The sequence below is a fragment of the Microlunatus parietis genome, assembly GCF_013407955.1.
Lineage (GTDB): Bacteria > Actinomycetota > Actinomycetes > Propionibacteriales > Propionibacteriaceae > Microlunatus > Microlunatus parietis.
Genome location: NZ_JACCBU010000001.1, coordinates 7175656 through 7230774, shown reverse-complemented (window position 1 = coordinate 7230774; position 55119 = coordinate 7175656). Strand labels below are relative to the sequence as shown.

Here is a 55119-nt window from a genome sequence, read left to right as displayed (position 1 = left end):
ACCGGGGCTCCCGCCAAGTTGGCCACGGTTTCGGCGGTGGTCGGCATTCTGGCCGGGATCTTCGGGTCGGGCGCGGAGGTGATCAAGCACCTCGGCGGGTTTACCGGTTGACCCTGGGGTTCCGAAAACCGGTTGCCCCGAGCCTCCGGTGGTGTTGTACTGCCCGGGAACGATCACCCGAGGAGGGCCGAGCCATGCGGACAGCTGTCATGACCAACAGCTCTGTCAGCACGCACTCGAAGGACTTGAGGCTTGGCTCGCACACTCAACCTGGGGATCGTGGCGCATGTCGACGCCGGTAAGACCAGTCTGACCGAACGGCTGCTCTACGCGGCCGGGGTGATGGACGAACTGGGCCGGGTCGACGACGGCAGCACCCAGACCGACACTCTCGCGCTGGAACGGCGGCGCGGCATCACGATCAAGACGGCGGTCGCGTCGTTTCCGGTACGGGACGTGACGGTGAACCTGATCGACACGCCCGGACACCCCGACTTCATCGCCGAGGTCGAACGCGCTCTCGCCGTGCTCGACGGCGCGGTGCTCGTCGTCTCCGCGGTGGAAGGCGTCCAGGCGCAGACCCGGGTGCTGTTCCGCGCCCTGCGCCGGCTGGGCATCCCGACCGTGATCTTCGTGAACAAGATCGACCGGCGCGGCGCCCGGTCCGACGACCTGCTCGTCGACCTGGCCGAACGGCTGGAGACCGTGGTCGTGCCGATCACGTCGGTACGGGCACCCGGCAGCCGGCAGGCCTCCGTGCGCCGACTGCGGGACGAGGCCCCGGGCGTGCTCGACCGGCGGCTGGAACTCCTGGCCGAGCATGACGACGCACTGCTGGCGGCCTACGTCGGTCAGTCCGCGACTCCGTCGGCGGGCGCCATGCACCGCGCGCTACGGCGACAGATCCGGGCCGGCCGGGTCAGCCCGGTCTACTTCGGGTCGGCCGTGACCGGCGCCGGCGTGACGGAGCTCACCGACGGCTTGCTCCGGTTCCTGCCCTCGGGACGGCTGCAGACGCCGACCACGTCGGCCCGCGTGTTCAAGATCGACCGTGGCGCCAACGGCGAGCGGGCCGCCTACGTCCGGGTCTTCGGCGGCACGCTGCGGGTCCGTGATCACGTCCCGCTCGCCTCGGGCGGTCGGGGCCGGATCACCGGCCTGGACCTGGTCGAACGTGGCGCTCCGGCCGAGACCGGCATGCTCGGCGCCGGCCAGATCGGCCGGGTCCGCGGCCTGCCCAAGATCAGGATCGGTGACGTGATCGGCGCCGCCGACCCGTTGGCCGAGACCACCCAGTTCGCGCCGCCGACGCTGGAGACGATCATCGCGCCGGTCGACCCGACCCGACGCGGAGCCCTGTTCAGCGCGCTTTCCCAGCTCGCCGAGCAGGACCCATTGATCAATCTCCGTTCCGACGACAGTCGTCAGGAACTGTCCTTGTCGCTGTACGGTGAGGTGCAGAAGGAGGTGATCGGGGCGACGCTCGCCGACGAGTACGGCATCGACGTCGAGTTCGCCGAGACCTCGATCATCTGTGTCGAACGCCCGATCGGCACCGGGGCTGCGGTCGAGTTCAACGGCGTGGCGCCGAATCCGTTCCTCGCCACGGTCGGGCTGCGCGTCGAACCGTTGCTCGGTGAGGACAACACGTTCCGGCTGGAGGCGGAGCTGGGCTCGATGCCGCCCGCGTTCTTCAAGGCGGTCGAGGACACCGTCCAGACCGCGCTGCGGCAAGGCCTGCACGGCTGGCAAGTGCAGGGTTGCGCGGTGATCATGACCCACACCGGCTACTCGCCGCGGCAGAGTCATGCGCACCAGAAGTTCAACAAGGCGATGTCCAGCACCGCCGGCGACTTCCGCTACCTCACACCGCTGGTCCTGATGGCCGCCCTGCGCCGGGCCGGCAGTCAGGTGCTCGAACCGTTGCACCGGATGCGGCTGGAGGTGCCGGCGGACCTGGTCGAGGTCGTCCTGCCGGCGGTGGTCCGCCTGGAGGCCGTACCGCTGGGCTCTCGGCCGCACCGGCGGTCGGTGATCATCGACGGCGAACTGCCGGCGGCCCGGGTGCACGAACTGCAGCAGCGGCTCCCCGGCTGGACCCGCGGCGAGGGCGTCCTGGAGACCGAGTTCCACGGCTATCGGCCGGTCCGCGGCGTCCCGCCGCAACGGCGCCGCACCGACGGAAACCCGGTCGATCGCCGGGAATACCTGCGGGGACTGGAGAACACCGGCCGCGACGTGTTCGCCGCGATCACTGACCAGGGCGCGATCGCTGACTAGGGTGGAGCGATGACCAAGGACGGCTGGCGGGTCGATTGCTGGTTCGATCCGTCCTGCCCGCTGACCTGGTTGACGGCCCGCTGGCTGCTCCGGCTGGCCGAGCGGGAGTTGATCACCGTCGATTGGCACCTGATGAGCCTCTCGGTGCTCAACGAAGGGCGAGCGGACGACCCGGAGGGTGATCCGGACGGCTATCTCTGGGTGCCGGTACGGATCTGTGCGGCGGTGCTGGACCGGCACGGGCCGGCGGCGCTACTGCGCTTCTACCGGGCCCTGTGGGAGCGGGAGCCCGGTGTCGAGAACGACTGGCTGAACGATTTCGTCGAGGCTCTCGGCACCGCCGGGCTGCCGGCCGACCTGGTGCGGGCTGGCGAATCGGCCGCCTTCGACGCAGCGATCCGAGCTTCGCATGCTCGCGGCGTCGCGCTGGTCGGGCCGGGCCTGGGCACACCGGTGGTCCGGCTGCGCGACCGCAGCGGCGTGGACCGGGCGTTCTTCGGGCCGGTGATCACCGCGGAGGTCGGCGACGAGGACGGGCTCCGGCTCTGGCGGGCCATGATCGAACTCGCCGCGGTCACCCCGTTCACCGAGCTGAAGACGCCGGGTTTAACCTGATCGACCATGATCAACGAACCCGTGCAGCGCGACAGCTGGCTCCAGCCGTCGTCCGACTTCCCGGCCGAACCGCGCTGGGGTTTCGCCGACGGGATCCAGGTCGGCATCGCGCCGCTCGGCGGCCCGCGCGGCCTGCTCCGGATCTATGCCCCCTATCTTGATCATCCCCGGGACCGGTTGATCAACTTCATCGCGATCGAACCCATTCCGGAGGGTGCCGACCGGCGCGGCTACTCCGAGCTCGAGCCGAGCAGCCTGGATCCGGAACGGGGCAAGCGATTCTGGAGTGCACCGTCGGTCGACGCGGCGGAGATCGGCCTCGGCGACCAGCCGGTGCCGGGCGAGGTGTCCACGGTCGACGGGGTGGAACAGCTCAGCGTGGTGATCATCTCGGAACGGTTCGACAACGGCGCCGACGTGGCGGTCCGGGTCACGTTCCGCGCTGACCGGCCGCACGAGTTCGGCATCGCGGCCCATCGCCGGCCCGGCTCGGTGCCGCTGCAGGCCTGCGTCCTGACCGCGACGATGGGCAACTTCCCGCGGCTCCGGCTGCTCGACCTCGCGAACCGTACGGTCACGCCGGCCGAGTTGTGGCCGGGCTTCGACGGGACCGGCTTCGCGCCGCACGCGAAGTTCGGGCTTCCGGAACTGACCCGGGCCGAGGACGGTGCCGCCGTCGTGTCGGCCCGGCCGGACGAGGTCGATCATGGTGCGGCGCGCTACGCGGACGGGACCGCGGAGCACTGGAAGTACTACGGCCGGCGGGCCGTCCAGGCCTGGCGCGCCGCCGACCCGGACCCGGAGCTGGTCGCCTGTGTGAACGGCCGCTTCACCTACTGGGCCAGCGAATCTCCGATCCCCGGCGGCGTCTCGTACGAGAACGTCGAGCTGATCGAGCCGTTCCGCGACGGCCGCGAGTTCATCTTCTCGGTCGAGCCGCTGGGCTGAGCCACGAGACCTGGAGTGAGAATCCGCCGCGACTGACCGGCGGATTCTCACTTAGGATCGGCCGACGTGGGATCCGGAATCGAGGAAGAGCCGCTAGCCGGTGGCAACGTCGCCGACCAGGTGGTGCGGGTCGGCACGACGGTACGGAAGCCGGCCACCCCGGCCACGCCCGCCGTGCACGCTCTGCTCCGCCACCTGTGCGGCCGCGGGCTGGACACGGTGCCGGAGCCGTACGGGCTGGACGAGCAGGGCCGCCAGGTCGTGGAGTACGTGCCCGGGCGGCTCGCGCATGATCATCCGCCGCTGGACCTCGACGGGCTGTGCCGGGTCGGCCGGATGATCAAGGATCTGCACGACGCTGTCGACTCCTTTACCGCACCGGCGGACGCGATTTGGGACGTGGCGATCCCGCCGGACCGGGAGGACCTGATCTGCCATCATGATCTTGCTCCGTGGAACCTGGTCCAGGACGGTGACCGTTGGGTCTTCATCGACTGGGACGGCGCCGGGCCTGGCTCGCGGCTGTGGGATCTCGGCTATGCCGCGCACGGCTTCGTGGTGATCGTGGCGGGGAACGACCCGGTCGTCGACGGCGAGCGGTTGGCCGCCCTGGTCGACGGCTACGGCCTCGACACCGCCGGGCGGGAACGGCTGCCGCGAGCCATGATCGATCACACCCGGGGCATGGAACGGCTCTTGATCGACGGCCACCGGACCGGCGCCCAGCCGTGGGCCAGGCTCTACGCCGAAGGCCACGCCGATCACTGGGGACCCGCCGCCGACTACCTGGAGGAAAATCATGATCATTGGTTGTCCGTCCTCCTCTAGGATCCGTTCCCATGGAGCCGCGGCCGTTCGTACCGGATGATTTCGAGCCACCGACCTCGCTGACCACGGAACGGTTCCGGCTCGAACCGCTCGGCGAGCAGCACAACGCGTCCGACCACGCGGCGTGGACATCGAGCATCGAGCACATTCGCGCCACGGCCGGCTATCCGGACGGCTCCTGGCCGCCTCCGCACGGGATGTCGCTGGAGGACAACGCCCGCGACCTGCGCCGGCACGCGGCCGATTTCGCGGCCCGCAAGGGTTTCACGTTCACCGTCCTGGACCCCGGCAGCGGCGACGTGATCGGTTGCGTCTACCTCTATCCGGCCGACCGCGAGGGCTACGACGTGTCGGTGCAGTCCTGGGTCCGGGCCGACCGGGCCGATCTCGACGGACCGCTGGCCGACGCTGTGGCTGCCTGGCTCGAGGCCGACTGGCCCTGGCGGCGACCGGACCGTTACGGCCGCTGAACCGTTGGTATCCTGAGGTTTCCGCCGCGGATCCCGCGGCCCGTCGATGGCCCCGATGCGCCGCGAAGCATCGATGATCATGAACGATTCCCTGGTCCGGAAGGGTCTTCCGGCTCACCCATGACGGCGCGGCGGATCCGCGTCCGCACCCGTACCGATCTTCGGACGCAGCGCCGGCGCCGCTCCCACCGCTGCTGGGACCACCTGATCGCCGCACCCCTGTGGCCCAAGCACGGCGTCAATCTCGGCACCCTGCTGCGCACCTGCGACGCGGTCGGCGCCTGCCTGGCCGTACCCAGGTTGCCCTGGGTCCCGGAGGCCCTGGAGAAGGGCAACACGCTGCGCCGGCCCAGCTGTGTGCACTGGACGCCCCGCGATCCGTCGGCCTGGCTGGATCGCCAGCGTGACGAGGGCAGCCGGATCGTCGGCGTCGAGCTGACCGAGGAGTCGATCCGCCTCGGCGACCTGCCCGCCGCCCGCCAACGCACCGTGATGCTGCTCGGCCACGAGACCGATGGCCTGCCGCCGGTCGCCCTGGAGCGCCTGGACGAGGCGGTCGAGATCCCGATGATCGGCACCGGCCTCAGCCTGAACGTCGCCGTGGCCGGCTCCCTGGTCCTCTACCGCCTCGCCGGCCTCCTCTGAGAAACCGCCGACCGGTCACCAAAGCAGGCGTTTGGCCGGCGTGTCGCTGCAGTTGTGACCGGTCGATCACCCGTAGCGCAGGACGTTGAGCGCCGATCGGACGAGGGCGTCTCTGCGCTCGGGCTGACGGTCCTGAGGCGCTCCGAAGTCCACTGGCGCGTTGAGCGCGGCCCGCAGATCCCAAAAGGAGATGACGTGCCGGTCGAGCCGGACTCCGGTCGCATGCTGCCAACCGGCGAGGACCTCATCGGCGATCCCGGAAGCGTCGAGACCGACGTCGCGCGGATTGACGTGGAGGATCGCGTCGAATCTGGCGAGGCCGAGATCGATGCCGTTCGAACCAACCCTGGCCGCGTCCCAGTCGACCATGCCGATGAGGTGGTCGCCGATCCACATCGTGTTGCCGAGATGCAGGTCGCCGTGGACGAGGACCGTCTCGTCGACGGGACTCGGGATCCCATTCAGGTACGCTTCGGCAGCTTCGAGCAGTTCGGACCGGCCGCTCTTGGGCCGCACCAGGTCGGCATGAGCCGCGTCCCGGGTCAGTCCCGTCCTGGCGCAGTGCCGATCGAGCTGGGCTGACCGCTCGGCTTCGGTTGCTGTTTCGTAGGCCATCGCGCGGCGCCGTTCGCGTGCGGCCTGGTCGACATCGATGGGCTCCGCCATCAGCTCGAGGTCGCCGGTGGGGACGGCGCGAGCTGCCCGGAGCGAGGCGACCGTCGCACCGTAGTTCCGCAGTTGCTCGACTGTCCGAACTCTCGGGCTGCTGGAGCCGGGCAGGGTCGTGACCAGAGTGGCCGGGTCGCCGGCTTCCGTACCGTCGAGGTCTGCCGCGATGACCCGCGGCGCGGCCAGTCCATGCTGCTCGGCGAGCACGAGCGCTTGGACTTCCCGAGCGAACCCGTCGTGGCGTTGCCGTCCGATCGGCTCGGTACGGAGCACGACGTAGGTCGACCGCCTCGATCCTTCGAGGCGAAGGAGAAAGGGCGGTGAGGGCGACCAGCCGGGCAGCCGGATCACCGACGTCAGCCTGGTCCCAGGACCGACGGACCGGACCGCCCAGTCGACGACGGCTGCCTTGATCATGGCTCCATCTAGCCAGACCGATCCCGAATCGAGTAAGGGATTTAACCGGCCCGGCAGCCGGGAGTCCGGCAGCTACGGGCGCCACGGCTCCCCTCCCCTGACGCCGACCGGTCACAAGTGCAGCGACACGCCGCCCAAACGCCTGCTTTTGTGACTGGTCGGCGGGTTCTTTTAGGGGAGGTACGGGAGTTCGGTGATGCGGAGGCGGGCGGAGCCGTACGGGACGAGGTGCAGGGGTACGGAGTCCTGGCCCTCGACATCGCAGACCAGGGGTGGGGCGGCGGCGCTGTTGTGCTTCAGGCCCCAGTTGCGGACCAGCCGGCCGCGGGTGCGCAGCCGGACCGGAGCCTGCGTCGCCTGGAAGGGTTGGCGGCGGACGCCGGCCAGTTCGATCTCGAAGCCGGCGTCGGCGTCGAGCCCGTACTGCCACTGCGACGCGGGCAGGACCTTCCAGTCGCTGAAACGTTTCCGAGTCCGCAGTGGGCGCCAGTCCTCGGCGATCGGCAGCGCGTAGACGAGAGGGCCGCGGCGGACGGACACGGACGGCTCCTGGTGCCGCACCACCTCGACCTCCATCGGCAGGGACAGCTCCAGCCGGTCGCCGTCGCGCCATTCCCGTTCCAGCACGGCGAAACCGCGCTCGCGCCGGTCCAGGGCGACCGGCTCGCCGTTGATCGCCAAGGCCGGGGTCGCGCACCAGCCGGGGATCCGCAGCCGGAGGGCGAACCGGGCCGGCCGGTCCAGTTCGACGGCGAGGCCGACGCTCTCCCGGAACGGGTACTCCCCCGTCACCTCGAGGCCGAGCCGGGCCCCGTCCGCGACCTCGGTCTCGACCCGGCACGGTGCGTAGCCGACCGCGACCAGACCGCCTTGTTGATCACCGAGCCACAGGTGCGAGACCAGCTTCGGCCAGCCCTGGTGCAGGTTCGCCGTGCAGCAGCCGAAGTGGGGTTCCAGTCCGAACAGGTTGGCGTCCGGGCCGTTGCTCCACGGGCGGTCGGCGACCGTGCAGGAGATCTGGTTCGCCTGCTGGTCGTACTGGTGCGAGGTCCAGTCCGCCGAGATCGTCGCCGGCAGCGCGTTGAACGCGGCGAGCTCCAGCAGGTCGCCGAACTCCGCCTCGCCGAAGATCGACACCAGTTGTTCCATGCTGAACAGGTACTCGACCACGGCGCACAGTTCGAGGCCCTGGCTCGGGTGGGTGCCGCTCAGCCACTCGTCGCCGGAGAACAGGCCGTGCGCCTGTCCGTGGTACGTGCTCAGGGCGGCCAGTCCGGCCCGGACCGCGGCCAGCTCGGACCCGTCGCCGGTGATCAGGCTCTGGATCGCCGGCGCGCGCAGGCCCATGGCGACGTTGACGCCGTGCGACCGCGGATCCCACACGGTCACCTTGCGCCGGAACGGGAAGTCGGAGAGCGTCGCCGTCCAGTCCAGCGTCTGCTCCATGATCAACTCGGCCAGCCGTGGCCACCGCTCGTCGGGGGCCTGTCGCTGCAGCCACAGGATGCTCAGCACCAGGTCGGCTCCGCGAGCCCGGGCCCACGACTGCAGCGGACGGCCGGGCAGGTCGCGCTCCAGATGCTCGGCGTAGCGTTCCAGGAACGGCACCACTCGCGGGTCTCCGGTCGCCTCTGCGTACTGGGTGAGCACCTTGAGCATGATCATGAACTGCCACCAGTCGTGGCTCTGGTCCCGGCCACTGCTGGTCTCCATGCCGTACGGGCCGAAACTGCCGTCCGGCCGCTGGCTCGCCAGGGTCGCCTCGACCCAACGGTTGGCCTTGCCGATCAGGCGTTGGTCGTCCAGCAGGTACGCCAGCGGCAGCAGCCCGTCCAGGTAGTACGGCCCGCGTTCCCAGCCGTCGCCGGACCCGCCGAGCCACGCATTGTCCGGGCCGACGTCGGCCCAGTGCTCGTCCAGGTGCCCGGTCAGCCCGTCGGCCTGCAGCCGGAGTTGATCAAGGAGCCAGCCGCGCGGCCTGATCGTGCCGAGCGGGAGCGGTGCGAAAGCGTACGGCCTCGGGCTCGGCCCTTCGACAGGCTCAGGGAACGGCGTGGTCATGCCGCACGCTCCGCGATGATGATCACGAAGTTCGGCAGCTCGACGTACGCCTCGATGCCCTCGATCCCGGACTCGGCGGCGACCTCGGGGTCGAGGCCCGGCTCGATCATCTTCCGCAGCGTGCAGCCGGCGTCCATGATCGCGTTCAGGTAGGCGGACAGCGGCCGATGGAAGTCGGAGGCGTGCGGCCCAGGCACCTCGTACTCACTCAGGTAGCGGTCAACCCGGTAGGCGCCGTCGTTCTCCCGCCAGGTGGTCCACAGCTTCTCGAACGCGGGATGAACCAGGTTGATCACCAGCCGTCCGCCCGGCCGCAGCGACCGGACGCAGGTCTCCAACGCCGGCCGCCAGTCAGGGATCGCCATCAGCACCATGCTGCAGACCACGACGTCGAACCCCTGCTCCGCTTGATATTCGAGCAGACCGGTCTGATGGATGGTCAGGCCGAGGTGCTCGGTCTGCTCCCGTTCCCGGATCCGGTCGACCAGGGCCTGGGCCGGCTCGACCGCGGTCACCCTTGCTCCGGCGCGGGCCAAGATCCGGCTCAGATACCCGTCGCCGGCCCCGGCGTCGAGCACCGAGACTCCGGTCAGGTCGCCGAGCTCGGCCAGCAGGTACGGGTTGATCAGGTGGCGCTTGGCGAAGTCGCCGTCGTTCTCGTGACTACGGATCAGTTCTTCCGGAAGCACCGCCCAGCGGGCGATCGCGGCAACGTTGTCGGGGGTCTCGATCACGAGACACCAGTCTGTCAGCCCAGTCGTTCGGCCTCCAGCCGCCCCGGCCGACCCGCCGATGGGTGATCTCCAGCCAGCCGACGATGATCACGACCAAGATCACGAACGCGACCGTGCTGATCATGACGGCTCCAGCCGAACCGCCAACCAGCGCAGGAAGAACTGCACCAGTGGACCGATCGCGAGGGCGTACGCGACCGTACCTACCCCGACCGTTCCGCCGAGCACGAAGCCGATGATCAACACCACGACCTCGATCCCGGTCCGGATCAGCCGCAGGCTGCGGCCGGTCCGTGCGGCCAGCCCGGTCATCAGTCCGTCCCGCGGACCGGGTCCGAACTGGCTCCCGATGTAGGTCGCACCTGCCACGCCGTTCAGCACGATGCCGCCGGCCAGCAGCGCGATCCGAATCGGCCAGTCGGTCTGCGCCGGGATCAGCCACAGACCCAGGTCGACCGCGAGGCCGACCACGATCACGTTGGACAGCGTGCCGAGGCCGGGCCGCTGCCGCAGCGGCAGCCAGAGCAGCAGCACCAGGGCGCCGACGATGATGGTGATCGTGCCGAAGCTGACCGGGAGCCAGCGGGACAGACCCTGGGCCAGCACGTCCCACGGCGGCAGGCCGAGCTCGCCGCGCAGCATCATCGCCAGCGAGATGCCGTAGAGCACCAGGCCGAGGTAGAGCTGGGGCAGCCGGCGGCCGAGCCTGCCGGCGCGGAGTTGCTGCAGCGGTCCGAGAGTCGTGACGGGAGACGTTGCGGGCACACACCGAAGTCTGTCCGCGATTGGTTGGCCGAAACAGGGCCAATTGGGAACAAGTGGCTCGATTGCTCTACCTTGACCAGTCCGCTTAGGCTGCCGGCATGGCGACCAGATGGATCTCTGCCTCCAGAGTGGCCCGACTCCTCGGCGACACCGGATGGGCCTCACCGGCCTACCAGGACCTCGCCGAACGGCTCCGGCTGCTCATCGTCGACGGCCGGATCGGCCACGGCTCCCGGCTGCCGAGCGAACGCGACCTGGCCGCCGAGCTCGGCCTGAGCCGGTCCACCGTCGCCGCCGGGTACGCCGAGCTGCGCGACCGGGGCTTCGCCGAGGCCCGCCGTGGGTCCGGCAACTACGCGATCGCCGGCGCCGCCGGGTCCGCCGGGCTGCTCGGTACCGAGGGCCCCACGGACGGCCTGATCGAGTTCAACCGCGCGGCACCGCAGGCCACGCCGGGCCTGCTGCTCGCGTACGAGCGAACGATCGAGCAACTGGCCGGCCTGCTCGGCAGCACCGGGTACGAGCCGCAAGGGGTCCCGGCCCTGCGCGAGGCGATCGCGGACAGGTTCGCCCAACGCGGGCTGCCGACCGATCCCGACCAGATCCTGGTCACCTCCGGGGCGCTGTCGGCGCTGGCCGTGCTGGCCCGCTGCCTGCTCTCCCGCGGCGACCGGGTGCTGGTCGACGCGCCCACGTATCCGAACGCCATGGACGCGTTCCGGCAGCACGGCGCCCGGCTGGTCGCCCAGCCGCTCGGCGGTGACGGCTGGGACCCGGCGGCGACCGAGCTGCTGGTCCGCCAGACCTCACCGCGGCTGGCGTACCTGGTGCCCGAGTTCCACAACCCCACCGGCTGGCTGATGCCCGAGGCGGTTCGGGCCGCCCTGCGGGAGGGATTCCGGACCCAGCGGGTGACCATGATCATCGACGAGACGATGGTCGAGCTCGCGCTCGACGACCCAGCCGCGATGCCGCCGCCGATGGCCGTCGGCGCGGCGGACGCGATCACGGTCGGCTCGGCCAGCAAGGCGTTCTGGGGCGGGCTGCGGGTCGGCTGGATCCGGGCGCCGCGCTCACTGATCCGGCCGCTGGTGCAGAGCCGGGTCGCACTCGATCTCGGCACCGCCCCGCTGGAGCAGCACGTCACCGCGGGCCTGCTGCGCGACTCGGCGACCCTGCTGGAACTGCAGCGGGACCGGCTCACCGAGCAGCGGGACCGGCTGATCGCCGAACTTGCGGAACGGCTGCCCGGCTGGACCTGCGAGCGGCCGGCCGGTGGGCTCTCGCTCTGGATCACGCTGCCCCGCGAAGTCTCCTCCCGGCTGGCCGGCAACGCCGACCGCTACGGCCTGCAGCTCACGCCGGGCGGTCAGTTCTTCCCGGACGGCGGCGGCGAGCGGATGCTCCGGCTGCCGTACACGCTGCCGGTCGAGGCCCTGACCGTCGCCGTCGACCGGCTCGCCGAGTTGTGGGCCGACGTCGGCTCCGGACCGATCAGCCCCAGCCGACTCTCCCTGACCGCCTGACCACAACGTTCCCTGAGCTTGTCGAAGGGCAAGGCACATCTGACCTGGCCCCCTTCGACAGGCTCAGGACATGCTTCGACAGGCTCAGGGCATGTTTGTCGATCAGGAGCCGGCAGCCTTGGCGGCGGCCTTCTTCTCCTTCTTGTAGCTGCGCACCTTGAGCAGGGACTCCGGATCCACCACGTCGGCCACCGAGCGGTAACCGTCCAGGGCGTAGTCGCCGGCGGCCTTCTCCCAGCCCTTCGGCTGTACCCCGGCCTGCTTGGCCAGCAGTGCGACGAAGATCTGCGCCTTCTGCTTGCCGAATCCGGGCAGCTTCTGGACCCGCTTCAGCAGGTCGGCGCCGTCCTTGGCCTCGGTCCAGATCCGGGATGCGTCGCCGTCGTACTCGTCGACGACGACCCGGGCCAGCTCGCGCAGCCGGGCCGACATGGCGCCGTGGAACCGGTGCACGGCGGGCGGCACCGCGCAGAGCGCGGCGAACTTCTCCGGATCGGCGTCGGCGATGGCGACCGGGTCGATCGAACCGAAGCGGTCCAGCACCTTCCACGGCCCGCGGAACGCGTGCTCCATCGGGTGTTGTTGATCAAGCATCATCCCGGCCAGCAGCGCGAACGGGGACTGATCGAGGACGGCGTCGGCTTCGGCGAGCCCGGTGATCTGGTACGACATGCGCCCATCCTCTCGCATCCCACCGACAGCGCCCCGATGTGAGTTGCGTCACAGACGTCGTGCATTCGTGGCAGCACCCGTGATTGGCTCGCGGAGCGCGCAAGAAATCCCTTGATCGACACCGCCCGACCCGGGTTAACCTGGGCCCGCCTGAACAAGGCCCGGGCGGAGCGATCCGCCGAGTTCCGTAACGAACGAAGGGTCTTGCCATGCTCAGGCTCCCCCATTCCTTTCTCCCGCTGCTGCGCCACGTCCGGCTCCTGTGGCACGCCGCACCCGGCCTCTCGCTGGTCTGCTTCGCCCTCTCGGCGCTCCAGGCCGTCGCAGCCGTCGCCGCGATGATCAGCTCCGGCCGCCTGATCGGCGCCCTCGCCGACGTCGTCGCCGGGGTCGGGTCGCCGGTGGCGGTCTGGACCTGGCTGGTCGCGACGGCGGCGGCTCTGGTCGCCGGTCCGCTGCTGGCGGCGGTCTCCGGCGGGGTCGAGGAGGTCACCGGGGCGCGCTACCTGAGCGCGTACCAGGATCTGCTGCTGGACACGGCGACGCGTCCGTACTCGCTGGCCGGGGTTCGCTCACCCGCCGGAGCCGAGGCTCTGGACCAGGCCGCGGGTGCGCTGCAGCACTGGCTGTTCCTGCGTGGTGTCGGCGGCCTCTGGGGAGTGATCACGGCGCGGTTCTCCGGCGTCGGGGCGCTGGTGATCGTCGCCGGCTGGCGGTGGTGGGTCGCCCTCGTCCTGCTGGTCGGCTGGCTGATCCTGTCCCGGACGACCGCGCGCTGGCGTTCCGTGCTGATGGACGACGCGGGCTCGATCCCGCTGCGGCACCGGGCCCCTCCTATCTGCAGCGGGTGGTCGTCGAAAGATCATCGGCGAAGGAGGTACGGCTGGTCGGGCTGGCCGACTGGCTCGTCGACGGCTACGTGACGCTGCGGGACGCGATCATGATCGGCGTCGCGGCGAACCGGCGCCGGACCGTGCGGGGCACGATCGGATCGCTGGTCCTGCTGTTGCTGTTGCACGCCGGCGCGCTCGGCCTGTTGATCATGGACGTCGGCGGCGGTGCGGTCGGCGTGGCGTCGTTGGCCACCCTCGTGCAGGCCTTGCTGGGGCTGAGCGTGTTCGGGCGGCAGGACGACGACGAGACCTCACTGGACCGTACGGCCACCGAGCTGTCCCGGTTGATCGAGTTCCGGACCACGCTGGGATTACCGTTTCCCCAGCCGGCTCCGGACGAGCGTGATCACCTCGGCACCGGACGGACCGGTCCGGCGCGGATCGAGTTCCGCGGCGTCGGATTCGGCTACCCGGGCACGGATTCCCGCGTGCTCGAGGACCTGGAGTTGATCATCGAGCCGGGTGAGTGCGTCGCGATCGTCGGGCCGAACGGGGCCGGCAAGTCCACCCTGCTCGGGCTGCTCTGCGGGCTGTGGTCGCCCGACGCGGGCACGGTCCGGATCGACGGTCGCGACCCGACCGCCGATCCGGCGGCCCGGGCCCGGATCGCGCCGATCTTCCAACAGTTCCTCCGGTTGCCGCTCAGCGCGGCCGACAACCTCACCGCCGGCCATCGCTGGTTGCCCGGCACGGACTGGTCCCGGGCTGCCGAACGTGCCGGGGCCGACACGGTTCTCGCCGAGCTCCCCCGCGGGCCCGAGACCGTGTTGTCGGCCGAGTTCAGTGGCGGTACGAATCTCTCCGGTGGCCAGTGGCAGCGAATCGCGCTGGCGAGGGCTCTCACCGCGATCGAGGCCGGGGCCGGGCTGCTCGCGCTGGACGAACCGACCGCGGCGCTCGACGTCCGGGCCGAGGCGGCGCTGTTCGAGTCCGTACTCGATCAGCGGGGGCGCAGCACGACGTTGTTGATCACGCACCGGTTGTCCTCGGTACGGCACGCGGACCGGATCGTCGTCCTCGGTACGCCACCCGGCGCGTCCGGGGCACGGGTGATCGAAGCCGGCAGTCACGAGGAGCTGCTCCGGTCCGGCGGCAGCTATGCGCGGATGTTCGAGTTGCAGGCAGCGCGGTTCCGGGGTGAAGTGCGATGAGGTCTCTCGTCCGCGCGCTCCGGCTGCTCGTCTCGACATCGATCCGGGTCGCACCGGTGGCGTCCCTCGGCTGCCTCGCCGAGCCTGTCGGGGTCCTGGTCGCCCTGCTCCAGCCGTGGTCGCTCTCGCTGTTCATCGCGGGAGCCGCAGCTGCGAACCTGCAGTGGATGATCACCGCTGCCTCGGTGTTCGTCGCGCAGGTGGCTCTGACCCGGGTGCTGTTCATGATCGGGATGAGCTCGCGGATCAATCAGATGGAACGGGTCGGCGCGACGTTCGCGGCCGAGATCGCCCGGATCACCGCGACCATTCCGACCGTCGATCATCTGGACGATCCGCGCTACCTTGATCAACTGCAGCTGCTCCGGGAGCGTTCTGGCGCTGTCGGTCTGGCGATCAACACGATGCTCAACCAGCTGAGCTCCGTGGTCGGAGTGGTCGGCGTACTCGCACTGGCGGCCTCCGCAGATCCACGGATGCTGCTGGTCGCGCTCGCGGGCGTACCGACCGTGCTGGCCGGCCCGATCGCCGCCCGGTGGCGAGGCCGGGCGGAGGAGGCGAGCGCCGAGCCCGGCCGGCTGGCCCGCGCTCTGCTCCGGCTCGGCCTCGATCCGGAGCACTACGGCGAGGTCCGGGTGTTCCGGCTGGCCGACGGGTTGCGGTCCCGCCTTCGAGTGGCGAGCCGGGCCTGGCGGCGGCCGATGGTCGCCCTCGCCCGGCGCGAGGCCGGTCTGACCACGGTCGTCCAGGTGATCTTCTTCGGCGTCGCGGCCATCGTGCTCGGCCTACTGGTCCAGGACACGCTGACCGGCCGGGGCAACCTCGGCGACCTGACTCTGGCCCTGCTGCTGGTCACCCGGTTGCAGGGCGTCAGCGGCCAGCTGCGGTCCGTGATCAGTGAGGTCGCCGACATGACCCGAACCGCGGGCCGCTACCTCTGGCTCCTCGACGCGGCCGACGAGATCGCCGCCGAGCATCCCGGCCGGGCAGAGCCACCCGCCGACCCCGGACGCCTCGTCCTGAACGGGGTGGGCTATCGCTATCCGGGCGCGGACCGGGTCGCGCTGACCGGCGTCGATCTCGACCTCGCCCCCGGAACGGTGCTCGCCGTGGTCGGCGAGAACGGTGCCGGCAAGTCGACCCTGGTCGAGTTGATCACCGGTCTCCGTACCCCGTCGTCGGGAACGATCATGGTCGGCGGGGTCGCCCTGGCCGAACTGGACCTGGCGGCCTGGCGGATCCGGATCGGTGGCGCGTTCCAAGATCACGTCCGGTTCGAGTTGATCGTGTCCGAGGCGGTCGGGATCGGTGATCTGCCGCAGCGCGATGATCATCGGGCGGTACGGGCAGCGCTGGTCGCCGGTGCGGCCGAGCAGGTGGTGGACGCGTTGCCGGCCGGCCCTGCGACTCAACTCGGCTCGGCCTGGCCGGGCGGCGTCGACCTGTCCGGCGGCCAGTGGCAGCGGATCGCGATCGCCCGCGGCCTGATGCGCCCCGCTCCCCTGATCAGGGTCCTGGACGAGCCGACCGCCGCTCTGGATGCGATCACCGAGCACCAGCTGTTCGACCGCTATGCGGCGGCGGCCCGGGCCGGCCGGAACACCGGAACGATCACGATCCTGGTCACCCACCGGTTCTCCACCGTCGCGTCGGCCGACGTGATCGCCGTCCTGGACCACGGCCGCCTGATCGAGTACGGCAGCCACGCCGACCTGCTCGCCGCGGGCGGTCACTACGCCCACCTCTACGAGCTGCAGGCGCGCGGCTACCGGCCGTGATCACCAGGCGGCGGTAGCCTCCCGTCATGGAACCCCTTGCACCCAATCGGTGGCGCCGTCCGATCATGGTCGCCGTCGTTGCCGCGCTGATGGTGATCACGGGCTGCGGACCAGCGGAGCCAACGTCGCCGAGTGCCACTCCAGCCGTACGGGTGGCGACGTTCCGGGTCGCCGACAGCGAGACCTTCCGGGTCGAGCTGGCGACACCAGAACTCGTCGCGCACGCGGAGAAGCTGCTCGCCGGCGAGGACGTGGCGGCGATCCCGGTCGGCCGGGTGGTCCGTGGCGATCCCGGACCGAACGAGCCGTGGACCTGGCACCTCGACCCGGCCACCGTCGCGTTCGCGGACGCCACCACCGAGGTCTGCGACGGGCTGCCGTCCTACGTCGAGGACGAGACGATCACCAGCGACGACTACTGCCCCTGGTCGGCCAAGATCGTCTCGATCGAGTCATTTCCCGGGTGAGGTTTCACCACCACGTTCACGTCATCCGGATCAGATGTCGTCGGTGGTCTCGGCCAGTGTCTCGTGAAGCTCGTCCGCGAGTCCGGTGGTGTCCCGCCCAAGCCTGGTCAGCTCGCTCACCATCTCGGTCGCCGGAACCCAACTACCGCGCCGCCGCAGTGGAACGATCCTCGCGATCGGACGGTCGTCCCGCAGTACCTCGAACTCCTCCCCCGCCTCGACGCGGCGGAGGATGGCGGCCGTGTGCGCGCGGAGTTCGCTTGCCGGAATGACGGTCACACGGCAATCGTAGGATCCGAACGCGGCTGCTGCCGGCGTGGAGCCGGTCAGGGCCAGTGGGATCGCCGGGTCGGCTGCAGCCGGAGCCGAACGGCGTTCGGGGCGCCGGGGGCCGGCGCGCCCGTACCGACGGTGACCACCACGTCCGCCTCACGGACCGGCAGTCCCGGATAACCGTTCTCCGCGTGCAGCGTCTTGAACACAGCCAGCGGACGGAACCCCGGCGGATCCTCCGGCAGCCGTCCGGCCTCGCTGATCGCCACCTCCACCGACGGCCGCGACGCTCCATGATCATCGGCGCTTTCGTACACCTTGATCGGTTCCAACAGCAGGACGTCGTCGGAGTCGATCATGGTCGCATTCGCCGCGCGCGCATGCCTGGCCCACACTGGACCCTCGTAGAACCCTTGCAGGGCGGCGATCCGAGCTTCAAGATCACGGTAGCCGCGGAACCAGACGAAGCGGTCCTCGTCGCCCTCCTCGCGGAACAGCCCGAGCAGGCAGATGCCCAGCTCCTGCTGCGATTCCACGAATTCGCGCTCGAACAGCTCGATCAGCTCGTCCCGCCGGCCGGGCCGCAACAGGTAGCGGCGCAGTTCGACGACCCCGCACTCCGACGGCTCCATCAATCCGCCGTACGGGTGCTCGTCATGATCCAGTTCAGGTGCCAGGTGGCGCCGTCGTCGAACGAGAAGAACTGCTGCCAGCGCGCCGAGTCCGGGGTGATGTCGGACCAGACGTAGCGGACCAGCAACTCGACGCCGTTGACCACGTCGCGGCACTCGAACGTACCGACGCCGTCGACGAATCGGCCGACCACCGGCTCGTCCAGGACGCCGGGCCGCCCGGTCGACGCCCACCAGATCCGCCACAGCCCGGTCTCCGGCTCGAACAGCCGCAGCGTGAAGCCCTCGAGGCTGCCGCCGCCCGGCAGTTCGGGCACCCGCAGGGTGTCGCAGTTGCCGAGTCCGTTCAAGATCAACCGGACCTCGTCGGTCCCCTCGAACTCGATCCACTCGTCGCAGTCCGGATCGAGCGCGTCGGTGACCCGGCGGTGGTGCACGTGCCAGGTGCCGGCGAAGAAGTCGAAGTCGTGCCGGCCGTCGGCGATCGGCTCGGTGGCCGTGGTGTCAATGCTCATGGCGGAACTCTCGCAGCGATTCACTGCCATCTCCTGTCAGTGTATTCGCCGATACTGGTGCCATGCGTGCCAGCCGCCTCGTCAGTGCCCTGATGCTGCTGCAGGCACGGCGGACGATGACCGCCCGCGAGTTGGCCGCCGAACTCGAGGTCTCGGTGCGCACGGTCTACCGCGACATGGAATCGCTGCAACACTCCGGGGTGCCGATCTACGCCGACTCCGGCCGGTCCGGCGGCTACCGGCTGCTCGAGGGCTATCGCACCCGGCTCACCGGCCTCACCCACGACGAGGCGCAGGCGCTGTTCCTGACCGGGCTGCCGCAGGCCGCCGACCAGCTCGGGCTCGGTGCCGTGCTGGCCAGCGCGGAACGGAAGTTGCAGGCGGCGCTGCCGGCGGACTTGCGGCACCGGGCCGAGGAGGTACGGGAGCGGTTCCATCTCGACGCCCCCGGCTGGTACGCCGAGCGCGACGACCCGCCCTGCCTGGCCGAGGTCGCGGCGGCCGTCTGGCAGCAGCGCCGGATCACCGTGATCTACCGTCGCTGGCGGGAGCCGAGCGTGGTCCGGCGCACCCTGGAGCCGCTGGGCATGGTGCTCAAGGCCGGCCGCTGGTACGTGGTCGCCCGCTCGGCCGACGGTGGGCCGCCGCGGACGTACCGGGTCAATCAGGTGCTGGGTGTCGAAGGCACCGGCGACCCGTTCGAACGGCCCGCCGGCTTCGACCTGGCCGGCTACTGGCGGGCGCAACTGGAGGGCTTTCAGGAACGGCTGATCCAGGGCACGGCGACGGTCCGGCTGTCGCCCGCCGGACTGGAACGCAGCCGAGACGTCTGGAGCGACACCGCGTCGGCCTCGGTGACCGCGACCGCGAGCGAGCCCGACCTGGACGGTTGGATCACGGCCAGCCTGCCGATCGAGTCACTGACCCATGCCGAGACCGAGGTGCTCAAGCTCGGCGCCCAGGTCGAGGTGCTGGACCCGCCGGAGTTGCGCGAGCGGCTCAGCCGCACAGCCGTCGAGCTGGCCGCCCGCTACCACACCGACCCTCGAGCCCGTACCCGATCCTGAAGCGGATCCAGCCGCCACTTCCCCACACTTCTTGTCGCTTTACCCGAGTTACTTCCCGCGTAAAGCGACAGTTTTTCACGTAACGTGAAAAACTTGTGACCAGAGTGACGAGCTCCCGGACGCTCTTGATCAGATGTTGATCATGTGGCCGGCGATGCCGTGCGCGGCTTCCTTGATCGACTCCGACAGGGTCGGGTGGGCGTGGATGTTGCGGGCGACCTCTTCGGCGGTCAGGTCCCAGAGCTGGGCCAGGGTCAGTTCCGGCAGCAGCTCGGTGACCTCCGGGCCGACCAGGTGGGCGCCGAGCAGCTCGCCGTACTTGGCGTCGGCGACGATCTTGACGAAGCCGGTCGCGTCGCCGAGGCCCCAGGCCTTGCCGTTGGCCGCGAACGGGAACTTCGCCACCTTGACGTCGTACCCCTTCTCCTTGGCCTGTTCCTCGGTGTAGCCGAACGAGCCGATCTGCGGCTGGCAGTAGGTCGCCCGCGGGATGAAGTCGTAGTTGATCTCCTGGGTCGGCGCGCCGGCGATCGTCTCGGCGGCCACGATCCCCTGCGCCTCGGCGGTGTGCGCCAGCATCAGCTTCGCGGTGACGTCGCCGATCGCGTAGATGTGCGGCACGTTCGTCCGCATGAAGCCGTCGATGTCGATGGCGCCGCGCTCGGTCAGCTTCACGCCCGCGGCCTCGAGCCCGTAGCCCTCGGTGCGCGGCGCGAAACCGATCGCCTGCAGCACCTTGTCGGCCTCGAGCACCTGCCCCTCTCCCCCGGCGGCCGGCGACACCGACACCTTGACCTTGTCGCCGGAGTCGTCGATCGCGTCGACCTTGGTCGAGGTGAGCATGGTCACGCCGAGCTTCTTGTACGCCTTCGTCAGCTCGGCCGAGACGTCCTTGTCCTCCAGCGGGACGATCCGGTCCAGGTACTCGACGATGGTGACCTTGACCCCGTAGTTGCTCAGCACGTACGCGAACTCGACGCCGATCGCGCCGGCCCCGGCGATGATGATCGACTCCGGCAGCGTGTCGGTGAGGATCTGCTCCTCGTACGTGACGACCCGCTCGCTCAGCTTCGTGCCCGGCAGCAGCTTGGTGGTCGCGCCCGCGGCGATGATCATGTGGTCGAAGGTGACCGTCTGCGCTTCGCCGGAGTCACCTTGCACGGACAGGGTGTGATCGTCGACGAACGTGCCCCAGCCGTCGATCTCGGTGATCTTGTTCTTCTTCATCAGGAAGTGGACGCCCTTGCTCATCCGGTCCGAGACGGCCCGGCTGCGCTTGAACGCGGCCCCGAAGTCCATGCTGACCTCGCCGTTGATGCCGTACGTCGCCGCGTCCTTGGTCAGGATGTGCGCCAGCTCGGCGTTCCGCAGCAGCGCCTTGCTCGGGATGCAGCCGACGTTGAGACAGACCCCGCCCCAGTACTTCTTCTCGACGATGGCGGTGTTCAAGCCCAGCTGCGCCGCGCGGATCGCGGCCACGTATCCTCCGGGCCCGGCGCCCAGGACAACGACATCAAAGTGTGCGGTCATGGGGTAACTCTAGAAGTACGGCCACCGGCCCGACGCCGGGGTCACGCGGTGTGCGACACGCGACACGACGGGCCGACACGCCGTAACTCGACTTAACTCACATATGAGATATGGTGCACGACGTGACTGATACCTCACTGGACCGAATCGGCACCCTGATCCGTGACGCGCGCAAGCACCGCGGGCTGACGCAGACCCAGCTGGCCACCGTGCTGGGCACCAGTCAGAGCGCGATCCACCGGATCGAAGCCGGCAACCAGAACCTGAGTCTTGACATGGTGAGCCGGATTGCGGATGCTCTCGATTCTCCCCTCATCTCCGTCGGCGCCGGCCCGATGCACCTGCGGGTGACCGGCGGCGCGACGCTCAGCGGCAGCATCGACGTGCGCTCGTCCAAGAACGCCGCCGTCGCCCTGCTCTGCGCCAGCCTGCTGAACCAGGGCCGGACCACGATCCGCGGGATCGCCAGGATCGAAGAGGTCAACCGGATCCTCGAAGTCCTGACCAGCATCGGCGTCGAGGCCACCTGGTCGCCGGACCGGCAGGACCTGACCCTGGTCCGGCCGGCGCAGCTGGATCTCGCGTCGATGGACGTCGAGGCCGCGCGCCGGACCAGGAGCATCCTGATGTTCCTCGGCCCGCTGCTGCACCTGATGAACGAGTTCCAGCTGCCGTACGCCGGCGGTTGTGATCTTGGTGCCCGGACGATCGAGCCGCACCTGCAGGTCTTCCGGCAGTTCGGTCTCTCGGTGGTGCCGACCGACGGCTACTACCACTGCAAGGTCGATCCGAGCGTCGTCCCGACGCGGGCGATCGTGCTCACCCAGCGCAGCGACACCGGCACCGAGAACGCGTTGCTGGCCGCGGCACTGTTCCCCGGCGAGACCGTACTGCGCAATGCCAGCCCGAACTACATGGTGCAGGACCTCTGCGTCTTCCTGACCCACCTCGGTGTCGAGATCGACGGCATCGGCACCACCACGCTGCGGATCCGCGGCGTGGAGAGCATCAACCGCGACGTCGAGTACGCGCCGTCGGAGGACCCGATCGAGGCGATGAGCCTGCTCACGGCGGCCGTGGTGACGCAGTCCGAACTCACCATCCGGAGGGCGCCGATCGAGTTCCTCGAGATCGAGTTGTCGATCCTGACCGAGATGGGCCTGAAGTACACGCTCTCGCACGAGTACGTCGCCGCGAACGGGCACACCCGGCTGGTCGACCTGACCGTCCACCCGTCCGAGCTGAAGGCGCCGATCGACAGCATCCAGCCGATGCCGTTCCCGGGCCTCAACATCGACAACCTGCCGTTCTTCGCCGTGATCGCGGCGACCGCGCAGGGGTCGACGATCATCCACGACTGGGTGTACGACAACCGGGCGATCTACCTGACCGACCTGAACAAGCTCGGCGCCCAGGTGAAGCTGCTCGACCCGCACCGGGTCGAGGTGACCGGCCCGACCCGCTGGCGCGGCGCCGAGGTGATCTGCCCGCCCGCGCTCCGGCCGGCCATGTGCGTGCTGCTGACCATGCTCGCTGCGCGCGGCGAATCCCTGCTGCGCAACGTGTACGTGATCAATCGCGGTTACGAGGATCTGGCCAACCGGCTCAACGCGGTCGGCGCGAACATCCAGATCTACTACGACACGCACTGATCAACAATCGTTCCCTGAGCTTGTCGAAGGGCCTTGGAGTGGCCTGCCCCCTTCGACAGGCTCAGGACATGCTTCGACAGGCTCAGGGAACGTCGACCAGCAGGCTCAGGGAACGATGTCATCGTCGCGGTGGGTGGCGTAGAACTCGGCCTGCCGACGCATGATCACGCGCATCGAGGTGCCGCGGTCGACGCCGTACACGGTGCCGGGGAAGTCGAGTCCCGCCTGCACCGCCCACAGTTCGTCGTGCCGGTCGGGTGAGAACAGCTCGGCCGGGTCGCCGGCCGCGATCCAGCCGATCGGCACCGTGTTGCCCGGAGCCAGCCGCGAATTGACGTGCAGCACACTGTTGATCCGCAGCTCGGATCCCTGCCCGGCAACGGATCCGGGGAACAGTGACGCCCCGGTCGCGACGAACACCTCGTCCTCGATCACCGCGCCGTTGACGTGTGCGTGCGGACCGATCAGCACCGCGTCGCCGATCCGTACGGCATGATCACGACGGCCGCGGACCAGCGCGTTCTCCATGATCACCACGTCCTCGCCGACCGTGATCTCGCCGTCTTCGGCGGTCAGCACGGCACCGTGCAGCACCCGGCACCGCTCCCCCAAGATCACGGCCCCGCAGAGCACGGCGGTCGGCGCCAGGTAGGCCGACTCCGGGACCACGGGTCGGCGTCCTCGATGCTCGATCAGCACGGCTGTCACCTCCTCGTCAGTAGCGCGGCGTCGTCAGGTCACGCAGGGGATCGTGCGGCCAGAACGGATCCAGTTGCGGCGGCTGCGGTTGCTGCTTCGGGCGCGGGAACTGCAGGAACCAGGTCGCCACGCTGAAGATCATCGCGGCGAGCACCAGCGGCCAGAAGCCGTCGACGTGCAAAGGCAGGTTCGACCAGCCGCTGAGCCAGGACACCGCCCACAGCTTGACCGCGTTCCCGGCGACCCGCAGCAGCACGGTGACGAACGGGACCTGGACCCACAGCGTGATCAACTGCGACAGCAGTCCCAGCACGAGCACGGCCAACGCCTGCCGGAACCACGGTCCCGGAGCCAGGTCGAAGCCGGGAACGATCAGTACGGCCAGCGCGATGCCCACGGCCGGCAGCAGCAGCCGAACCAGCCACAGCGCGATCCGCCGCGGGGCCGGGCGCCGCTGCGGGAGCGCCTTGCGGACCGCCTCCACGATCAGGGCAGCGAGCACGGTGGGCCAGAACCCGTCGAGCTGCACCGGCAGCCCCACCGTCCGAGCGGCCGTCGTACCGAGCCAGAACGCGAGCGGCGCCACCACGAACGTGATCACCAGCTCGAGGGCGTAGCGCAGGCCCGACAGCAGCCACAGGACGCGGATCGGGCGAAAGAACTCCCAGTCGGTCTCCGCGCCGAAGGCCGTGTCGTCCTCGTCGCGGAGCAGGCGGGCGGCATGTCGTTCGAGTGGGCGCAGGGCGCGGCCGGCCAGCCAGGTGATGAACCCGATCATGATCGCGAACACGACCCCGGTGATCATGAAACCGAGGCCACGGAGCAACGGGCCCTCGCCCGTGCGGTACCCGGGCACCAGGTCGTCCGCAAGCCAGGCAGCCAGAGCAGCGACCGGGACCAGGATCAGCACCGCCGCCGCACGTCCCGCCATGATCAACACCCTAACCTCGCCGGCGGCGGTGATCACGTCCGGCGCCGTCTTCGTCCGCCAGCCGGTCAGATCTCCAGCCGTGGCCCGGGATTGAGCGCGATCGTGCCGTCGCTGTGGAGGTCGAAGCCGTGGAACGTGCCCGGCTCCAGCACGTTGCCAGCCAGGAACCGCAACACGGTGCCGTCCGGGTCGGTGACGTCGAGGTTGGCACCCCACTCGCCGCGGTCCTGGACCCCGCCGTGCGCGACGCCGAGCCCGTCGCACCGCGCAGCCAGAGCGTGCAGCGCGGCGAGGGATTCGGCCTCCAGCGCGAACGGGTCGAAGCCGGTCAGGTCCGGCCGGCTCGCGCTGTGGGCGCGCTCGCGCAACGCGATGCCGAAGGCACCGTCGGGGTCGACCAGCTGGACGCCGCGCAGCTCACCGTCCTCGGCGAACTCCGCGACCAGGTCGAGCTCGAGCAGCGACCGGTACCAGGCGACGCTGCGCGCGAGGTCGGTCACCGGCAGTTTGACGTGGCGGATCCGCCGCAATCCCAGGCCCATGGACCGATCCTGCCACTCCCCGGCCCCGAGGTCACCGGATCCGGGTCGCTTCGAACTGCCGCGACGGCGCGGCGATCTCGTCCTGCGCGGCGACCAGCTGCAGCTCGGACTGGCCCGACTCGACGGTCTTGCTGAGCACGCCGTGCACGATCGCCGCGGTCCGGCTCAGCGCGGTCGGCAGATCGGTGGTCAGGACGTGGGCCAGGAATGTCGCCGCGGTCAGGTCCCCGCTGCCGGTGAACGTCTGGTTCAGCAGCGGCAGCGTGACCGACCAGGCCTCGCCCTCGGTGACCGCCACCATCTGAAGTTGATCATCGGCCACCAGGTCGTGCACGACACTGGTCACCAGTACCGTGTCCGGGCCCATCCCGCGCACCTCGTCGGCCGCGGTGATCACGTCCTCCAGGGACTTCGCGGGCCGGCCGGTCAGGAACTCCAGCTCGAAGTGGTTCGGCGTCAGGATCTGCGCGGCCGGCACCACCCGGTCCCGCATGAACTCCGGAATCCCTTCCCTGACGTACATTCCGCGGTCCACGTCACCCATCACCGGGTCGCAGCAATAGATCGCGGCCGGGTTGCGTTCCTTGACCAGCGCGACCGCGTCCAAGATCACCGCGCCGACGTCGGCAGCGCCCTGGTAGCCGGACAGCACGGCGTCGCAGCGGGCCAGCACGCCGCGTTCGTCGAGGCCCTTGATCACGTCCGCGACGTCGGACGCGGCGAGCAGCGGGCCGCGCCAGCTCTCGTACCCGGTGTGGTTGGAGAAGTGCACGGTGAGCACCGGCCAGACCTCGACGCCGAGCCGCATCAGCGGGAAGGTTGCCGCACTGTTGCCGACGTGTCCGTACGCGACGGAGGACTGGATGGAGAGAATCGCGGTCACGGCACGATTCTGACACCCGCCGCGTTCCGGTTAGATATGCAGGTGAACAGCGCATCCCCCGTCGCGGCGGAGCTCGACCGCCTGGTCGCCGAACGCCCCGAGCCAGGACCGGCCACCATCTCGGTCACCCTGCTCGATGATCATGGCGACCCGGTCGCCGAGGTGAACCCGGACGCGCAGCACTATGCGGCCTCCACGATGAAGCTGCCGCTGGTGCTCGCCGCCTACCGGCTGGCCGCGGCCGGACGGCTGGACCTGGATGCCGAGCTGCCGGTGCACAACGAGTTCACCTCCCAGGTCGGGGGGACGTTCGGCGTCGTCCGGGAGGACGACTCGGATCCGGAGCCGTGGCAGCGACTGGGCGGTACGGCGACGCTGCGCTGGCTGTGCCGGCGCAGCGTCGTACGGTCCTCGAACCTCGCCACCAACCTCGTTCTGGACCAGGTCGGCCTGGCCGCCGTCGGCGAGGCGATCGCCGCCTGCGGTGCGACCGGGATCAGCGTCGCCCGCGGCATCAACGACTACGCGGCCCGGGACAAGCTGGGCGACGGGAACCTAATCACCACCCGCGGGCTGGCCGCGATCCTGTCCGCCCTGCAGCGCGGGACGGCCGGCGACCGCGCCACCTGCGACGCCGTCCTCGAGGTGCTGGCCGCGAACGAGATGGGGATGGACCTGCGGGCCGGGCTGCCGGCCGGCACCTGGGTCGCCCACAAGAACGGCTGGGTCACCGACATCACCCACGACGCCGGCCTGGTCCGGCCGCCGGACGCCCGGCCGTTCGTGCTCGCCGTCGCCACCACCGCACCATGGCCGAGCGAGGTGGCGCACGGCTTCATCGCCTCGCTCACGGCGGCGGTCTGGGAGCATCGCGCCGCCCTCTGAAGTCACACGTTCCCTGAGCCTGCGAAGGGCAAGGCACACCTGGCTTGGCCCTTCGACAAGCTCAGGGAACGTTCATGGGCTTGGCCCTCCGACAGGCTCAGGGCAGATACCTGTCCATTTCGGACGGAAACTATTCCGGTTCATGACGCCACTAAATACGCTGAACGGGTTCCCGATCCCGAGGTGGTGACCATGCGGAACCGGCCGACGGCCTGGCTCGCGGTGGCTTGCGCGACGCTCTGTCTGACCCTTTCCCTCCCGACGGCGGCGGTCGCCGAGACCGCCCCTCCCCCGATCCGCACCGGCGACCTGCTGGTGCCGAACCACAGCTTCGAGGCCGACCTCGACGGCTGGACCCCGACCGACGGGCGCGGCGGCGCCGCCTCCTGCCCGGACGGCCTCACGATCACCGGTGACGGTGCCAGCGACGGGTCCAAGGCACTGGCCCTGGGCAGCCGCGGCTGCGCCAACCTCGGCGCTCGCAGCGACGCCGTCCCGGTCACGGCCGGCTCGGCGCTGCAGGCCCGGGCTCACGCGACCGGAACCGACACGGCCGCCATCGGCCTGGTCTGGCTGGACGCGGCCGGCGCAGTGATCGACACCGAGTACGCGACCCATCCGCGCGGCACCGAGATCGTCACGGTCGACGGCACCGCACCGGCCGGTGCGGCCGGGGTCGCCGTCGAGCTCGGCGTGCGCCGCTCCGGAACGTACGACGAGGTGTTGATCACCGCGCCCGCGACCAGCGTCGGGCCGCAGATCACCAAGCCCGCAACGTATCTGGCGATGGGCGCCGGCGAGGACGAGACCGGCCGCAAGGTGACCTACTCGGTTGCGACCGGCTCGACCGGCAGCCCGGCCAAGTTGGTGATCAGCGACATCCTGCGCACCGAGGTGATCAAGACCGTCGACCTGCCCGGCGCCACCGGCTCCTGGACGGTCAAGCAGAACCCGGTGAGCAAGATCGTCTACATCGGCACCTACGGTTCCGCCGCGCTCTGGTCCTGGACACCCGGCGCCGCCCAGGCCGTCCGGATCGGCACCCCGCCCATTGATCATTTCGGCTTCGTCTACGGAATCAGCTTCGGCACCGACGGCACCGTGTACGGCGGCGGCTGGGGCGAACCGACCAACGGGTATGCCGGTGCCGCGATCTGGAAGTACGACCCGGAGGACGGCTTCGCCGTGGTCGGCCCGAACCCGCTCACCACCGACGCCAACTACACCCGCTGGACCGCGTACGACCAGGTCACCGACGCGGTCTTCACCGGCACCGGGACCAAACCTCACCTCTACGGCTGCCCGGTCGACGCCGGCGCGACCGGCTGCTCCGACCTGACCTCGCTGCTCAGCCCGGCGCAACTGGCGCTGCCCTGGCTTTACGGCGGGTCGGCCGGCGACGGCTACGTCACCGTCTGGGGCGGCGACAGCAACAGCCGCGGCAACGACTACCTGACCGTGATCAAGGTCGGCCGGGACGCCGCCGGCAAGATCACGGGCGAGGTGGTCACGGAGATCAAGGGTGTGATCTACAACGGCGCCACCCGGCCGGTCGACGGCAAGATCTACTTCAACAAGGCCGGCGAGCCGAACCTTCCGCTGCACTCCTACGACCTGGCCACCGGCGAGGAGGCGGTGCTGGACGCGCCGGTCAACATCTTCTCCCGGGCCTGGGAACTGATCGACCTCGGCGACCCGGCCTGGCCCGGACTGTCGATCGTCGGCTGGAATTCCGGCGGCATCTTGACCGCGTACAACCTGCAGACCGGCAACTTCCAGCGCGGCCAGGTGCCGAACAACCCGCCGATGCCGATCGCGTCCAACTCGCTCGCGCTCGGTGCCGACGGCCGGCTCTGGACCGCCGGGTATCTGACCGGCGGCCTCGGCGCGTACACCCCGCTGCGGGACGACCGGCAGCGCACCTACCTGTTCGGCGGCCAGGCCGAGCAGATGATCACCTACCGGGGCCGCACCTATCAGGGCACCTATCCGAACGGGAGGATCGACTCGTTCACCCCGGCCGAGATCGAGGCCGGCACCGCGCCGCGGCAGGAGTGCACGATCGGTGATCATCAGAACCGGCCGTACGGGCTGACCGGGCACGGCGACCGGATCTACTACGGCAGCCAGGCCGACTACGGTCATGATCAAGGCGGGTTCGGCTATCTCGATCTTGAGACCGGCACCTGCACCACGCTGGCCGGCGTGATCGGCCACCAGTCGATCAGCGCACTGGCGGCGAGCGGCAGCAAGGTCTTCGGCGGCGGCTCGATCTTCTACGCCTACGACGGCGAACCGATCGACTCCCAGGCCAAGTTGTTGATCTTCGACGAGACCACCGGCGAGGCCCGGACCGTCCCGTGGCCGATCGCCGGCACCCGGTCCGTCGACGCCGCCCTGACCGACGAGACCGGCGTCGTCTGGTTCTACGCCAACGGGTGGCTGGCCGCGCTCGATCCCGGCACCGAGAAGTTGATCTTCTCGCAGGAGATCTTCCCGGACTGGAAACCGGGCGTCCGGATCCCCGGCAACTACGCCCGGCTGGTCCGGCACCCGAACGGGACGATCTACGGCATCGCCGGCGGCCGCCTGTTCGGTTTCGACCCGAAGCGGACGCTCCGCGCCGGCAGCGCGACCGCGACGCTGAAGGTGCTCCGGCCGAGCGGCGCCGGCACCCACCTCGTCGTCGACGACTACGGCGATCTCTACTCGGTCGCCGGGCCGAGACTGCTCCGCACCGTCGTTCCCCGCTGAACCAGCCCCGCGCCGCGGCCCCCGGTGGAAGGATGGGCACCCTGGGGATCCGGCGAACGGGGTGACGGGTGTCGAAGGATCGCGAACGGACGGTGTTGATCACCGGTGGCACCGGCGGGCTCGGCTACGAGACGGCCCGGGCCCTGCTGGCCGAGCCGGACCAGCGGGTGATCATCACCGGCCGGTCCGCGGCCGGGGTCGGCGAGACCGCGGCCCGGCTCGGTGACCGGGCCGACGGACGGGTGCTCGACCTCGGTTCGCTGGCCGCCGTGCGCCGGTTCGTGGCCGACCTGCCGCCGCTGAACGCGATCGTCGCCAACGCCGGCCTGGTCGGCTTCACCGGGCTCCGGCTGACCCGGGACGGCATCGAGGAGACGTTCGGGGTGAACCACCTCGGCCATTTCCTGCTGATCCGCGAGGCACTGCCCCGGATGCCGGCCGGGAGCCGGGTCGTCTTCGTCACCAGCGCCACCCACGACCCGGCCCAGCGGACCGGCTTCCCGCCGCCCGTCTACGACACCGCCGAGCGGCTCGCGTACCCGGAAGGAGAGGAGGATCCCGACCCGCTGCGGGCCGGCCGCCGCCGCTACACCACGTCGAAGCTGTGCAACCTGCTCGCCTGCTACGAGTTCGCCCGCCGTACCCCGGTCGCCCAGGTCACGTTCAACGCCTTCGATCCCGGCCAGATGCCCGGCACCGGGCTGGCCCGCGACTTCCGCGGCATCCGCTCCTTCGTCTGGCACCGGGTCATGCCCGCGCTCACCCTGATCCCCGGGATCAACCGGAACACCCCGCGCCGCTCCGGTGCGGCACTGGCCCGCCTGGTCACCGATCCCGGGCTCGGCTCGGTCACCGGGCGCTACTTCACCGGCGACCGGGAGACCGAATCCTCGGCGGACTCCTACGACGAGGCGAAGGCGGCCGACCTGTGGCGGACCAGCGTCGCCCTGACCGCGGGCCACTGACCCGAACGCGCCCGGTCGCTGAACGGCGACTGAGATTTACCGTCCGACCGGCGGAGTGTGGGTGGGGCCAATTACAGTTGTGACATGTCGGCGGACCAGTCTTCCCGTACGGCGCGGAGACACCGCGCCCGCTGGAAGCGCGGCGGCGCGTTCGACGAGTACGAGCCCGAACACAACACCCACGTCCTGATCGAGCCGAACGAGGACCGCTGGGAGTGGCGGCGCAGGATCCGGCAGGATCCGCGCAAGCTCGTCGTCTACCGGGTCGGGGTCGCCGTCGCCGGGTTGTTCTTCATCATCCTCGGCGCGCTGACCGGTCCGATTCCGGGCCCGGGCGGCATTCCGCTGGTCCTGCTCGGCCTGGCCGTCTGGTCCTCGGAGTTCCGTTGGGCGCACCGGCTGATGCGGCTGTTCCGCCTGATCCTGCACCGGCTCGGCCGGTGGCCGCTGCGGCAGAAGGTCCTGCTGACAGTGCTGGCGATCTGCGTCGGCCTGACCGGTGCGTATCTCGGGTTCGTGGTCTTCGGCGTGCCGCCCTGGATGCCGGACGTGATCGCCGACCTGCTGCGCCGGCTGCCGGGCGTGTAGTGCTGCGCGCAGCCGACTTCCCGTATTTCGACGCGCCGTTCCTCGCGTTCGCCCATCGCGGCGGCGCGACGTACCCGCCGAACCTGGGCCGGGAGAACACGCTGCACGCATTCGCCGAGGCGGCCAAGCTCGGCTACCGCTACTTCGAGACCGACGTGCACGCCACCGCGGACGGCGTCCTGGTCGCGTTCCACGACGACCGGCTGGACCGGGTGACCGACCGGACCGGGCTGGTCGCCGCGCTGCCGTACGCGATCTTGAAGGAGGCCCGGATCGGCGGCGTCGACCCGATCCCGTTGTTCGACGAGCTCCTGGACGCCCATCCCGAGGTCAGGTTCAACGTCGACGCGAAGTCCGACGCAGCGGTCCCGCTGCTGGCCGAGGCGATCCGGCGGCACGGCGCGATCGACCGGGTCTGCGTCTCCTCGTTCGGGATTCGCCGGCTGCACCGGATCCGGCGGCTGCTCGGGCCGCGGGTACCGACCGCCGCGAGTCAGGCCGGGATCGCCTGGAACCGGTACGCGCCGCGCCTCACCGCCATGATCAACTCGGCCGGCGCCGCCCTGCAACTGCCGGTCCGGCACACCGTCGCCGGCCGGACCGTGACGGTGCTGACCGAGCCGTTGATCAAGGCCGTGCACCGGGCCGGCAAGCAGGTGCACGTCTGGACGATCGACGACGCCGCCGAGATGGAACGGCTGATCGATCTCGGTGTCGACGGCATCTTCACCGACCGGATCGATATCTTGTCGGACGTGCTGAACCGACGCGGGCTCTGGACCTGAGCCGCCGCCCATGAACCCGACTCCGACGACAGCGACGCCCCGCACCTCCAAGCCCGGCCAGGTCGCGGCCTGGGCCCTCTGGGACTGGGGCGCGAGCGCGTACAACACGATCGTCGTCACCTTCGTCATCGCGCCCTACCTGACCGAGGACGTCGCGGCCGGCGCCCCGGCCGGCTCGCTGTCCGGCGCCACCTGGCTGAGCATCGCCCTCGCCGCCGCCGGACTGCTGATCGCCCTGCTGGCGCCGGTGATCGGACAACGCGCCGACGCCGGCGGCCGCCGCAAGCTCAACCTCGCGCTGTGGAGCGCGCTGACCATCCTGTCGTCGGCCGGCCTCTTCTTCGTCGCCGACGAGTACTCGTACCTGTGGCTCGGGCTGGTCCTGATGGCCGCCGGCAGCGTGTTCTCCGAGTTCGCCGCCGTCTCGTACAACGCGATGCTGAGGCAGATCTCCACCCCGGCGACGATCGGCAAGGTGTCCGGGATCGGCTGGGCGGCCGGCTATGTCGGCGGCATCGGCGTCCTGCTCGGCGCCTACCTGCTGTTCATCCAGCCCGACATCGGGCTGTTCGGTGTGACGGCCGACGGCGGGCTGAAGTACCGGGTGCTGGCGGTCGTCGCCGCCGTCTGGTTCGCGGTCTGGTCGATCCCCGTGCTCGTCGCGGTGCCGGAGATCCCGCCCACCGACCGCGCCGCCCGGGTCGGCTTCTTCGCCTCGTATCGGGTGCTGGTCCGGCAGTTGCGGGATCTCTACGCGCACTCCCGGCACACCGTCTGGTTCCTGCTGGCCAGCGCGATCTTCCGGGACGGGCTGGCGGCGGTGTTCGCGTTCGGCGCCGTGCTGGCCCGCAGCGTGTACGGACTCTCGGCCGGCGACGTGATCATCTTCGGAGTCGCGGCGAACGTGGTCGCGGCGGCCGGCGCCTTCACGGCCGGCATCATCGAGGACCGGGTCGGCCCGAAGCTGATCATCCTGGTCTCGCTCGGCGGCCTGGTCGCCGCGGCGACCGTGCTGCTGTTCTCGCACGGCTCGACCCTGTTCTGGATCTTCGGGCTGATCCTCTGCCTGTGGGTCGGCCCGGCCCAGTCCAGCTCGCGGACCTTCCTGGCCCGGCTCGCCCCACCGGGTCACGAGGGACAGCTGTTCGGCCTGTATGCGACCACCGGCCGCGCGGTGTCGTTCCTCGCGCCGAGCCTGTTCGGGCTGTTCGCCGGGCTCTTCGCCAGTGACCGGATGGGTATCATCGGGATAGCCTTGGTGCTGCTCGCCGGTGCCGTCGCGTTGCTCCCGGTCCGCAGCCCGGTGCGTGAGTCCGCAACTTTGTGACGGTTTGTTCACCCGTTCGGAACATTTACGCCGACTCGGGAGTTGTGCTCTCCAGGGGACCATCCAAGTCAGGATCGAGTCGGGAGGACACGATGGCAGATCGCTCGTTACGGGGTTCCGGCCTCGGAGCCAAGAGCTTCGAAGATGAGACCGGTGTCGAATTCGCTCCGCGCCAAGAGATCGGATACGACTGCCCGAACCAGCACCACTTCGCGCTGACCTTCGCCGAAGAGGCCGAGATCCCCGCCCTGTGGGAGTGCCCGCGGTGCGGTGCGGAGTCGCTGCGTTCCGACGGTGAGCGTCCGGAGGCCAAGGACGAGAAGCCGGCCCGGACGCACTGGGACATGCTGCGCGAGCGCCGGTCGATCGCCGAGCTGGAGGATCTGCTCAAGGAGCGGCTGGACCTGTTGCGGTCCGGCGCCCTCGGGCCGAACTACCTCTCCTCGCACTCGGCGAAGTCGGCCTAACACTCGGGTTCCAAACCAGCCTGGCCGTCTCCCGGCACCCGCATCGCACTGGTCGGCGATGCGTCAGTGCCGGGAGGCGGTCATCTTTTTGTGTACAGAACCACACGATCCCCTGAGACTCAGTTCGCGTCGCGGAACGGGAAATGGCGGGCCGGGTCGAACGTCGGCCGCGGCTGATAGGTGTTCACGCCCGGGTTGCCGCGGAGCAGGAAGGCACTCGGGTACGGCTGCTCGTCGGCGGTGATCCTGGTCGAGGTCGGGATGTAGCGGATGGTCAGGCCGCAGCGCCGGTTCGGTGAGGTGTTGGCGTTGCTGCCGTGCACGATCTTCGGGTGGTGCACCTCGACATCGCCCGGCGCCAGCACCATGTCGACGGCCTGGCTCTCGTCCACGTCGACCGCGATCTCGGCGCCGAGCACGTTCTCCACGTCGGTCCGCTCCCGCAGGGCCGCGGTGTCCAGCGTGTGGCTGCCGGGGATCAACCGGACACAGCCGTTCTCCGGCGTCGAATGGTCGACCGCGAGCCACAGCGTGACCACCTCCATCGGCTCCAGCGGCCAGAACGCGCTGTCCTGGTGCCAGAGCACCTGCTGCCCGGTGAACGGCGGCTTGCTGATGTAGTGCGACGCGAACAGGGCGACATCGTCGCCGACGAACTGGGACGCGATGTCGACCAGTCGGTCGTCGGAGATCAGCCGGACCCAGAACGGGTCGTCGCGCAGGTAGACGTGGCCCAGCTGTTCCGGCCGGACGTCGGGGTGTTGCTGCTCCAGCCAGGCCACATGGTCGCTTGCCTCGGCGATCAGGTCGGCGTCGATCACGTTGCGGAAGATCACGTACCCGTCGCGGTCGAAGTCGGTCAGGGTAGTGCTGCGGGTGTCGGGGGTGCTGGTCATCGGCGGTGCTCCTCGATGGCGAGTTGACGATTTCCCTCATCATCCGCCGCCGATTCGGCGCACGACAGCCACTCGGCGCTCGAATACTTGTACTTTCTTGATGTGCCGATCTCGCGGAGCCAACCCGGCCTGGAGCGTTTCGAGACCCACGCCCTGGGGCGCCCGTACCACGCGGCGCTGGTCGACCTGCGCGGCCGGTCCGAGCCGCACGGGCATCGCGACTACTGCGAGGTGATGCTCGTCCTGGACGGCGAGGGCAGTCAGGATCTCGGGCCCGGTGTCGCCGACCGGGTTCAGCAGCTGCGCGCCGGCGACGTGATCCTGCTGCGCACGTTCGACCGGCGGACCGGGCGGGACCAGCATGCGATCTCGGGACCGATCCGCTTCTACAACATCGCCTTCCCGGCCAGCCGGTGGCGCTCCTTCGCCGACCTCGCCGGCGTCCGGCCGGACTGGCACACCGCCGAACGTCCGCCGCACCGACGGCTCTCCCCCGAGTCCGGCTTCGCCGACGCCGAGACCGCCTGCGCTGGCGCCCTGGAACGGTTCCGGGCCGGGCCGCGGCCGCTGGACCTGATCAGGTTCTGGAGCGAACTCGTACCGCTGCTGGACCCAGATCCGAGCCCCGGCGTCGAACCGCCGCCGAGCGGTGCGCCGGACTGGCTGGTCGCCGCCTGCGCCGCGTTGCAGAGCGAGGACAACCTGCGCGGCGGCGTGCCGCGGCTGCTGGAACTGGCCCGGGTCAGCCCGGCCCACCTGGCCCGCTCGATGCGCCGCTATTACGACACCACCGCCACCGGGTACGTCAGCGACCTGCGCCTCCGCCACGCGGCGACGCTGCTCACCACCACGATGCGGCCGGTGGCCGAGATCGCCGACGCCTGCGGCTTCGCCAGCCCGGCCTACTTCACCCGTCGGTTCCAGGCCGCGCACGGGCTGGCGCCGCGGGAGTTCCGGAAGGCGGCCCAGCACGCTTTCGTACCGCGGCGGAATGGTTGAGCCACGTTCCGGTCAGGGCGCTCCGGCCTGCCCGGGCAGGGCGCCCGGGCCGGGACGCACCGTGACCTGGGTCGGGGCCGGACTGGCGTTGCAGTCGTCGCAGCGAAGGTGTTCGTGGACTCGTCCTCCGCAACCTTCGTGCTGGTAGATGATCGGTGGGCCGGCTGGTGCGGACCAGCGGTCGCCCCATTCGGTGAGCGTGATGATCACCGGCTGGAGGTCGAACCCCTTGCTGGTGAGGACGTACTCGCTGTCACCGGCGCGGTCCCGGGTCTGCATGATCCCGGCCTCGACGAACCGCTCGAGGCGGTTGGACAAGATGTTGGGGGCGATGCCGAGCGCCCGCTGAAACTCGGTGAACCTCGTCTGCCCGGCGAACATCGCATTGCGGATGATCAACAGGCTCCAGCGCTCCCCCACGATCTCCAGCGCACGGGCCGCCGAACAGTTCTCTCGCTCGTACATTCGGCCGAGCATTGATGTCACCTTCCCTGCATGTGATCCGGTCCGTCGTGCCGCAACTCTGCTTGCATCATGCTACGGCGCCCCGATCGTCCGGTCCCGAAAGCGGCTTTCGATCTCCACCGGATCGTCCAGGCGGCCGCAGCGGGCACAGGTCGTCTGCAGTTCGATCTCAGCACCGCAGCCGGCGTGGGTGTAGATCATCGGCGGTTCCCCGTCGGTCGCCCACTCATCGCCCCACTCGCCGAGCGCAACGAGCACGGGTGCGAGCGCCCGCCCCTTCTCGGTGAGTACGTACTCGTACAGCTCGGACTGCCCGGAGTACGGATGACGCCGCATGATCCCCGCCTCGACCAGGCCGTCGAGACGTGCCTTGAGGACGTTGGTGGCGATGCCGAGACTGCGCTGGAAGTCGCTGTAGCGGGTGGCCCGCGCGAACAGGGCGTCGCGAACGATCAGCGGACTCCAGCGCTCGCCGATCACCTCGAGGGCCCGGGCGATCGAGCACGTCTGCGAGTCGTACGTCTTGCCGAGCATGGCGAAAGTTTACGCCGACCACTTGCATCATGAAAGTGTCACCGCTAGGGTCACTTGCATGATGCAAGCAGATAGCGCTTCGAGTTACACCGAGGCCTTCCATGTGGATCGGACTCCACAGGTGGCCTTCGAGGCCATCACCAACGTCCGCGGCTGGTGGTCCCAAGGGGTCCAGGGCGTGACCGACGAGGTCGGTGCCGAATTCGAATACAGCTTCCAAGACGTCCATCGCTCCCGGATCCGGGTCACCGAACTGGTGCCCGGCCGAAGGGTCGCCTGGCACGTGCTGGACAACTACCTGAACTTCGTCGACGACCAGTCGGAGTGGCAGGACACCAAGATGATCTTCGACATCTCCGCCACCGACGCCGGCACCGAGGTCCGCTTCACCCACGTGGGGTTGGTTCCGGAGTACGACTGCTACGACGTGTGCTCCAACGCGTGGGGCGGCTACATCAGCGGAAGCCTGCGGAACCTGATCATGACCGGCCAGGGCCAGCCCAACCCGAAGGAGGACGGCAGCGCTCCGGCGCACCAGGCCGCGGCCACGGTGGCACGGGCCAGACTCGTACCCCAGACTCTCGGCCTGGCCGACCTCGCGGACGGAAGGTCCTGAGATGGCAACGATCAGTGGCAAGACGGTGTTGATCACCGGAGCCAACCGCGGCATCGGCCGGGCTCTCCTGGAGGAGGCGCTGAGCCGAGGTGCGTGGTGGGTGCACGCGGGCACCCGCGAAACCTTCGATCATCCGGACGAGCGGGTCACCCCACTCATCCTCGACGTGACCGACCCGGAGCAGATCCAACAGGCCGTGGCGTCGGTGCAGAAGCTCGACCTGTTGATCAACAACGCCGGCGTGGCACTGCCAGACGATCTCTCCGACCCCGCCGTGCTGGAACGGCACCTCGCCGTCAACCTCTTCGGCCTGCACGCCGTGACCCAGGCCTTCCTGCCGCAGTTGATCAAGTCCGGCGGCGCGATCGTCAACTGCCTGTCGACGGCGGCCATCGTCCCGATCCCGATCGTCCCGGGCTATTCGATCTCGAAGGCGGCCGCCTTGTCCCTGACCCAGTCGCAGCGGGAGCTGCTTCTTGATCATGGGGTACGCGTTCACGCCGTCCTCACCGGGCCGACCGACACCGACATGAACCGCGGCTTCAACATCCCGAAGGCCTCACCCGCCTCGGTCGCGCAAGCCATTCTCGACGGCGTGGAGAACGAGGACGACGACATCTTCCCCGACTCCATGTCGCGGATCATGACCGATTGGCAGGACGGCGCGGTCAAGGCGCTCCGGGACGAGCACGCCATCATCGCCGCCGCCGCCAGACCCGCCTAACCATTCACCGACGACGAGAAGGAACTCACGGAATGAAGACTCCGAAGCCCGGCAGCATTCTGATCGGCACCAGCCGGCCCGAGGAACTGCGCAGTTGGTACAGCACCTTGCTCTCCGTGGATCACGGGGGCAAGGGAGTGTTCGATCTCGACGGCTTCCTGCTGATCGTCGACGAACGCGACGACGTCACCGGGACGAACAACGACCCCGGCCGCTCGATCCTCAATTTCCACGTCGACGATTTCGACGCCGTGGAGGCGCACCTGAAGACGGTGGGTGTGGAGTGGCAGCTTCCGGTCGAAGATCGACCGGGTGGTCGGTTCGGTCTGGTGACGGACCCCGATGGCAATCACCTCCAGTTCATCCAGTTGACGTAAGACCGATCGTTTCGACCGTCGCCCGAATTCGTACAGCCACCGACTGAGGTCACAGAATGTCACTGGAAACCGCGAGGGCGGAGAACGAGGCCGGCTCCACCAGCTCAGCCAGGACGAACCTCGCCCTGGCCACGCTGTTCCTGGCGACGTTCGTACTCGGTTGCTCCGAAATGCTCGTGATCGGCATGCTCGACCTGATCGCGGCCGACCTCAGGGTGTCGATCTCGACCGCCGGCACGCTGTTGACCGCCCAGGCGCTGGGCATGGCCCTGGGCGGTCCGGTCCTGACCGCACTGACGATCACCTGGAACAAGCGGATCGTTCTGATCGGCGCCCTCGGCCTGACGGTCGCCGCGAACCTGGTCCTGGTGCTGACCGCCGGCTTCGGCCTGTACCTGGCCGCGCGGGCGTTCGCCGGCGCGGCGCAGGGGCTGTTCATCGCGGCCGGGATCGCCGTCGCGGTCTCCCTGGTCCCGGCCGAGCGGACCGGTCGGGCCATGTCGGTGGTCATCTCCGGCTTCGCGGTCTCCTCGGCCGTGGGGGTGCCGCTCGGCACCCTGGCCGGTCAGCTGTTGGGGTGGCGCGGTTCGTTCACCGCCGTCGTCGTGCTGGCCGTGATCGCTCTGGTCGCCACGCTGGGCGTGGTTCCGTCGGTGCGCGGCACCGGTGCCGGGGCCTGGCAACAGGCGCGGCACGTGTTCGCACCGCGAGTGCTCGCCGTCCTCGGCCTGGGCGGGCTGATCTTCGCCGGAGCGGCGGCGTTCAACACGTACATGGTGCCGTTCCTGCAGGAAGTGACCGGCGTCTCCGGCGCCTTGATCAGCGTGTTCCTGATGATCTTCGGCGTCGCTACCACGGTCGGCAGCTACGGCGGTGGCCGGCTGGCCGACGCCGGCGCCGCACGCGCGCTGATCCTCGGCGCGGCCGGGCTCGCGGTCTCCCTCGCCGCGCTCTTTCTCTTCGGCGGCATCGCCGTCCTGGCCGGGCTGGCCCTGTTCGCGGTGGGCCTGTTCGGGATGGGCTCCGCGCCCGCGCTGCAGTACCGGGTCGTGCAGCTGGCCGGTCCGGGCGGCCAGTTGGCCCAGGCGATGCCGGCCTCGGTGGCCAACCTCGGCATCGCGCTCGGTTCGATCGCCGGCGGCCTGGCCATCGGCGCGTACACCACCGCGGCCGCGGCCGGCACCGGCCTCGTCATCGCGGTCCTCGCCGTTGCCGCAGCCGTGGCCAGCAGCTTCCTCAAGCCCTCCGTCCCATGACCGTCACGTCCGCCGCGCCCGCCGTCTTCACGAGACGTAAGCGTCGGATTCTGTTCGTCCTCCTCGGCGCCGGTTTCCTGGTCTCCGTCGACTTCTCGATCCTGAACGTCGCGCTGCCGGAGACCGGCGCGAGTGTCGGCCTGGCCGAGTCGCGGCTCGCCTGGATCGCCGCCGCGTACGCGCTGCCGTCGGCCGGCTTCGCCCTGCTCTTCGGCCGGCTGGCTGACCTGTACGGCCGCCGCCGGCTGTTCATGATCAGCATGATCGTGCTGGCCGGTGCGTCCGTCCTCGGCGCGGTCGCCGTGAACCCGGAGATGCTGCTCTCGGCCCGCGCGCTGCAGGGGCTGGCTACCGCGATGGCCCTGCCCGCCTCGCTGTCGCTGCTGACGACCACCTTCGCCGAGGGACCCGTACGGGCGCGAGCGCTCGGGCTCAACGGCGCACTGATGTCCGGCGGCTTCACCATCGGGGCGCTGGTCGGCGGCACCCTGGTCGGCCTGCTCAGCTGGCGCGCCGCGTTCTGGATCAACGTCCCGGTCGCCGTACTCATCCTGGCGGTCACACCGTTCTTGATCGAAGCCAGCCGCGCCCCGGTGCGGAAGAGGCTCGATCTGCCCGGTGCGGTCACGGTGACCGGCGGCCTGCTGGCCATCGTCTATGCCGCCGTCGAGCGCAGCTTTGCCGCCGCAGCGATCGGCGTGCTGCTGATCGGCGCCTTCTGGCTGATCGAACGACGGGCCACCGATCCCCTCGTCCCGGTCGGGATCCTCCGGCGCCCGACGGTTGCCTGGGGCAACCTCGCCGGGCTGGTGATCTTCAGCATGGAGACCGGGATGATCTTCCTGATGACGCTGTACCTGCAGCGCATCCTGGGCCTGTCACCCTTGTGGACCGGCTTGATCTTCGGCGTCCCGGGCCTGGCCGCCGTGGCCGCCGGCGTCATCGCCGGACGGCTGCTCGGCCGGTACGGGTATCGCAAGGTGCTGCTCGTGGCCATGCTCGTGCAGGGCCTGGCGACGATTCCGCTCGCCTTCGTCGGCGAGCACCGGGCCGCCGTCGTTGTCGTGATCATCGCCCTGTTCCTCGGGTTCTTCGGCCATGTCGCCGCGATCGTCGGCTACACGGTCACCGGCACCTCCGGTCTGCCCGACGGGGAGCAGGGCCTCGCGACCGGTCTGACCACGATGACCCAGCAGGTCGCCGTTTCGGTGGGCATCCCGATCCTCAGCGCGATCGCCGCCACCCAGGTTGTCGAGCTGACCGGAATCCACCTCGCCCTCGGGGTCAACGTCGTCGTCACCCTCGTCACCGCCGTACTGGTCCAGGCCGGCCTGCGCCCGCGCCGCACCGGCACCGGACTCCCCTCGTAGAGGCAGTGTCGCGAAACCGGTGAGCCGCCTATCCTGCCGGGATGGGTGCGACCACGGTCCTCACGACGGCGCGACTGGAACTGGTGCCACTCGACCCGGACCGTGATGCGGAGAGCCTGCACGCGATGCTCGGCGACCCCGGCATGGATCCGTACGGATGGTCGGAGCCGACCAGCGACGTAGCGGAGACCCGGGAGCGGCTGCGGGCCGATCTGGCCGGAAACGGCGGCTGGACCTGGGCGGTTCGGCTCCGGCCGGACGAGGCGGCGCTGGGCGCGCTCGGCATCTTCTCCGACCAGGGCCGGTCGATCCGAGGTCTGAGCTGGCATCTGCGGCGCTCGCACTGGGGCCGGGGCATCATGGGCGAGGCGGCGCCGGTGGTGGTCGAGCACCTGCTCGCACAGCCCGGGATCACCGGCGTCGAAGCGTGGATCGACACCCGGAACCTGCGCTCGATCGGCGTCGCGCGGCGGGCCGGCCTGCAGGAGGCGAGCCGAATGGCCCGGGTCTATGCCGATCACGTGGCGCAGCAGGTCGTCATGGTCCGGGCCGCCGATCCGCGGGACAGCGACGTGGTCGCCGTGTTCCCCGATCTGCCGGTACGCGACGTGCGGTGCGCCGACCAGCTGGCCGAAGTGCTCGGCCTGCACGTGGCCTTCCGCTACCCGGACCCGCCGACGATGGTGCGCCTGACCCTGACGCCGTGGGCCGGCAGCCACGGCATCAACCTGATTCAGACCGAGGGCCCGATCCCGCCGGCGAGCGTGACGATCGACCTGGGCATCGCACCGGATCTCGTGTACGAACGCGCCCTTGCGGCCGGGCTGGCGGTGGACGGCCCGCCGGTCGACCAGCCCTGGTATCGCCGGACGTTCGCGATTCTGCTGCCGGACGGCCAGCAACTCCGGGTGCAGGGACCGCTGCGGCCCGAGCGGAACGCCGGCTCAGGCTCGGCGTAGCCGACCCGGACACCGTGTTGACCATCCCCCGGTCAACGGGTCCTCGGTCAGCGGGGCGGTTCGATGGTCCCGCGGACGGTGCGCGGCTCGGGCTCCGGCTCGCCAACCGTCCCGTCGACGACGGTGCCGTCGACCACGGTGCCGGAGTCGACGTTGATCACGGTCGGGACGCCGGCCCGGTCCAGTCGGCGGGCGATCGCGGCGGCGAGCAGGCGGCGGGCCAGCGGCCGGGTGAACGGGAGCAGGAAGAACAGGCCGATCACGTCGGTGGCGAAGCCGGGCAGCATGAGGCAGGCGCCGCCGACCAGGACCAGGGCGGCGTCGGCGAGTTCGCCGGACGGCATCCGGCCCTGCTGGAACGCCTCGTTCAGGGCCCGCCAGGCCCGGTTGCCCTCGCGCCGCATCAGCCAGCCGCCGAGGACGGCCTCGGCGACCAAGATCAACAACGTCGGCAGCAGGCCGATCAGCTGGCCGACCTGGATCAGCAGCCAGACCTCGAGGATCGGCACCGCCACCAGCAGCACCAGCAGCAGCGGCATCAGCCAGGGATGGCGGCGGCGCATGATCAACTCCCGGTTCCGGCGGTCTTGGAACGGCGACGGGCGGCGCCGGACAGTTGCCCGGCGCGGTACGCGATCCCCCACAGGGTCACCCGGATCAGCGCCTCGACGACGATTGCCTGGCTCATCTTGGAGTCGCCGTGCTCGCGGTCGACGAACGTGATCGGCACCTCGACCACCCGCAGCCCGGCCTTGACGGTCCGCCAGGCCAGGTCGATCTGGAAGCAGTAGCCGGCCGACGCGACGTCGTCCAGGCCGATCTTGCGCAGCGTGTCGGCCCGCCACGCGTTGTAGCCGCCGGTGACGTCCTTGATCGGCAGGCCGAGGCAGATCCGCGACCACAGGCTGCCGACCCGGGAGATCAGCTGCCGCAGCGGCGACCAGTTCACCGTCCTGCCGCCGACCACCCAGCGCGAACCCTTGACCATGTCGGCGGTGCGCAGCGCCTGCAGCATCGCCGGCAGCCGCTCGGCCGGGTGCGACCCGTCGGCGTCGTGCTGGACCAGTACGCCGTAGCCGCGGTCCAAGCCCCAGCCGAACCCGGCCAGGTACGCAGCACCGAGGCCCTCCTTGCCGCGCCGGTGCAACACGTGCACGTGATCGTCCGAGGCGGCCAGGTGATCGGCGACGTCTCCCGTACCGTCCGGCGAGTTGTCGTCGGCGATCAGGATGTCGGCCTCGGGCACGGCCTCGCGGAGCCGGCCGGTGGTCTTCTCGATGTTCGCGGCCTCGTTGTAGGTCGGCACGATCACCAAGATCCGGCCCAGTTCGGTCGCTGGCCGTTCCGTCACGAATTGGTCCCTTCTCGAGTCTCAGGTATGCGCGGGTTCCCGCGCCGGAGACTCCCCAGTCTTCCGCAGACGTCCAAAGCGGGCCACTCCGACACCACCGACGACCGCGGCCAGCAGCCCGATCAGGGCCATCGCACGGTCCAGCCAGGGCGCGATCAGCACCGCCGGCGTGATCGCCGACCGGACCGGCATCTCGACGACGAACGAGTCCGCGGTGAACTCCTGGGTCCGCCGCACCACGTTGCCGTCGCGGTCGATGAAGCCGGACACGCTGTTGGTGGTGGCGACCGCGATCTCGCGCCGGGTCTCCATCGCCCGGGCCCGCGTGATCGCGAACTGCTGCTCGATCTGGCCGGTGCCGCCGTAGGTGGCGTTGTTGCTCTGCACCATCGACACCTGGGCACCGTTGGTGATGGTGTCGTAGATCGTCTGGTCGTACGCCAGCTCGAAGCAGACCGCGTCGCCGACGGTGATGATCCGGTCGCCGATCGGAATGGTCATCACGCCCGGCCGGGTGCCCGGGATGGCCTGCGGCCCGACCTCCTCGAGGATCGGCACCAGCGGCAGCAGCTGGGCCCGGAACGGGATCCACTCGCCGAACGGGACCAGGTTGCGCTTGTCGTACCGGCCGAGAATGCCCTGCTGCGGATCCCACCAAAGCCCGGTGGTCTGCCGCTCGTCGGGACCCGGGCCCTGCATCACGGCGCCGACCAGGATCGGCTTGCCGGCCACCTTCGTGGCCGAGTCGACCACCTGCCGGGTGGTCGCATCGAGGACGGGATCGATGTCGGTCGAGTTCTCCGGCCACAGGATGAAGTCGGGCTCCGGCACCTGGCCGAGCCGCCAGCGCGCGGTGAGCTCGATGGTCTGGCTGAGGTGGTTGTTGGTGACCGAGCGGGCCTCGCCCATCGCGTCCATGCCGCGGCCCGGCACATTGCCCTGCACCACGCCGACCGCGAGCGGCTCGCCGGTTCCCGCGGCCGGCTCGAACTGCAGGCCGCGGAACATCGCCCCGGTGGCGCCGACGACCAGGAACCCGATCAGCACGGCGACGGCGGGCCGTCGCTGTGCGTGCAGGAACGACCGCCATTCCGCGCGCGGCCGGTGCTCCCGCAACGCGCGCAGCACCAGCCAACCGAACACCGACGCGGCCAGTGCGACCAGCAGGCTCACCCCCGGTACGCCGATCAGCGGCAGGAAGCCGGCCAGGGGCGTGTCCACCGCCGCATAGGCCAGCCGGACCCAGCCGAAGCCGCCGAACGGGACCCGGGAGTAGGCGAACTCCAGCGCGGTCCAGGCGAACGCCGACCACAGCGGCCACAGCCGCAGCTTCGAGACCAGGGCCAGGGCGACGCCGAGCAGGCCGAAGAAGAGCGCCTCGAACAAGATCAACAACGCGGCGATCCAGGTGCCGAGCACCTCGATCCAGCCGATCGTCACGGTCAGCAGGGCCAGCCCGAACGCGTACCCGAGACCGAAGGCGCGGCGGGCCCGCTGCCCGTGCACGGCGATCAGCAGCAGCGGGATGCCGATCAGGATGGCCCCCCAGACCGCGTACGGCTGCCAGGCCAGGCCGAGCAGCAGCCCGCCGGCGATGGCGCAGACCAGCCGCCACCACAGCCGGCGGTCGGACAGCCGGCGGTCGGACAACAGGGCGGTCACAGTTGCGGGCGATCCTCGTACGGCGTGGAGAGCACCGTCGTCGTATGGGTGGAGACCTTCGCCGAGGCGCGGATCTTGGCCAGTACGGCCTCGAGGTCGGCCATCGTCGGCACCTGCACCTTGAGCAGGTAGCTCGGGTCGCCGGCCACCGAGTAGCAGGAGATGATCTCCGGCAGGTGCTGCAGCCGGTCCGGGGCGTCGTCGGGCTGGCTCGGGTCGAACGGCTTGATGGCCACGAACGCCGTCACCAGCAGGCCCAGCTCGTTGGAGTCGAGCGTGGCCCGGTAGCCCTTGATCACGCCACGCTGTTCCAGCCGGCGCACCCGCTGCTGCGCGGCCGAGGTCGAGAGGCCGGTCTCCTTGCCGATGTCGGTGTAGGACATGCGGCCGTCTCTCGCCAGCAGCTCGAGAATGCGGCGGTCAAGCTTCTCCATGCCGGCCGCCGTGCCAGGATTCGACTGTGCGCACACCGCGATTACTCCTCCTCGACACTGCTTCCCTGTACTTCCGGGCCTTCTTCGGCGTACCGGATTCCCTGCGTGCACCGGATGGTACCCCGGTGAACGCGGTCCGTGGACTGCTGGACTTCATCTCAAGACTCGTCGACACCTACCGCCCGACCCACCTGGTCTGCTGCTGGGACAACGACTGGCGTCCGGCCTGGCGGGTGGAGCTGATTCCCAGCTACAAGGCACACCGGGTCGCCCAGGCCGGGGAAACGGTGGTCAGCGAGATGTCGACCTCCGCCGAAACGGCCGGTGAACAGGCGCCGGACGACCTCGCGGTGCAGGTGCCGCTGATCGTCGAGGTGCTGACCGCCCTCGGGCTGCCGATCGTCGGCCACGACGGGTACGAGGCGGACGACGTGATCGGAACCCTGGCCAGCACCGCCGAGATGCCGGTCGACGTGGTGACCGGCGACCGGGACCTGTTCCAGTTGGTGGACGACGCGAGCGAGGTCCGGATCCTCTACATCGCCCGCGGTGTCGGCAAGCACGAACAGGTCACCGATGCCTGGGTGCAGGGCAAGTACGGCATCCCGCCCGCCGCCTACGTCGACTTCGCCACCCTGCGCGGCGACACGTCGGACGGGCTGCCCGGGGTGGCCGGGATCGGCGAGAAGACGGCGGCGTCGCTGTTGAACACGTACGGGAGCCTGGAGCAGGTGCTGGCCGCCGCCAGCGAGCCCGGGACCAAGATCAGCAGTTCGATCCGGTCCAAGCTCGGCGCGGCGATCGACTACCTGGCCGTCGCGCCGACCGTGGTCGCCGTGGCCCGGGACCTCGACCTCGACGTCAAGCCGGACGACCTCGCCCTGCCCGCCGCCCCGGTCGACCCGGCCGCGTTCGCCGAGCTCACCGAACGGCTCGGCCTGGGCACCAGCGCCGACCGGATCACCGCCGCGCTGGCCCTCGACTGAGGTCCGGCCCCGCTGAACGGCGGGCCCGGACCAGCGCGACGGCGCCGAGCGCCAGCGCTCCCGCTCCCGCGAGCAGTCCGAGGAACGCTCCGGCGCGCCCGTTCCCGGTGCCGATCCCGGCGTCGGAGGTCAGCACGACCAGGCCGGCGACCAACAGGCCGATCAGGCCGGCCCCGAGCGCGGACAAGGCGCCCAGCGGAGCCGTCCCGGTTCCGAGCCGGCTGCCGGGACGGGACAGCGCCAACCCGGCGGCAACCGCTCCGGCCAGGCCCAGGCCGACGGCCACGACGGCGCCGACCCGGCCCGTACTGAGGTAGGAGGCGCCGACGTGCGACGAGAAGATGTTCGGGTCCGGCTCGGGGCCGAACCGGCCCCAGGCGACGAAGCCGGCCGCCGCGAGATAGACCAGCGGAGCGGCGGCCAGCAGCGGCTCCCGCCGGCGCAGGTGCAGGACCACCGCGCCGATCATGAGCAGCGCCACGCAGACGGCCGTGGCCGGGATCAGGATCGGCGCGAAACCCACGCCGACCGGCAGGACCAGGCCCAGCGCCGCCAGGATCTCCAGGCCGCCGATGATCTTGACCCGGGTGCCGCCGACGGCGCGAACCCAGGCCCCGGCCCGGGTCGCCGCCAGGGTCTCCGCGGGCACGATGAGCTTGATCGCGCCGCCGATCAGGAGACCGGCGGCGAGCAGGCCGCCGGTGATGAAGAGAGCAAGGTTCATGGCCGCCTCCGCGGGTGAGAATGCACTTCCTCACGTGACGGTGGCGGTCGGTGGTTTGTGACACGGACGCTGATCAGAGGTGGCGGTCGACGTCCATCCGCTGGTGCAGGATCCGCACCACGTCGACGATGCCGTCGTCCGTGACGCGGTAGTAGACCTGATGCGATCCTGCAGCCAGGCGACGGTACCCGGCGCGAACCTCGTCACAGGCCCGGCCGATCCGTGGATCCCCGACGGCCCGCTCGATCGCGGGCTGCAATTCCCGCAGGTACTTCTCGGCCTGGTCGGCATCCCAGCGCTCGCGGGTGTAGTCCCAGATCTCGTCGAGGTCCGCTCGAGCGGCTGGCGAGAGGACGTAACGGTTCACTCGGCGCGGACTTCGCCGGCGCGCTTTTGGGCGATGAAATCGTCGAAGTCGAACGGTGTCGACTGCCCGCTGCGCTCGCCGAGGATCAAGGCCTCGCGGAGCGCCCGCAGGTGGGTCTCGCGGTCCTCGAGCAGCCGCAGCGCCGAACGGACGACGTCGCTGGCCGACCGGTAGCGCCCAGAGGCCACCTCATCGTCGATGAAGGCGCTGTAGTGATCGTCGAGGCTGAAAGAGGTGTTCTTGCCCATGCCCTCGAGGGTACCAATGATTGGTAATAGAGGTCAGTTACCGAACTAGGCGGCCAGACGGGTGGTTGTACAAGCCCTGGTTTGTCCGTGTCGATCAACGCCCGTAGTGATACCGGCAGGCCGCGATGCGCACCTCGGTGTCGTCGACCAGGCGATAGACCAGCTTGTGCTCTTCGGTGATGCGGCGTGACCAGTAGCCGGCGAAGTCGTGGCGCAGCGGTTCCGGTTTGCCGATGCCCTCATTGCCGTTCCGGAGCACGTCCTGGATGAGCAGGTTGACTCGCTTGAGAGTCTTGCGATCCTGGGTCTGCCACCAGAGATAGTCCTCCCAGGCGTTGAGATCCCACACCAAGCGCATGGTCACTCGTCAGCGACCAGGTCGTGCGATTCGCCGTCCCCCGCCTCCAACCGCTCCATCGCGTCGAGCAATCGCCGGGCGTTCGCGGGCGATCGCATCAGGTAGGCAGTCTCGCGCAACGACTCATAGTCGGCGAGTGAGACGATGACGACGGACTCATGGCCGGCTCTGGTCACCACGACCTCTTCGCGGTCGTCGACGACCGAGTCCAGCACCTCCGCGTACCGGGCGCGGGATTCCGTATAGCTCATCGTCCGCATGGCATCCTCCTCGTTGCAACCTGTACAGAAAACTGTACGCCCCTGGCTCGGCGTGTTCAAGGGCGCAAGTCGTCAGGCTCAGGCGCCGAACAGGGCAGTCAGCGCGGCTCGGCGCCGGGCCACCTCGTCCGGGTCGTCGCCGTACACCACCAATTGGAGATTGCTCAGCCGGACCGGATGGTCGGTACGGGCGGTGTCATGACCGGCAACCACGACCAGGCCGCCGGCGGACAGGGCCGGGCGGAGCGCGGCGAGCAGGTCCGCGAGCGGCGCGGCCGCCGCGAGGCTGACCGACTCGGCGGGCCGGTCCAGCGCCTCGGGGCGGACGGTCTGCAGCGCCAGCAGCGGGATCGAGCCGCCGGTGATCCGGAAGTTCAGGTCGAGCATGATCAGCCGGCCGTCCCGGGTCTCGGCGCAGTCCAGGCTGCACATCCCGCGGTAGCCGAGATCGGCCGCCCGCTGGGTGATCGCCTGGCACTCGTCCAGCAGGGCCGGCGGCGGTGCGTCGACCAGTCCGAACCGTCCGCCGTCGTAGAGGCCGGCGGAGTCGATGCGCTGCTCGGTGACGGCCAGCAGCCGGGCCGTCCCGCCCGGCTCGACGAAGAACTGGATGCCCCAGTTGCGGACCAGCTCCAGGTACTCCTCGATCACGAACTCGGTCAGCACCCGGGTGAAGGCCGGCCACCGGATCGGCTCGCCGGCTCGGTGCAGATAGACGTCGAGGTTGCCGCGGTGTGCGTCGTCGGTCGCCGCCTTGAGCACCCAGGACGTCGCTCGCGGGGTCGCCGCGCGCAGGTCCGCGCGGGACACGATCCGGCGCCGGGCCCGGAAGGCGGGGTCGACGAACGTGCTGATGCTGGCCTTGTTGTTCAGGAAGCCGACGAGTCCGGCCGTCTTGACCGCGTACGCGTCGGGCACGAGGGCGGCCGGCTGCGGGTACTCCATGGAGATCAGCAGGCCGTCGGCGACCGCCGCCGCCACCTGCAGCTCGAACTCCGCCTCGGTCCGGAACTCGCGCAGCTCGGTGCCGACCGGCATCCCGCCCTCGCGCAGTTGCGCCAGCAGGGCCGGATCCGTACCGCCGGCGCTGCAGATCAGGGGCGTGTCGCCCGCCACCGAGACCGGCCGGGCCGAGGCCACGTCGCGGTTGTGCCGGTGGGTGGCGGCCGGGCCGTTGTCCGCGACCGGCGGCCTTGCGCACACGGCGATCCCGGGACCGTAGATGTCACCGAGGGTGCGCGGCGCGCCGACCGACGGCGAGAAGGAGACGGCAAGGGTCATGGGATACCTCCCGGAGAGTGCGCAGAGCCGGTCGCGCCGTGGCGTGCCGAACCGTGGACCGTGCTGAGCAGAGGACGAGACGGGCCGTGACGGAGGGCATCGACTGCGGTCCGTTCGGTGCTCGCGAACCGGACCTGATGAAAGCCGTGGGCAGACAGCCCGGAGACGGGCGGTATGCACCGATTATCTCACGGTTTCCCGCTCCCCCGCGCCGGTCGTCACGCCCCGGATGTCGCCAGAACTCTTCAGGTCGAGCGCTAGCGGCGGATAGCGGCTCCAGTGCTCGAGTTGAAGAGCTTTCGCGACACCCCGCTCAACGCTGCGATCCGATCAGCCCGCGGAGCGCCTCGAGGAACGGCTTCGGGGAGGGCGGCAGCGGGCCCAGGTAGTGCCCCGCGACCTTCGGGCGGCGGTCGGGCGCGGGGGCCCAGTCGGAGTCGGCGTGGTCGAGATAGACGTCCGTCAGCTGGTCAAGGGCCGCCTCGAGCTCGCCGATCACGCGGCCCGGCTCACCACCCACGCGGCCACCGGCGCAGCCGGTCAGCAGGACGACGACAACGAGCACGGCCACCAGCGCGACACCCGCCCGCCGTATGACCATGATCATCTTCCGCAGCCCGTTCATGGTGTGAGCACCGCCCAGAGTTGTTCGCAAGGCAGTCGCTCAAGATCATCGATCGAATCGCACGGTTCCACAGTCACGATCAGCCCGGGAAACCGCCGACCAATTGCCGCCGCGTAACGAAGCGCCACCTCGTGATCGGCCCGGTAGGTTCGCAGCAGGTGCTCGGAGAACCAGAGCCGCACGCAGGCGTCGGTTCGGGTGGACTCTGTCGACACCCTGGAATGACCTGAGTTGACCATGAACGATCTTTGATCGCTACGGCTGCCGCAACCCGGACAAAGTGTCCGGGCTAGATCGCGAGTATCCGGGCAGCCGTGTCGATGATCGATGACCAGGGCAGTACCCGGTTCGGCCCGGCCGTCCGCGGCTCTGCCAGCGGCCAGACGTCCTCACCCCAGATCAGGTGAATTGGAGACCGGTAGAGACGACGGAGATGTTCGTCCCACGCCGGTTGCCGGGCGTGGGCAGCATTGACGCGCGGAAAGATGATCATCGGCGTAGTCGCGATGTTCTCACAGAGCACGGTGAGTGCCTGATTGTCGGCGATCCCCAGCGCCAGCTTCGCCGTGCTGTTGGCAGACAGCGGCGCTCCGATGTAAAGGTCGATCGGTGGGTGCGGAGACTGCTCTCGTGGTAAGCGCGGTGACGTGCGAACGGGAAGTCCCGTCGTTGCAGCTATGCGCGCCGTATCGCCGATGTCCTCCAACCAAGCGCCCGCGGTCGGAGTCAGCGTGACCGCAACCCGGCACCCTCGTGCGACGAGAGGCGCGACCAAACCGTCATGCAGAGCATCAAGGCCACCTACCGCGCTTGCGACGAGCCCAATCACCTTCTGGCTCATGCGATCGCTCGGCAGCGCTCTGCCAGTTCGACGAGCCCTTGATTCCGACCGACCGACCTCCGATAGAGGCTGCGAACAGTCTCGCGGGCCAGAGCTGAGTGCCAAACCAGCTGGGCAGCATCCTCCTGTGCAGCCAACAGCCAGCCGAGAGCCTCGTCATCGCGCGCCGACACAGCAAAGGCATGCGCAAGGTGGATTCGCCACGATGCGGCTCGTTCAGAAGTGACCTTGGAGGCATCGATATCGGGGCCGAAGTTCAGGACGGTGGCGATGTCGTCGAGGTCGAGACCGATCGAGACGCGGTGGAGCATAACGTTGGTAGGACCAAAATTGGTCTGCCAGTAATTCGCGTCGGCTCCGAGTCTCTTCGCAGCCTGATCAGCCATCTCGAGCATTTCGTATGCCGTCTGTCGGTCTCCGGCGAGAGCCGCGGCCTCGGCGGACCGAAGGTAGAGCATTCCCGACAAACTGAGTACCACTGGGTCCGTTCTGGCATCGCTCCCCACCTGTTGGCCAATCCAACGCGCTGCTTGACTTGCCACCTGGAGTGAGTCATCGAACCGGCCGATGGCCATGAGCGCGCTTGCGCCCGCTCTAGCCGCCGCCGCAATCACTCGCGGCTCGCTTGAACGATCCGCAGCCGCCATCGCACGCTCGGCCGCGATCCAGGCAAGATCCGCTTCGCCCACCTTGGTCAGGGTCGAAGACGCCAGGTGGTGGATCCGAGACGACAAGGCGAACGCATGGTGCAGGTTCTGCGCTGTGCCGTCTTCAAGGTTCTGGGCCTCCGTGATCAGCCGCGGCAACACTGCTATGACGTCGCCGAGTTCCCCATTCAGAAAACGCCGCCGCGAACTTGTGGTCAATTGCTCAACGGCATCCAACCGGGGCGGGTGCTGTCGCGTCTGATCAGGAAAGAGGACCGTCGACAGCCGCCGGTGATTCATCAACGCAGTGCGGATCGCAGGGATGTCTTCGTGATCTGGCTTCTCGCGGGCTTCGACCAACACCGGCTGGCCGAGGAGATCACCGACGCTGACGCGCAACGCTTGGGCCAGCTCGGCGATGACGTCGAGCCGACGAAGTTCACGCTCACCGCGCTCGATCTTCGACAGCCAGTCCTCGCTGCGACCGACCAGATCGGCGAGCACACGCTGAGTCAGGCCACGGCGACGACGGTAGAACGTGACCCGCTCGCCCACGCTGAACTGATCACCAGCACCGCGCATTCGCCGATACCTTTCGCCGGAGCCAAACCCACACTCTCCAGGCCATTATCGTGCACCGATCCCCTAGGCTCCCGCCGGCACCGGCTGATCAGTGCCTGTCGATCAACGAACGGAGCGCGTCCAGGAACGGCTTCGGGGAGGGCGGCAGGGGGCCGAGGTAGTGCTCGGCGACGGCGGGGCGGCGGTCGGCGCAGGGGTCGGTGCGGAGCAGGTCGTCGAGGGCGCGGTCCAGGTCGGCGGTGCGAAGTTGATCATGGGTGATCCGGTAGCCGGCCGCGGCGGTGGCGGGCGGCTCCGCGACGGTCGGGGGCAGGACGACGGCGTACGGCTTCAGAGTGGCGAAGTAGTCGACCAGCAGGCCGCTGATGTCGGCGATCAGGGCGTCGGAGTCGTTGAACACCTCGACCAGGGTGTCTCGGCGGTGCTCCCGGGCCAGCCGGTGCCGTCGGCCCGACGCCGTCCGGTCCCGGGCCAGCAGCGCGTCGACGGAGTCGATCAAGGACCGCTCGGCGGCGTTGTCCCAGCTCAGCGGGTGCGGCCGGAAGGCGACCGTGGCACCGCGGGCGATCAGCGCCTCGGCCAGGACCGGGCAGTACGGCAGCGAGCTCAGCTCGGTGCGGGCGTTGTAGCCGCGCCAGGTCGGGGCCAGCAGCACGGTGGGCTCGGTCACGGAGCCGACCGGCCCGGCCGGGGTCGCGGCGTCGGCCAGTTGGGGCCGGCCGATCTCGACGAACCGGTCGTCGGGAATCTCCAGTCCGGCCTGCCGGTAGCGTTCCCGGGCCGCCCGGCCGGCCACGAAGATCCAGTCGAACATGAGGTGCGTCGGGTGCACCGACGCCTCCTTGTCCGAGTCGCCGTGGCCGAGGTAGACGTGGGCCAGGGACCGGTAGCCGACCAGGTTGGCGTTGCCGCCGACGACGTTGACGTAGAGCGCGACCCGGGCCGACTCGGTGATCACCGCGTCCAAGTCGGTCGCCAGCGGCGCGCAGACCACCGGGGCCTGCGTCAGCGGTGCGGCCCAGGCCAGCGCGGCCGGATGCCGGACCACGACCAGATACCGCTCCCCCAGCAGCTCCAGCAGCGGCAGCCACATCGCCAGCTGGTAGGCGCCGCCGCTCTCCCGGCTCGTGTAGATGATCACCCGCGGCGCGTACGCCTCGATCGCCGCCCGCAGCCGTGCCGGGTTCCCGACCGTGCGGGTCCGCCGCCGGATCAGTTGCAGCAGTCCGCCGGTCATGATCATTCCGAGCACGCCGACCAAGATCATCACCGGCACCAGGCCGGACGCCGCGGCGAGCCCGGACAGCGCCAGGATCAGGCCGGCGACGGCCCGGGTGAGGGTCAGGGTGGCCGGGGTGCCTGGTTCGGGATGGCCGGGCAGTCGGACCGCGCTGAGCTGCGGCCGCGACCCGGCCCGGGCCAGCGGCCGGCTCAGCGCGATCACCGCCGCCGACAGCAGGCCGAGCCCGACTCCGCAAACCAGTGCGGGTGACGGGCCGGACCGGTACCCGGCGACCAAGATCACCAGCAACCCGGCTGTCACGGCCAGGGCGAGGTCGGGCACCGCCCGGCGGAGCAGGCTAACCATGATCGGCGGGCCGCGGGACCGGGCCTGGCCCTTCGACAGGCTCAGGGCGCGGTGGTTCGGCGGGCTCGGGGCGCGGTGGTTCGGCGGGCTCGGGGCGCGGGGGCGGGAACGTCCGCTGAGCCTGTCGAAAGGCCAGGCCGTCCACGGCCTCATCGGCAGGGCCCCGGCTGATCACGGCGCGGGCCGCGTCCAGGAAACCGTCGGCGTACGTCTCGGCCGGGAAGTCGCCCAGGTAGTAGATCCGGGTGCTGGCGCGCTCGTCGAGCTTCGGGTCGTTGATCAACAGGTCGTCCAGGGCGGTCGCGAGGTTGCCCAGGTCGTCCTCGATCAGATAGCCGGCCAGTGCCGCCGGCGCGTCGCGGACCAGGTCCTCCGGGGTCCGGCCGACGGAGACGATCGCGAACGGCTTGGCGCTGTGCAGGTAGTCCGAGACCACCGCGGACACGTCGGAGATCATCGCGTCCGAGGCGTTGAAGCAGTCCTCGACGCTCATCGCCTGCTCGGCCGCGTCGCCCCAGACGTGCCCGCCGGCCGGGTCGGCGGCCAGCCGGGCCTGAATCTTCTTGATCAACTCCACCGCGGCCGGGAACCGGTAGTTGAACGGGTGGGCGCGGAAGATCACCCGGACGCCGCGGGCCAGCAGGGCCTGGACGATCCGCTCCCCCACCGGCAGTGAGTAGACCTTGGTGTCGGCGAAGCTCCCCTGCCAGGTCGGCGCGTACAGCACCGTCGGCCGCTGCTGCACCTGCACCGGCAGGTCGGCCCGCTTGATCAACTCCACCTGCGGCCGGCCGACGATCCGGAACTTCTCGGCCGGGATGTCGACGCCGTGCCGGGCGTAGCGGTCGATGCCGGCCTGCCCGGCGGCGAAGATCAGGTCGTAGATCGCGTGCACCGGGTTGTAGCAGGCCGGTTTCTCCGAGTCGCCGTGGTTGAGCCAGACGTGGGTCAGCTCCCGGCGCTCGATGAAGTGGGTGTTCTTCACCGCGTTGTTGACGTAGAAGCAGGTGGTCAGCGAAGGCACGATGACCTCTTCCAGGCTGCCCAGGCTGGGCCGGTAGATCACCGGCACCGAGGTCATCGCGGCGATCTCGCGGTGCATCCTGAGGTCCCGCGTGATGATCATGTACGGCTCACCGATGCGATCGAAGTACGGCAGCCACATGCCGAGCTGATACCGCGCGCCGACCGGCGAGGCGAAGTAGGCCGCGAACCGCGGCGCCAGCTCGCGTACCACCTGCGGCAGCCGCTCCTCCGCCGCGACCACCTGGTGCACCCGCGCCGCGGCCAGGGCCAGCGCGCCGGCGGTGACGGCGAGCAGCAGCACCGCCAGGCCGAGGGCGAGCCAGCCGAGAGCCGGCAGGACCCAGCCGAGCCAGCCGGCCGCGATCACCGCCAGGCTGCCCGGCCAGGTCAGCCGGAGCAGCGCCGGCTGGCGCAGTTCGGCGCGCAGGCTGGGCAGGTTCGCGACCTCCACGCCGTGCCGGCCCCAGCCCCGTTTGATCGCCGTCTCGGCGGCGACGCACAGCACCACGACGACCGTCGTCGCCAGCTC

At 69.8% G+C, this 55119-nt stretch carries 60 protein-coding genes (2 of these 60 cut by a window edge); 29 read left to right on the top strand and 31 right to left on the bottom strand.

The features are described from left to right. From BKA15_RS34580 to BKA15_RS34550, 7 genes are all read left to right on the top strand, one after another. On the top strand, positions 1-111 hold the 3' portion of the coding sequence (locus BKA15_RS34580) for a hypothetical protein (RefSeq protein WP_179758135.1). 324 nt of this gene lie to the left of the window's left edge; 111 of the gene's 435 nt are visible here — the last part of the coding sequence; its start codon lies beyond the left edge, outside the window; the stop codon is at positions 109-111. A 141-nt stretch (positions 112-252) separates the two neighbouring features. Then, the gene (locus BKA15_RS34575; protein WP_179758134.1) at positions 253-2280 is read left to right on the top strand and encodes an elongation factor G; all 2028 of its coding nucleotides are present in this window, start codon (positions 253-255) and stop codon (positions 2278-2280) included. A 9-nt stretch (positions 2281-2289) separates the two neighbouring features. Further along, positions 2290-2895 carry a mycothiol-dependent nitroreductase Rv2466c family protein gene (locus BKA15_RS34570; protein WP_179758133.1) on the top strand — a complete coding sequence of 202 codons (606 nt, stop codon included), beginning with the start codon at positions 2290-2292 and terminating at the stop codon, positions 2893-2895. Positions 2896-2901: 6 nt separating this feature from the next. Then, positions 2902-3843: a hypothetical protein gene (locus BKA15_RS34565; protein WP_179758132.1), complete on the top strand. Its 942-nt coding sequence runs from the start codon at positions 2902-2904 to the stop codon at positions 3841-3843. 66 nt (positions 3844-3909) lie between these two features. Then, on the top strand, positions 3910-4671 hold the full coding sequence (locus tag BKA15_RS34560) for a phosphotransferase (protein ID WP_218871694.1): 762 nt from the start codon (positions 3910-3912) through the stop codon (positions 4669-4671). A gap of 11 nt (positions 4672-4682) precedes the next feature. After that, positions 4683-5141, top strand: coding sequence for a GNAT family N-acetyltransferase (locus tag BKA15_RS34555; protein WP_179758131.1), 459 nt, complete (start codon positions 4683-4685; stop codon positions 5139-5141). Between the two features lie 120 nt (positions 5142-5261). Then, positions 5262-5786: a TrmH family RNA methyltransferase gene (locus BKA15_RS34550; protein WP_179758130.1), complete on the top strand. Its 525-nt coding sequence runs from the start codon at positions 5262-5264 to the stop codon at positions 5784-5786. Positions 5787-5852: 66 nt separating this feature from the next. Here BKA15_RS34550 and BKA15_RS34545 read toward each other — a convergent pair whose 3' ends face one another. The 4 genes from BKA15_RS34545 to yczE all read right to left on the bottom strand — a co-directional run bounded on the left by BKA15_RS34545 (position 5853) and on the right by yczE (position 10432). Then, positions 5853-6872, bottom strand: coding sequence for a phosphotransferase family protein (locus tag BKA15_RS34545; RefSeq protein ID WP_179758129.1), 1020 nt, complete (start codon positions 6870-6872; stop codon positions 5853-5855). Positions 6873-7043: 171 nt separating this feature from the next. Beyond that, positions 7044-8933, bottom strand: coding sequence for a beta-L-arabinofuranosidase domain-containing protein (locus BKA15_RS34540; RefSeq protein ID WP_179758128.1), 1890 nt, complete (start codon positions 8931-8933; stop codon positions 7044-7046). After that, the gene (locus tag BKA15_RS34535; RefSeq protein ID WP_179758127.1) at positions 8930-9667 is read right to left on the bottom strand and encodes a class I SAM-dependent methyltransferase; all 738 of its coding nucleotides are present in this window, start codon (positions 9665-9667) and stop codon (positions 8930-8932) included. The genes BKA15_RS34540 and BKA15_RS34535 overlap by 4 nt, the downstream gene beginning before the upstream one ends. 120 nt (positions 9668-9787) lie before the next feature. Further along, entirely contained in the window at positions 9788-10432 is a 645-nt protein-coding gene (gene yczE / locus BKA15_RS34530) for a membrane protein YczE (RefSeq protein WP_179758126.1), read from the bottom strand. Positions 10433-10530: 98 nt separating this feature from the next. On the opposite strand from yczE, the gene yczR reads away from it, so the two are divergent. Then, positions 10531-11958: a MocR-like transcription factor YczR gene (gene yczR, locus BKA15_RS34525; RefSeq protein WP_179758125.1), complete on the top strand. Its 1428-nt coding sequence runs from the start codon at positions 10531-10533 to the stop codon at positions 11956-11958. Between the two features lie 102 nt (positions 11959-12060). Here the strand turns inward: yczR and BKA15_RS34520 are convergent, their stop codons facing one another. Continuing rightward, entirely contained in the window at positions 12061-12630 is a 570-nt protein-coding gene (locus tag BKA15_RS34520; RefSeq protein WP_179758124.1) for an HhH-GPD-type base excision DNA repair protein, read from the bottom strand. Positions 12631-12839: 209 nt separating this feature from the next. Here BKA15_RS34520 and BKA15_RS34515 point away from each other — a divergent pair, with 209 nt between their 5' ends. From BKA15_RS34515 to BKA15_RS34500, 4 genes are read left to right on the top strand one after another with little or no spacing between them, the layout of a single operon-like run. Continuing rightward, the gene (locus BKA15_RS34515; RefSeq protein WP_179758123.1) at positions 12840-13553 is read left to right on the top strand and encodes a hypothetical protein; all 714 of its coding nucleotides are present in this window, start codon (positions 12840-12842) and stop codon (positions 13551-13553) included. Next, entirely contained in the window at positions 13478-14674 is a 1197-nt protein-coding gene (locus tag BKA15_RS34510) for an ATP-binding cassette domain-containing protein (protein ID WP_179758122.1), read from the top strand. The genes BKA15_RS34515 and BKA15_RS34510 overlap by 76 nt, the downstream gene beginning before the upstream one ends. Continuing rightward, the gene (locus BKA15_RS34505) at positions 14671-16452 is read left to right on the top strand and encodes an ABC transporter ATP-binding protein (RefSeq protein ID WP_179758121.1); all 1782 of its coding nucleotides are present in this window, start codon (positions 14671-14673) and stop codon (positions 16450-16452) included. The genes BKA15_RS34510 and BKA15_RS34505 overlap by 4 nt, the downstream gene beginning before the upstream one ends. A gap of 26 nt (positions 16453-16478) precedes the next feature. Then, complete coding sequence (locus tag BKA15_RS34500; RefSeq protein WP_218871693.1) at positions 16479-16919, top strand: BP74-related protein; 441 nt, start codon at positions 16479-16481, stop codon at positions 16917-16919. A gap of 30 nt (positions 16920-16949) precedes the next feature. Here the strand turns inward: BKA15_RS34500 and BKA15_RS34495 are convergent, their stop codons facing one another. Genes BKA15_RS34495 through BKA15_RS34485 form a run of 3 tightly spaced genes read right to left on the bottom strand, consistent with a single transcriptional unit; the run spans position 16950 to position 18339 of the window. Beyond that, the gene (locus tag BKA15_RS34495; protein WP_312879654.1) at positions 16950-17198 is read right to left on the bottom strand and encodes a type II toxin-antitoxin system Phd/YefM family antitoxin; all 249 of its coding nucleotides are present in this window, start codon (positions 17196-17198) and stop codon (positions 16950-16952) included. Between the two features lie 47 nt (positions 17199-17245). Next, positions 17246-17824, bottom strand: a complete 579-nt coding sequence (locus tag BKA15_RS34490) for an NIPSNAP family protein (RefSeq protein ID WP_179758120.1) — start codon at positions 17822-17824, stop codon at positions 17246-17248. After that, positions 17824-18339 carry a hypothetical protein gene (locus tag BKA15_RS34485; RefSeq protein WP_179758119.1) on the bottom strand — a complete coding sequence of 172 codons (516 nt, stop codon included), beginning with the start codon at positions 18337-18339 and terminating at the stop codon, positions 17824-17826. Before BKA15_RS34485 ends, BKA15_RS34490 begins: the two co-directional genes overlap by 1 nt. Before the next feature lie 62 nt (positions 18340-18401). Between BKA15_RS34485 and BKA15_RS34480 the strand changes: the two genes are divergently transcribed. Then, positions 18402-19406: a helix-turn-helix transcriptional regulator gene (locus tag BKA15_RS34480; protein WP_179758118.1), complete on the top strand. Its 1005-nt coding sequence runs from the start codon at positions 18402-18404 to the stop codon at positions 19404-19406. Between the two features lie 129 nt (positions 19407-19535). On the opposite strand, the gene lpdA is transcribed toward BKA15_RS34480, so the two are convergent. Next, a complete protein-coding gene (gene lpdA, locus BKA15_RS34475; RefSeq protein ID WP_179758117.1) occupies positions 19536-20936 on the bottom strand; it encodes a dihydrolipoyl dehydrogenase in 1401 nt (466 codons plus the stop codon). A 122-nt stretch (positions 20937-21058) separates the two neighbouring features. Between lpdA and BKA15_RS34470 the strand changes: the two genes are divergently transcribed. After that, on the top strand, positions 21059-22588 hold the full coding sequence (locus tag BKA15_RS34470) for a helix-turn-helix domain-containing protein (protein ID WP_179758116.1): 1530 nt from the start codon (positions 21059-21061) through the stop codon (positions 22586-22588). A gap of 105 nt (positions 22589-22693) precedes the next feature. On the opposite strand, the gene BKA15_RS34465 is transcribed toward BKA15_RS34470, so the two are convergent. The 4 genes from BKA15_RS34465 to pdxY all read right to left on the bottom strand — a co-directional run bounded on the left by BKA15_RS34465 (position 22694) and on the right by pdxY (position 25643). Then, the gene (locus BKA15_RS34465) at positions 22694-23287 is read right to left on the bottom strand and encodes a gamma carbonic anhydrase family protein (protein WP_179758115.1); all 594 of its coding nucleotides are present in this window, start codon (positions 23285-23287) and stop codon (positions 22694-22696) included. 16 nt (positions 23288-23303) lie between these two features. Beyond that, a complete protein-coding gene (locus tag BKA15_RS34460; RefSeq protein WP_179758114.1) occupies positions 23304-24218 on the bottom strand; it encodes a phage holin family protein in 915 nt (304 codons plus the stop codon). A gap of 65 nt (positions 24219-24283) precedes the next feature. Continuing rightward, positions 24284-24760, bottom strand: coding sequence for a VOC family protein (locus BKA15_RS34455; RefSeq protein ID WP_179758113.1), 477 nt, complete (start codon positions 24758-24760; stop codon positions 24284-24286). Positions 24761-24791: 31 nt separating this feature from the next. Next, a complete protein-coding gene (gene pdxY, locus BKA15_RS34450; protein WP_179758112.1) occupies positions 24792-25643 on the bottom strand; it encodes a pyridoxal kinase PdxY in 852 nt (283 codons plus the stop codon). Positions 25644-25685: 42 nt separating this feature from the next. Between pdxY and BKA15_RS34445 the strand changes: the two genes are divergently transcribed. The 7 genes from BKA15_RS34445 to BKA15_RS34415 all read left to right on the top strand — a co-directional run bounded on the left by BKA15_RS34445 (position 25686) and on the right by BKA15_RS34415 (position 33414). Beyond that, positions 25686-26528 (top strand): serine hydrolase, encoded by an 843-nt coding sequence (locus BKA15_RS34445; protein WP_179758111.1) that lies wholly within the window; start codon positions 25686-25688, stop codon positions 26526-26528. Between the two features lie 192 nt (positions 26529-26720). Next, positions 26721-29282 carry an NHL repeat-containing protein gene (locus BKA15_RS34440; RefSeq protein ID WP_179758110.1) on the top strand — a complete coding sequence of 854 codons (2562 nt, stop codon included), beginning with the start codon at positions 26721-26723 and terminating at the stop codon, positions 29280-29282. Between the two features lie 68 nt (positions 29283-29350). After that, positions 29351-30247 carry an SDR family NAD(P)-dependent oxidoreductase gene (locus BKA15_RS34435; protein WP_179758109.1) on the top strand — a complete coding sequence of 299 codons (897 nt, stop codon included), beginning with the start codon at positions 29351-29353 and terminating at the stop codon, positions 30245-30247. Between the two features lie 84 nt (positions 30248-30331). Next, positions 30332-30835 carry a PGPGW domain-containing protein gene (locus BKA15_RS34430; protein WP_179758108.1) on the top strand — a complete coding sequence of 168 codons (504 nt, stop codon included), beginning with the start codon at positions 30332-30334 and terminating at the stop codon, positions 30833-30835. Next, positions 30835-31620: a glycerophosphodiester phosphodiesterase family protein gene (locus tag BKA15_RS34425; RefSeq protein ID WP_312879652.1), complete on the top strand. Its 786-nt coding sequence runs from the start codon at positions 30835-30837 to the stop codon at positions 31618-31620. Before BKA15_RS34430 ends, BKA15_RS34425 begins: the two co-directional genes overlap by 1 nt. A 10-nt stretch (positions 31621-31630) precedes the next feature. Beyond that, entirely contained in the window at positions 31631-32947 is a 1317-nt protein-coding gene (locus BKA15_RS34420; protein ID WP_179758107.1) for an MFS transporter, read from the top strand. 92 nt (positions 32948-33039) lie between these two features. Further along, the gene (locus BKA15_RS34415) at positions 33040-33414 is read left to right on the top strand and encodes an RNA polymerase-binding protein RbpA (protein WP_179758106.1); all 375 of its coding nucleotides are present in this window, start codon (positions 33040-33042) and stop codon (positions 33412-33414) included. 119 nt (positions 33415-33533) lie between these two features. Here the strand turns inward: BKA15_RS34415 and BKA15_RS34410 are convergent, their stop codons facing one another. After that, on the bottom strand, positions 33534-34310 hold the full coding sequence (locus BKA15_RS34410; protein WP_179758105.1) for a phytanoyl-CoA dioxygenase family protein: 777 nt from the start codon (positions 34308-34310) through the stop codon (positions 33534-33536). Positions 34311-34412: 102 nt separating this feature from the next. On the opposite strand from BKA15_RS34410, the gene BKA15_RS36715 reads away from it, so the two are divergent. Next, positions 34413-35309 (top strand): AraC family transcriptional regulator, encoded by an 897-nt coding sequence (locus BKA15_RS36715; RefSeq protein ID WP_312879651.1) that lies wholly within the window; start codon positions 34413-34415, stop codon positions 35307-35309. 12 nt (positions 35310-35321) lie between these two features. Here the strand turns inward: BKA15_RS36715 and BKA15_RS34400 are convergent, their stop codons facing one another. Beyond that, a complete protein-coding gene (locus tag BKA15_RS34400; protein WP_218871691.1) occupies positions 35322-35774 on the bottom strand; it encodes a winged helix-turn-helix transcriptional regulator in 453 nt (150 codons plus the stop codon). 72 nt (positions 35775-35846) lie between these two features. Further along, complete coding sequence (locus BKA15_RS34395; protein ID WP_179758103.1) at positions 35847-36308, bottom strand: winged helix-turn-helix transcriptional regulator; 462 nt, start codon at positions 36306-36308, stop codon at positions 35847-35849. 58 nt (positions 36309-36366) lie between these two features. Here BKA15_RS34395 and BKA15_RS34390 point away from each other — a divergent pair, with 58 nt between their 5' ends. Genes BKA15_RS34390 through BKA15_RS34365 form a run of 6 tightly spaced genes read left to right on the top strand, consistent with a single transcriptional unit; the run spans position 36367 to position 41610 of the window. After that, complete coding sequence (locus tag BKA15_RS34390) at positions 36367-36924, top strand: SRPBCC family protein (protein WP_179758102.1); 558 nt, start codon at positions 36367-36369, stop codon at positions 36922-36924. A gap of 1 nt (position 36925) precedes the next feature. Beyond that, positions 36926-37648 (top strand): SDR family NAD(P)-dependent oxidoreductase, encoded by a 723-nt coding sequence (locus tag BKA15_RS34385; RefSeq protein ID WP_179758101.1) that lies wholly within the window; start codon positions 36926-36928, stop codon positions 37646-37648. 32 nt (positions 37649-37680) lie between these two features. After that, positions 37681-38025, top strand: a complete 345-nt coding sequence (locus BKA15_RS34380) for a VOC family protein (RefSeq protein WP_179758100.1) — start codon at positions 37681-37683, stop codon at positions 38023-38025. 56 nt (positions 38026-38081) lie between these two features. Beyond that, positions 38082-39281: an MFS transporter gene (locus BKA15_RS34375; RefSeq protein WP_179758099.1), complete on the top strand. Its 1200-nt coding sequence runs from the start codon at positions 38082-38084 to the stop codon at positions 39279-39281. Further along, complete coding sequence (locus BKA15_RS34370; RefSeq protein ID WP_179758098.1) at positions 39278-40651, top strand: MFS transporter; 1374 nt, start codon at positions 39278-39280, stop codon at positions 40649-40651. The genes BKA15_RS34375 and BKA15_RS34370 overlap by 4 nt, the downstream gene beginning before the upstream one ends. A 41-nt stretch (positions 40652-40692) precedes the next feature. Continuing rightward, positions 40693-41610 carry a GNAT family N-acetyltransferase gene (locus BKA15_RS34365; RefSeq protein ID WP_179758097.1) on the top strand — a complete coding sequence of 306 codons (918 nt, stop codon included), beginning with the start codon at positions 40693-40695 and terminating at the stop codon, positions 41608-41610. 47 nt (positions 41611-41657) lie between these two features. Here BKA15_RS34365 and BKA15_RS34360 read toward each other — a convergent pair whose 3' ends face one another. Genes BKA15_RS34360 through BKA15_RS34345 form a run of 4 tightly spaced genes read right to left on the bottom strand, consistent with a single transcriptional unit; the run spans position 41658 to position 45057 of the window. After that, the gene (locus tag BKA15_RS34360) at positions 41658-42173 is read right to left on the bottom strand and encodes an FxsA family protein (RefSeq protein WP_218871690.1); all 516 of its coding nucleotides are present in this window, start codon (positions 42171-42173) and stop codon (positions 41658-41660) included. A 2-nt stretch (positions 42174-42175) separates the two neighbouring features. Continuing rightward, positions 42176-42961, bottom strand: a complete 786-nt coding sequence (locus BKA15_RS34355) for a polyprenol monophosphomannose synthase (protein ID WP_312879650.1) — start codon at positions 42959-42961, stop codon at positions 42176-42178. A gap of 21 nt (positions 42962-42982) precedes the next feature. Further along, positions 42983-44623: an apolipoprotein N-acyltransferase gene (gene lnt, locus BKA15_RS34350; RefSeq protein WP_179758096.1), complete on the bottom strand. Its 1641-nt coding sequence runs from the start codon at positions 44621-44623 to the stop codon at positions 42983-42985. After that, positions 44620-45057: an Lrp/AsnC family transcriptional regulator gene (locus tag BKA15_RS34345; protein ID WP_179758095.1), complete on the bottom strand. Its 438-nt coding sequence runs from the start codon at positions 45055-45057 to the stop codon at positions 44620-44622. The genes lnt and BKA15_RS34345 overlap by 4 nt, the downstream gene beginning before the upstream one ends. 26 nt (positions 45058-45083) lie before the next feature. On the opposite strand from BKA15_RS34345, the gene BKA15_RS34340 reads away from it, so the two are divergent. Next, positions 45084-46043 (top strand): 5'-3' exonuclease, encoded by a 960-nt coding sequence (locus BKA15_RS34340; RefSeq protein ID WP_179758094.1) that lies wholly within the window; start codon positions 45084-45086, stop codon positions 46041-46043. Here BKA15_RS34340 and BKA15_RS34335 read toward each other — a convergent pair. The 11 genes from BKA15_RS34335 to BKA15_RS34285 all read right to left on the bottom strand — a co-directional run. Further along, on the bottom strand, positions 46018-46767 hold the full coding sequence (locus tag BKA15_RS34335) for a DUF6223 family protein (RefSeq protein ID WP_179758093.1): 750 nt from the start codon (positions 46765-46767) through the stop codon (positions 46018-46020). The two genes, BKA15_RS34340 and BKA15_RS34335, sit on opposite strands and share 26 nt — an antisense overlap. A 73-nt stretch (positions 46768-46840) precedes the next feature. Beyond that, positions 46841-47134, bottom strand: a complete 294-nt coding sequence (locus tag BKA15_RS34330) for a type II toxin-antitoxin system RelE/ParE family toxin (RefSeq protein WP_179758092.1) — start codon at positions 47132-47134, stop codon at positions 46841-46843. Beyond that, positions 47131-47382 carry a type II toxin-antitoxin system ParD family antitoxin gene (locus BKA15_RS34325; protein WP_179758091.1) on the bottom strand — a complete coding sequence of 84 codons (252 nt, stop codon included), beginning with the start codon at positions 47380-47382 and terminating at the stop codon, positions 47131-47133. Before BKA15_RS34325 ends, BKA15_RS34330 begins: the two co-directional genes overlap by 4 nt. Before the next feature lie 94 nt (positions 47383-47476). Continuing rightward, on the bottom strand, positions 47477-47740 hold the full coding sequence (locus BKA15_RS34320; protein ID WP_179758090.1) for a Txe/YoeB family addiction module toxin: 264 nt from the start codon (positions 47738-47740) through the stop codon (positions 47477-47479). 2 nt (positions 47741-47742) lie between these two features. Next, positions 47743-48000, bottom strand: coding sequence for a type II toxin-antitoxin system Phd/YefM family antitoxin (locus BKA15_RS34315; protein WP_179758089.1), 258 nt, complete (start codon positions 47998-48000; stop codon positions 47743-47745). Positions 48001-48078: 78 nt separating this feature from the next. After that, positions 48079-49281, bottom strand: a complete 1203-nt coding sequence (locus tag BKA15_RS34310) for an ATP-grasp domain-containing protein (RefSeq protein WP_179758088.1) — start codon at positions 49279-49281, stop codon at positions 48079-48081. A gap of 313 nt (positions 49282-49594) precedes the next feature. Continuing rightward, a complete protein-coding gene (locus tag BKA15_RS34305) occupies positions 49595-49888 on the bottom strand; it encodes a hypothetical protein (protein WP_179758087.1) in 294 nt (97 codons plus the stop codon). Between the two features lie 307 nt (positions 49889-50195). Then, positions 50196-50747 (bottom strand): flavoprotein, encoded by a 552-nt coding sequence (locus tag BKA15_RS34300; RefSeq protein WP_179758086.1) that lies wholly within the window; start codon positions 50745-50747, stop codon positions 50196-50198. Then, entirely contained in the window at positions 50744-51976 is a 1233-nt protein-coding gene (locus BKA15_RS34295; RefSeq protein WP_179758085.1) for a helix-turn-helix domain-containing protein, read from the bottom strand. Before BKA15_RS34295 ends, BKA15_RS34300 begins: the two co-directional genes overlap by 4 nt. A gap of 88 nt (positions 51977-52064) precedes the next feature. Further along, positions 52065-53540: a CDP-glycerol glycerophosphotransferase family protein gene (locus tag BKA15_RS37165; protein ID WP_179758084.1), complete on the bottom strand. Its 1476-nt coding sequence runs from the start codon at positions 53538-53540 to the stop codon at positions 52065-52067. 16 nt (positions 53541-53556) lie between these two features. Next, a protein-coding gene (locus BKA15_RS34285; RefSeq protein ID WP_179758083.1) for a CDP-glycerol glycerophosphotransferase family protein crosses the window boundary here: on the bottom strand, positions 53557-55119 show its final stretch. 2046 nt of this gene lie beyond the right edge of the window; only the last 1563 of its 3609 coding nucleotides appear in the window; its start codon lies off the right edge, out of view; it ends in the stop codon at positions 53557-53559.

Bases quoted from the DNA above. Each gene is read 5' to 3' on its own strand.
- BKA15_RS34570 (WP_179758133.1), top strand. From the start codon at position 2,290: ATGACCAAGGACGGCTGGCGGGTCGATTGCTGGTTCGATCCGTCCTGC.
- BKA15_RS34565 (WP_179758132.1), top strand. From the start codon at position 2,902: ATGATCAACGAACCCGTGCAGCGCGACAGCTGGCTCCAGCCGTCGTCC.
- BKA15_RS34555 (WP_179758131.1), top strand. From the start codon at position 4,683: ATGGAGCCGCGGCCGTTCGTACCGGATGATTTCGAGCCACCGACCTCG.
- BKA15_RS34550 (WP_179758130.1), top strand. From the start codon at position 5,262: ATGACGGCGCGGCGGATCCGCGTCCGCACCCGTACCGATCTTCGGACG.
- BKA15_RS34545 (WP_179758129.1), bottom strand. From the start codon at position 6,872: ATGATCAAGGCAGCCGTCGTCGACTGGGCGGTCCGGTCCGTCGGTCCT.
- BKA15_RS34540 (WP_179758128.1), bottom strand. From the start codon at position 8,933: ATGACCACGCCGTTCCCTGAGCCTGTCGAAGGGCCGAGCCCGAGGCCG.
- yczR (WP_179758125.1), top strand. From the start codon at position 10,531: ATGGCGACCAGATGGATCTCTGCCTCCAGAGTGGCCCGACTCCTCGGC.
- BKA15_RS34520 (WP_179758124.1), bottom strand. From the start codon at position 12,630: ATGTCGTACCAGATCACCGGGCTCGCCGAAGCCGACGCCGTCCTCGAT.
- BKA15_RS34515 (WP_179758123.1), top strand. From the start codon at position 12,840: ATGCTCAGGCTCCCCCATTCCTTTCTCCCGCTGCTGCGCCACGTCCGG.
- BKA15_RS34505 (WP_179758121.1), top strand. From the start codon at position 14,671: ATGAGGTCTCTCGTCCGCGCGCTCCGGCTGCTCGTCTCGACATCGATC.
- BKA15_RS34500 (WP_218871693.1), top strand. From the start codon at position 16,479: ATGGAACCCCTTGCACCCAATCGGTGGCGCCGTCCGATCATGGTCGCC.
- BKA15_RS34490 (WP_179758120.1), bottom strand. From the start codon at position 17,824: ATGGAGCCGTCGGAGTGCGGGGTCGTCGAACTGCGCCGCTACCTGTTG.
- BKA15_RS34485 (WP_179758119.1), bottom strand. From the start codon at position 18,339: ATGAGCATTGACACCACGGCCACCGAGCCGATCGCCGACGGCCGGCAC.
- BKA15_RS34480 (WP_179758118.1), top strand. From the start codon at position 18,402: ATGCGTGCCAGCCGCCTCGTCAGTGCCCTGATGCTGCTGCAGGCACGG.
- lpdA (WP_179758117.1), bottom strand. From the start codon at position 20,936: ATGACCGCACACTTTGATGTCGTTGTCCTGGGCGCCGGGCCCGGAGGA.
- BKA15_RS34460 (WP_179758114.1), bottom strand. From the start codon at position 24,218: ATGGCGGGACGTGCGGCGGCGGTGCTGATCCTGGTCCCGGTCGCTGCT.
- BKA15_RS34455 (WP_179758113.1), bottom strand. From the start codon at position 24,760: ATGGGCCTGGGATTGCGGCGGATCCGCCACGTCAAACTGCCGGTGACC.
- BKA15_RS34440 (WP_179758110.1), top strand. From the start codon at position 26,721: ATGCGGAACCGGCCGACGGCCTGGCTCGCGGTGGCTTGCGCGACGCTC.
- BKA15_RS34430 (WP_179758108.1), top strand. From the start codon at position 30,332: ATGTCGGCGGACCAGTCTTCCCGTACGGCGCGGAGACACCGCGCCCGC.
- BKA15_RS34420 (WP_179758107.1), top strand. From the start codon at position 31,631: ATGAACCCGACTCCGACGACAGCGACGCCCCGCACCTCCAAGCCCGGC.
- BKA15_RS34415 (WP_179758106.1), top strand. From the start codon at position 33,040: ATGGCAGATCGCTCGTTACGGGGTTCCGGCCTCGGAGCCAAGAGCTTC.
- BKA15_RS34410 (WP_179758105.1), bottom strand. From the start codon at position 34,310: ATGACCAGCACCCCCGACACCCGCAGCACTACCCTGACCGACTTCGAC.
- BKA15_RS34400 (WP_218871691.1), bottom strand. From the start codon at position 35,774: ATGTACGAGCGAGAGAACTGTTCGGCGGCCCGTGCGCTGGAGATCGTG.
- BKA15_RS34395 (WP_179758103.1), bottom strand. From the start codon at position 36,308: ATGCTCGGCAAGACGTACGACTCGCAGACGTGCTCGATCGCCCGGGCC.
- BKA15_RS34390 (WP_179758102.1), top strand. From the start codon at position 36,367: ATGATGCAAGCAGATAGCGCTTCGAGTTACACCGAGGCCTTCCATGTG.
- BKA15_RS34385 (WP_179758101.1), top strand. From the start codon at position 36,926: ATGGCAACGATCAGTGGCAAGACGGTGTTGATCACCGGAGCCAACCGC.
- BKA15_RS34380 (WP_179758100.1), top strand. From the start codon at position 37,681: ATGAAGACTCCGAAGCCCGGCAGCATTCTGATCGGCACCAGCCGGCCC.
- BKA15_RS34375 (WP_179758099.1), top strand. From the start codon at position 38,082: ATGTCACTGGAAACCGCGAGGGCGGAGAACGAGGCCGGCTCCACCAGC.
- BKA15_RS34370 (WP_179758098.1), top strand. From the start codon at position 39,278: ATGACCGTCACGTCCGCCGCGCCCGCCGTCTTCACGAGACGTAAGCGT.
- BKA15_RS34365 (WP_179758097.1), top strand. From the start codon at position 40,693: ATGGGTGCGACCACGGTCCTCACGACGGCGCGACTGGAACTGGTGCCA.
- BKA15_RS34360 (WP_218871690.1), bottom strand. From the start codon at position 42,173: ATGCGCCGCCGCCATCCCTGGCTGATGCCGCTGCTGCTGGTGCTGCTG.
- BKA15_RS34345 (WP_179758095.1), bottom strand. From the start codon at position 45,057: ATGGAGAAGCTTGACCGCCGCATTCTCGAGCTGCTGGCGAGAGACGGC.
- BKA15_RS34335 (WP_179758093.1), bottom strand. From the start codon at position 46,767: ATGAACCTTGCTCTCTTCATCACCGGCGGCCTGCTCGCCGCCGGTCTC.
- BKA15_RS34325 (WP_179758091.1), bottom strand. From the start codon at position 47,382: ATGGGCAAGAACACCTCTTTCAGCCTCGACGATCACTACAGCGCCTTC.
- BKA15_RS34320 (WP_179758090.1), bottom strand. From the start codon at position 47,740: ATGCGCTTGGTGTGGGATCTCAACGCCTGGGAGGACTATCTCTGGTGG.
- BKA15_RS34315 (WP_179758089.1), bottom strand. From the start codon at position 48,000: ATGCGGACGATGAGCTATACGGAATCCCGCGCCCGGTACGCGGAGGTG.
- BKA15_RS34310 (WP_179758088.1), bottom strand. From the start codon at position 49,281: ATGACCCTTGCCGTCTCCTTCTCGCCGTCGGTCGGCGCGCCGCGCACC.
- BKA15_RS34305 (WP_179758087.1), bottom strand. From the start codon at position 49,888: ATGATCATGGTCATACGGCGGGCGGGTGTCGCGCTGGTGGCCGTGCTC.
- BKA15_RS34300 (WP_179758086.1), bottom strand. From the start codon at position 50,747: ATGAGCCAGAAGGTGATTGGGCTCGTCGCAAGCGCGGTAGGTGGCCTT.
- BKA15_RS34295 (WP_179758085.1), bottom strand. From the start codon at position 51,976: ATGCGCGGTGCTGGTGATCAGTTCAGCGTGGGCGAGCGGGTCACGTTC.